52 protein-coding genes and 1 other RNA gene (1 of these 53 running past the window's edge) are annotated in these 56,174 nt (G+C 66.0%); 20 read left to right on the top strand and 33 right to left on the bottom strand.

Annotated features, from left to right (window positions below):
- Positions 1–237: 237 nt before the first annotated feature.
- The 9 genes from Q0C42_RS07760 to Q0C42_RS07720 all read right to left on the bottom strand — a co-directional run bounded on the left by Q0C42_RS07760 (position 238) and on the right by Q0C42_RS07720 (position 11,136).
- Positions 238–894 (bottom strand): GntR family transcriptional regulator, encoded by a 657-nt coding sequence (locus Q0C42_RS07760; protein WP_295074232.1) that lies wholly within the window; start codon positions 892–894, stop codon positions 238–240.
- 66 nt (positions 895–960) lie between these two features.
- Entirely contained in the window at positions 961–2,535 is a 1,575-nt protein-coding gene (locus Q0C42_RS07755; protein ID WP_295074231.1) for a glycoside hydrolase family 43 protein, read from the bottom strand.
- Between the two features lie 95 nt (positions 2,536–2,630).
- The gene (locus Q0C42_RS07750; protein WP_295074230.1) at positions 2,631–3,764 is read right to left on the bottom strand and encodes a Gfo/Idh/MocA family oxidoreductase; all 1,134 of its coding nucleotides are present in this window, start codon (positions 3,762–3,764) and stop codon (positions 2,631–2,633) included.
- Positions 3,765–3,775: 11 nt separating this feature from the next.
- Positions 3,776–4,525, bottom strand: coding sequence for a sugar phosphate isomerase/epimerase (locus Q0C42_RS07745; RefSeq protein WP_295074229.1), 750 nt, complete (start codon positions 4,523–4,525; stop codon positions 3,776–3,778).
- 15 nt (positions 4,526–4,540) lie between these two features.
- Positions 4,541–6,913 carry a glycoside hydrolase family 2 protein gene (locus Q0C42_RS07740; RefSeq protein ID WP_295074228.1) on the bottom strand — a complete coding sequence of 791 codons (2,373 nt, stop codon included), beginning with the start codon at positions 6,911–6,913 and terminating at the stop codon, positions 4,541–4,543.
- Positions 6,914–6,916: 3 nt separating this feature from the next.
- On the bottom strand, positions 6,917–7,996 hold the full coding sequence (locus Q0C42_RS07735) for an ABC transporter ATP-binding protein (protein WP_295074227.1): 1,080 nt from the start codon (positions 7,994–7,996) through the stop codon (positions 6,917–6,919).
- 3 nt (positions 7,997–7,999) lie between these two features.
- Complete coding sequence (locus tag Q0C42_RS07730) at positions 8,000–8,905, bottom strand: carbohydrate ABC transporter permease (protein WP_295074226.1); 906 nt, start codon at positions 8,903–8,905, stop codon at positions 8,000–8,002.
- Positions 8,898–9,728, bottom strand: a complete 831-nt coding sequence (locus Q0C42_RS07725; protein ID WP_295074340.1) for a carbohydrate ABC transporter permease — start codon at positions 9,726–9,728, stop codon at positions 8,898–8,900. The genes Q0C42_RS07730 and Q0C42_RS07725 overlap by 8 nt, the downstream gene beginning before the upstream one ends.
- Positions 9,729–9,912: 184 nt before the next feature.
- Positions 9,913–11,136, bottom strand: a complete 1,224-nt coding sequence (locus Q0C42_RS07720) for an ABC transporter substrate-binding protein (protein ID WP_295074225.1) — start codon at positions 11,134–11,136, stop codon at positions 9,913–9,915.
- Positions 11,137–11,458: 322 nt separating this feature from the next.
- On the opposite strand from Q0C42_RS07720, the gene Q0C42_RS07715 reads away from it, so the two are divergent.
- Genes Q0C42_RS07715 through Q0C42_RS07705 form a run of 3 tightly spaced genes read left to right on the top strand, consistent with a single transcriptional unit; the run spans position 11,459 to position 14,738 of the window.
- On the top strand, positions 11,459–12,523 hold the full coding sequence (locus Q0C42_RS07715) for a LacI family DNA-binding transcriptional regulator (RefSeq protein WP_295074224.1): 1,065 nt from the start codon (positions 11,459–11,461) through the stop codon (positions 12,521–12,523).
- The gene (locus Q0C42_RS07710) at positions 12,520–13,575 is read left to right on the top strand and encodes a sugar phosphate isomerase/epimerase (RefSeq protein ID WP_295074223.1); all 1,056 of its coding nucleotides are present in this window, start codon (positions 12,520–12,522) and stop codon (positions 13,573–13,575) included. Before Q0C42_RS07715 ends, Q0C42_RS07710 begins: the two co-directional genes overlap by 4 nt.
- Positions 13,576–13,580: 5 nt before the next feature.
- Complete coding sequence (locus Q0C42_RS07705) at positions 13,581–14,738, top strand: Gfo/Idh/MocA family oxidoreductase (protein ID WP_295074222.1); 1,158 nt, start codon at positions 13,581–13,583, stop codon at positions 14,736–14,738.
- A 111-nt stretch (positions 14,739–14,849) separates the two neighbouring features.
- Here Q0C42_RS07705 and Q0C42_RS07700 read toward each other — a convergent pair whose 3' ends face one another.
- The 5 genes from Q0C42_RS07700 to Q0C42_RS07680 form a co-directional block, all read right to left on the bottom strand.
- The gene (locus tag Q0C42_RS07700; protein WP_295074221.1) at positions 14,850–15,704 is read right to left on the bottom strand and encodes an NUDIX domain-containing protein; all 855 of its coding nucleotides are present in this window, start codon (positions 15,702–15,704) and stop codon (positions 14,850–14,852) included.
- Positions 15,701–16,141 (bottom strand): TrgA family protein, encoded by a 441-nt coding sequence (locus tag Q0C42_RS07695; RefSeq protein WP_295074220.1) that lies wholly within the window; start codon positions 16,139–16,141, stop codon positions 15,701–15,703. Before Q0C42_RS07695 ends, Q0C42_RS07700 begins: the two co-directional genes overlap by 4 nt.
- 22 nt (positions 16,142–16,163) lie before the next feature.
- Entirely contained in the window at positions 16,164–17,378 is a 1,215-nt protein-coding gene (locus Q0C42_RS07690; RefSeq protein ID WP_295074219.1) for a cyclopropane-fatty-acyl-phospholipid synthase family protein, read from the bottom strand.
- 55 nt (positions 17,379–17,433) lie between these two features.
- Positions 17,434–18,846 carry a deoxyribodipyrimidine photo-lyase gene (locus Q0C42_RS07685; RefSeq protein WP_295074218.1) on the bottom strand — a complete coding sequence of 471 codons (1,413 nt, stop codon included), beginning with the start codon at positions 18,844–18,846 and terminating at the stop codon, positions 17,434–17,436.
- Positions 18,847–19,050: 204 nt separating this feature from the next.
- A complete protein-coding gene (locus Q0C42_RS07680; protein WP_295074339.1) occupies positions 19,051–20,280 on the bottom strand; it encodes an aminotransferase class V-fold PLP-dependent enzyme in 1,230 nt (409 codons plus the stop codon).
- A gap of 425 nt (positions 20,281–20,705) precedes the next feature.
- On the opposite strand from Q0C42_RS07680, the gene Q0C42_RS07675 reads away from it, so the two are divergent.
- The 12 genes from Q0C42_RS07675 to Q0C42_RS07620 all read left to right on the top strand — a co-directional run bounded on the left by Q0C42_RS07675 (position 20,706) and on the right by Q0C42_RS07620 (position 32,825).
- Positions 20,706–21,752, top strand: a complete 1,047-nt coding sequence (locus tag Q0C42_RS07675; RefSeq protein WP_295074217.1) for an extracellular solute-binding protein — start codon at positions 20,706–20,708, stop codon at positions 21,750–21,752.
- Between the two features lie 224 nt (positions 21,753–21,976).
- Positions 21,977–25,309, top strand: coding sequence for a Hint domain-containing protein (locus Q0C42_RS07670; RefSeq protein ID WP_295074216.1), 3,333 nt, complete (start codon positions 21,977–21,979; stop codon positions 25,307–25,309).
- A gap of 221 nt (positions 25,310–25,530) precedes the next feature.
- Positions 25,531–27,105 (top strand): cation:proton antiporter family protein, encoded by a 1,575-nt coding sequence (locus Q0C42_RS07665; RefSeq protein ID WP_295074215.1) that lies wholly within the window; start codon positions 25,531–25,533, stop codon positions 27,103–27,105.
- Between the two features lie 152 nt (positions 27,106–27,257).
- Positions 27,258–27,614, top strand: a transfer-messenger RNA (tmRNA) gene (gene ssrA, locus Q0C42_RS07660).
- Positions 27,615–27,733: 119 nt separating this feature from the next.
- Positions 27,734–28,384: a DUF1194 domain-containing protein gene (locus tag Q0C42_RS07655; protein WP_295074214.1), complete on the top strand. Its 651-nt coding sequence runs from the start codon at positions 27,734–27,736 to the stop codon at positions 28,382–28,384.
- A 139-nt stretch (positions 28,385–28,523) separates the two neighbouring features.
- Positions 28,524–28,982 (top strand): SspB family protein, encoded by a 459-nt coding sequence (locus Q0C42_RS07650; RefSeq protein ID WP_295074213.1) that lies wholly within the window; start codon positions 28,524–28,526, stop codon positions 28,980–28,982.
- The gene (locus Q0C42_RS07645) at positions 28,982–29,533 is read left to right on the top strand and encodes a methyltransferase domain-containing protein (protein WP_295074212.1); all 552 of its coding nucleotides are present in this window, start codon (positions 28,982–28,984) and stop codon (positions 29,531–29,533) included. Before Q0C42_RS07650 ends, Q0C42_RS07645 begins: the two co-directional genes overlap by 1 nt.
- An 81-nt stretch (positions 29,534–29,614) precedes the next feature.
- Positions 29,615–31,009: a class II fumarate hydratase gene (fumC, locus tag Q0C42_RS07640; RefSeq protein WP_295074211.1), complete on the top strand. Its 1,395-nt coding sequence runs from the start codon at positions 29,615–29,617 to the stop codon at positions 31,007–31,009.
- The gene (locus Q0C42_RS07635) at positions 31,009–31,188 is read left to right on the top strand and encodes a DUF4169 family protein (RefSeq protein WP_295074210.1); all 180 of its coding nucleotides are present in this window, start codon (positions 31,009–31,011) and stop codon (positions 31,186–31,188) included. The genes fumC and Q0C42_RS07635 overlap by 1 nt, the downstream gene beginning before the upstream one ends.
- 47 nt (positions 31,189–31,235) lie before the next feature.
- The gene (locus Q0C42_RS07630; protein WP_295074209.1) at positions 31,236–31,466 is read left to right on the top strand and encodes an N-(5'-phosphoribosyl)anthranilate isomerase; all 231 of its coding nucleotides are present in this window, start codon (positions 31,236–31,238) and stop codon (positions 31,464–31,466) included.
- 103 nt (positions 31,467–31,569) lie between these two features.
- Complete coding sequence (locus tag Q0C42_RS07625; protein ID WP_295074208.1) at positions 31,570–31,788, top strand: ribbon-helix-helix domain-containing protein; 219 nt, start codon at positions 31,570–31,572, stop codon at positions 31,786–31,788.
- Positions 31,788–32,825, top strand: coding sequence for a zinc-dependent alcohol dehydrogenase family protein (locus Q0C42_RS07620; RefSeq protein WP_295074207.1), 1,038 nt, complete (start codon positions 31,788–31,790; stop codon positions 32,823–32,825). The genes Q0C42_RS07625 and Q0C42_RS07620 overlap by 1 nt, the downstream gene beginning before the upstream one ends.
- Here the strand turns inward: Q0C42_RS07620 and Q0C42_RS07615 are convergent.
- The 3 genes from Q0C42_RS07615 to Q0C42_RS07605 form a co-directional block, all read right to left on the bottom strand.
- Positions 32,822–33,454, bottom strand: a complete 633-nt coding sequence (locus Q0C42_RS07615; protein WP_295074206.1) for a DUF1638 domain-containing protein — start codon at positions 33,452–33,454, stop codon at positions 32,822–32,824. The genes Q0C42_RS07620 and Q0C42_RS07615 overlap by 4 nt on opposite strands.
- A 9-nt stretch (positions 33,455–33,463) precedes the next feature.
- On the bottom strand, positions 33,464–33,622 hold the full coding sequence (locus Q0C42_RS07610) for a hypothetical protein (RefSeq protein ID WP_295074205.1): 159 nt from the start codon (positions 33,620–33,622) through the stop codon (positions 33,464–33,466).
- A gap of 74 nt (positions 33,623–33,696) precedes the next feature.
- Positions 33,697–34,395: a B12-binding domain-containing protein gene (locus tag Q0C42_RS07605; protein ID WP_295074204.1), complete on the bottom strand. Its 699-nt coding sequence runs from the start codon at positions 34,393–34,395 to the stop codon at positions 33,697–33,699.
- A gap of 157 nt (positions 34,396–34,552) precedes the next feature.
- Between Q0C42_RS07605 and Q0C42_RS07600 the strand changes: the two genes are divergently transcribed.
- Positions 34,553–35,638 (top strand): PA0069 family radical SAM protein, encoded by a 1,086-nt coding sequence (locus Q0C42_RS07600; protein WP_295074203.1) that lies wholly within the window; start codon positions 34,553–34,555, stop codon positions 35,636–35,638.
- An 83-nt stretch (positions 35,639–35,721) separates the two neighbouring features.
- Here Q0C42_RS07600 and bmt read toward each other — a convergent pair whose 3' ends face one another.
- On the bottom strand, positions 35,722–36,735 hold the full coding sequence (bmt, locus tag Q0C42_RS07595; protein WP_295074202.1) for a betaine--homocysteine S-methyltransferase: 1,014 nt from the start codon (positions 36,733–36,735) through the stop codon (positions 35,722–35,724).
- 292 nt (positions 36,736–37,027) lie between these two features.
- Complete coding sequence (locus Q0C42_RS07590; RefSeq protein WP_295074201.1) at positions 37,028–37,342, bottom strand: DUF1476 domain-containing protein; 315 nt, start codon at positions 37,340–37,342, stop codon at positions 37,028–37,030.
- 178 nt (positions 37,343–37,520) lie between these two features.
- On the opposite strand from Q0C42_RS07590, the gene Q0C42_RS07585 reads away from it, so the two are divergent.
- Positions 37,521–38,273: a phosphoribosylaminoimidazolesuccinocarboxamide synthase gene (locus tag Q0C42_RS07585; protein WP_295074200.1), complete on the top strand. Its 753-nt coding sequence runs from the start codon at positions 37,521–37,523 to the stop codon at positions 38,271–38,273.
- 7 nt (positions 38,274–38,280) lie between these two features.
- On the opposite strand, the gene Q0C42_RS07580 is transcribed toward Q0C42_RS07585, so the two are convergent.
- Genes Q0C42_RS07580 through Q0C42_RS07570 form a run of 3 tightly spaced genes read right to left on the bottom strand, consistent with a single transcriptional unit; the run spans position 38,281 to position 39,940 of the window.
- Positions 38,281–39,072: an SDR family oxidoreductase gene (locus Q0C42_RS07580; RefSeq protein WP_295074199.1), complete on the bottom strand. Its 792-nt coding sequence runs from the start codon at positions 39,070–39,072 to the stop codon at positions 38,281–38,283.
- A complete protein-coding gene (locus tag Q0C42_RS07575) occupies positions 39,069–39,608 on the bottom strand; it encodes an SRPBCC family protein (protein ID WP_295074198.1) in 540 nt (179 codons plus the stop codon). Before Q0C42_RS07575 ends, Q0C42_RS07580 begins: the two co-directional genes overlap by 4 nt.
- Positions 39,608–39,940, bottom strand: a complete 333-nt coding sequence (locus Q0C42_RS07570) for a helix-turn-helix transcriptional regulator (RefSeq protein ID WP_295074197.1) — start codon at positions 39,938–39,940, stop codon at positions 39,608–39,610. Before Q0C42_RS07570 ends, Q0C42_RS07575 begins: the two co-directional genes overlap by 1 nt.
- 146 nt (positions 39,941–40,086) lie before the next feature.
- Between Q0C42_RS07570 and purS the strand changes: the two genes are divergently transcribed.
- The gene (gene purS, locus Q0C42_RS07565) at positions 40,087–40,326 is read left to right on the top strand and encodes a phosphoribosylformylglycinamidine synthase subunit PurS (protein ID WP_295074196.1); all 240 of its coding nucleotides are present in this window, start codon (positions 40,087–40,089) and stop codon (positions 40,324–40,326) included.
- A 66-nt stretch (positions 40,327–40,392) separates the two neighbouring features.
- On the opposite strand, the gene Q0C42_RS07560 is transcribed toward purS, so the two are convergent.
- The 3 genes from Q0C42_RS07560 to Q0C42_RS07550 form a co-directional block, all read right to left on the bottom strand.
- The gene (locus Q0C42_RS07560; protein ID WP_295074195.1) at positions 40,393–41,718 is read right to left on the bottom strand and encodes a cytochrome P450; all 1,326 of its coding nucleotides are present in this window, start codon (positions 41,716–41,718) and stop codon (positions 40,393–40,395) included.
- Positions 41,715–42,917, bottom strand: a complete 1,203-nt coding sequence (locus Q0C42_RS07555; RefSeq protein ID WP_295074194.1) for a hypothetical protein — start codon at positions 42,915–42,917, stop codon at positions 41,715–41,717. Before Q0C42_RS07555 ends, Q0C42_RS07560 begins: the two co-directional genes overlap by 4 nt.
- 63 nt (positions 42,918–42,980) lie before the next feature.
- Positions 42,981–43,739, bottom strand: coding sequence for a cytochrome c biogenesis protein CcdA (locus Q0C42_RS07550; protein ID WP_295074193.1), 759 nt, complete (start codon positions 43,737–43,739; stop codon positions 42,981–42,983).
- Positions 43,740–43,861: 122 nt separating this feature from the next.
- Between Q0C42_RS07550 and Q0C42_RS07545 the strand changes: the two genes are divergently transcribed.
- Complete coding sequence (locus Q0C42_RS07545; protein WP_295074192.1) at positions 43,862–44,092, top strand: sulfurtransferase TusA family protein; 231 nt, start codon at positions 43,862–43,864, stop codon at positions 44,090–44,092.
- A 50-nt stretch (positions 44,093–44,142) separates the two neighbouring features.
- Here Q0C42_RS07545 and Q0C42_RS07540 read toward each other — a convergent pair whose 3' ends face one another.
- The 5 genes from Q0C42_RS07540 to purQ form a co-directional block, all read right to left on the bottom strand.
- Positions 44,143–46,863 carry an Rne/Rng family ribonuclease gene (locus Q0C42_RS07540; RefSeq protein ID WP_295074191.1) on the bottom strand — a complete coding sequence of 907 codons (2,721 nt, stop codon included), beginning with the start codon at positions 46,861–46,863 and terminating at the stop codon, positions 44,143–44,145.
- 396 nt (positions 46,864–47,259) lie between these two features.
- The gene (locus Q0C42_RS07535; protein WP_295074189.1) at positions 47,260–47,871 is read right to left on the bottom strand and encodes a hypothetical protein; all 612 of its coding nucleotides are present in this window, start codon (positions 47,869–47,871) and stop codon (positions 47,260–47,262) included.
- 379 nt (positions 47,872–48,250) lie between these two features.
- Entirely contained in the window at positions 48,251–49,579 is a 1,329-nt protein-coding gene (locus Q0C42_RS07530) for a sigma-54 dependent transcriptional regulator (protein ID WP_295074187.1), read from the bottom strand.
- 10 nt (positions 49,580–49,589) lie between these two features.
- Positions 49,590–51,350, bottom strand: a complete 1,761-nt coding sequence (locus Q0C42_RS07525; protein ID WP_295074185.1) for an ATP-binding protein — start codon at positions 51,348–51,350, stop codon at positions 49,590–49,592.
- 46 nt (positions 51,351–51,396) lie between these two features.
- Positions 51,397–52,065: a phosphoribosylformylglycinamidine synthase subunit PurQ gene (gene purQ / locus Q0C42_RS07520; RefSeq protein ID WP_295074183.1), complete on the bottom strand. Its 669-nt coding sequence runs from the start codon at positions 52,063–52,065 to the stop codon at positions 51,397–51,399.
- Between the two features lie 97 nt (positions 52,066–52,162).
- Here purQ and Q0C42_RS07515 point away from each other — a divergent pair, with 97 nt between their 5' ends.
- Complete coding sequence (locus Q0C42_RS07515; RefSeq protein WP_295074181.1) at positions 52,163–53,539, top strand: FAD-linked oxidase C-terminal domain-containing protein; 1,377 nt, start codon at positions 52,163–52,165, stop codon at positions 53,537–53,539.
- Here Q0C42_RS07515 and Q0C42_RS07510 read toward each other — a convergent pair whose 3' ends face one another.
- The 3 genes from Q0C42_RS07510 to Q0C42_RS07500 all read right to left on the bottom strand — a co-directional run.
- Positions 53,540–53,701, bottom strand: a complete 162-nt coding sequence (locus Q0C42_RS07510) for a DUF3563 domain-containing protein (RefSeq protein ID WP_295074179.1) — start codon at positions 53,699–53,701, stop codon at positions 53,540–53,542.
- A 129-nt stretch (positions 53,702–53,830) separates the two neighbouring features.
- A complete protein-coding gene (gene recN / locus Q0C42_RS07505; RefSeq protein ID WP_295074177.1) occupies positions 53,831–55,474 on the bottom strand; it encodes a DNA repair protein RecN in 1,644 nt (547 codons plus the stop codon).
- A gap of 39 nt (positions 55,475–55,513) precedes the next feature.
- Positions 55,514–56,174, bottom strand: the 3' portion of a protein-coding gene (locus Q0C42_RS07500; protein WP_295074175.1) for an outer membrane protein assembly factor BamD. The gene runs 182 nt beyond the window's last position; only the last 661 of its 843 coding nucleotides appear in the window; its start codon lies beyond the right edge, outside the window; its stop codon occupies positions 55,514–55,516.

Below are 56,174 nucleotides of genomic sequence, written 5' to 3'. Positions count from 1 at the left end.
GCCGAATGCCCCGTCTTGTCCCAAGGATATGATCAAACGCGCCGCCGTTCAAGAAATTTGATCAAATTCCTGAACCTGCCGAAAACCCTTTCACTTTTGCCCAAATATCCCCGCCGGAGGCGACAGGGTTTCCGCCACTGGTGCAGGCAAACCATGTCGCGGCCGAGCCGCTTTGCGTCCTTCACGCAAAGCGGCGAGTCAAAAGCCTCGCGCCGCAAGGCGCTCCATCTGATGACGTCAGTGACCCTCGGCCAGCGCCTGCCGGATGTGGTCCACACCCTGCTGGATGTCCTGCTCGATGGCCCGCGCAAGACCCTTCGCATCGCCTGCCCGCATCGCGGCCAGCGCCTCGCGGTGCAGATCGGGCGCCACGTCGCGGCCATAGCGGTCGATCACTGCCCGCAAGGACGGTCCCGCCCGCAGCCACAGCGACCGCGCAAGGTCCAGCAAGACAGGTGCCTCGGCCGCTTCGTAAAGCGCGAAGTGGAACGCATGGTTCGCCGCCAGATAATCCGGCAGTTTCCCCGCCGCGATGGCCCGGTTCACCGCCCCGTCGATTGCATCCAGCCGGTCGATCTGCGCGGCCGTCAGCTTTGGTGCCGCGAGTTCAGCCAGCTTCGGCTCGATCGCCAGCCGCGCGAAGGCCACCTGCTCCAGCATCTCTGCCGAGAGTTCCGGCACCGCCACCCGCCGGTTGCCCTGCGGCAGAAGCGCACCCTCGGCGGTCAGCCGCCGGATCGCCTCGCGGACCGGGGTCATCCCGGCCCCCAGATCGGTGATCAGCCCCTGGATCGTCACCGGAGCCCCCGGCGCCAGATGTCCAAACAGGATCATGTCGCGCAACCGCGTATAGGTGATCTCGTGGCTGGGGATCTTGCGGCTGTCGGCGTCCATCGGGCCTCCCTTCGGCTGCCCTCTTTATGACGCCATCTTCCCGGCAATCAAGAGTTGATCAAATCCTCAACCCGCTTTCGGCGCATAGCGGAACCGCGTCACATCCGCTGTCCAGCCCTGCCCCGTCAGGTCATGCGCGACGACGCCGACGAAGGACCCGGTAAAGCTGGCATGCTCGCCCCGCCCGCCTTCGTCCGACACCACCGAGGCATCCAGTTCCGGCCCGACCGCAACCCCGTTCACCCTGAACCGCTGCACCGCCCGGTCCACCGTCACGGCCAAGGTCACCTTCCCCTCCGCCACCGGAAACCGCCCGTGGAAAGTCAGCGCCTCGCCCGGCCAGTCGCCTTCGCACGAGACCAGCGTCACCACCCGCTCCCCGGCCTCCCGCGTCACCAGCGCCGCATGGAACTTGTGCCGGTTGTAATAGGTGATCAGCCCCGCCGCCCGCTGCCAGTTGGGCGGGTCGGCGACCACGTCGCACTCCGCTTCATAGGACGGCTCATCCTGCCGCCGCGCGACCAGCGACTGCTCGAACCACGACCCCAAACTCTCCCGTCCGATCAGCCGCAGCGCGCTCCCGGTCATCTGGAATATCCGCTCTGGTACCGGCGTCCGCAGCCACTGGAAATCACCCGGCAGCGCAGGACCAGAGAAGTCATACTCCACCGCCCCCGGCACCACCCGCTCCGCCGGCAGATCGACCGTCGTCGGGGGCAACATTCCCCCGTCCTTCAGCCACAGCCAGCCGTCCCGCCAGACAACCTCAGCCAGGCCCGTCTCACGCCCCGTGGCGCAGAACAGACCCTTGGGCCCCTGCTGCGGCCGCCCGCACAGGAAGGAATGCCAGAACCGCCCGTCATGCCCCTCGACGTACTGCCCATGTCCCATCCGCTGGATCGGGTTCTCCGGATTGAACCGAGCGGTGATCACATGCTTGGCGGGATGGGTCTCATACGGCCCGCGGATGTCCTTCGCCCGCGCCAAGGTCACCGCATGGTCATAGCCCGTGCCCCCTTCCGCCGTGGTCAGGTAGTAATACCCGCCGTGCCAGAAGAGATGCGGCGCTTCGGTCAGACCAAGGTCCGTCCCGACATAGATCGTCGTGACCTCGCCCAGCAGCCCCTCCTCCGGGTGCCACTCCTGCAACTCGATCCCGTCGAAACGGTCATGCGCCGGGTTCAGCCCCGTGCCCTTTTCCCGATGGTTCCAGCGCATGTTGACGAACCACTTCCGCCCGTCCACATCATGGAACAACGACGGATCGAACCCCGATGAGGTCACATATTTCGGGTCCGACCAGTCCCCGTCCACCGTCGCACAGGTGACAATGTAATTGTGCGCGTCCTTGAACGCCCCGTCCAACCGCTTGACGTCGGTGTAGACCAGCCAGAACCGCCCGTCCGCATGGGACAGACATGGCGCCCAGATCCCGCAGCTGTCCGGGTTCCCCCGCATGTCCAGCTGGCTTTGCCGCCGCAACGGTCGTGACACCAGCCGCCAGTTCACCAGGTCGCGGGAATGGTGGATCTGCACCCCCGGATACCACTCGAAGGTCGAGGTCGCGACATAGTAATCCTCGCCCACGCGGCAGAAGGACGGGTCGGCATTGAAGCCGCGGATCACGGGATTTTCCAGCATCATCAACCTCTTCATGAATACGGGCGGAAGGACCCCTCAATCCCTCCGCCCGTTGCGGCCGACCTGACAGGGAGGTGCCAGGTCTCGGCCAACCCTTAGACCAAGAGCGCCCGCGCCTCATCCGGCGACAGCGCGGCAGGCCGCGTGCAGGTGGTCGTCAGCGTCACGAAGCCTCCCGTCTCGCCCGAGGTCAGGCAGGCGGTCATCACGTCCACCCCGTGCAGCGTGCGTTCGAGGGAACAACGCGCATCACGCCCACCCTGCAGCGCCGCGACCATGTCGGCCAGCCCCGCCGTCCGGTAGTTCGCCAGTGCACCGTGCTTCGGGTGCTCCTGGTTCGGGATGCCGAACGGGTGGTCCCAGGGTGCCACCTCGGTCAGCGCGCCGGCCTTGTCCGCGACTTCCACGGTCCCGCCGAAGAAGTTCGGATCGGGGACGTACAGCGTGCCCTCCGTGCCATAAAGCTCGAAGTGGTTGCGCTTGTGGTGCCAGACGTCCCACGAGGTCGTCAGGTTCACCACCGTGCCGTTGTGGAACTCCAGAAGCGCATGGATGTTCGTCGGCGTCTTGACCGGGATCTCCTGCCCCGCCCGCGCGCCCGACCCGATGGTCCGGGTCGGCGTCTGCGACGAGGTGATCGCCCCCACCCGGCGAACCGGACCCAGGAAGTTGATCAGGTTGGCGATGTAGTAAGGCCCCAGGTCCAGCATCGGCCCCGCCCCCGGCAGGAAGAAGAACTCCGGGCTCGGGTGCCAGCCTTCCGGCCCGTGGTTCTGTACGCAGGCGACAGCCGAGGTGACCGTCCCCACACGCCCCTCGTCCAGGATCGCCCGCGCCTGCTGATGCGCGCCGCCGAGGAACGTGTCCGGCGCACAGCCCACGGCCAGCCCCTTCGAGGCCGCCAGATCGCGCAGGGTCTTGCCCTGCTCCAGCGTCAGGACCAGCGGCTTTTCGGAATAGGCGTGCTTGCCCGCCTCCAGGATGCGCTTCGTCACCGCGTAATGCGCGTCCGGGATGGTGAGGTTGATCACCACATCCACGTCCTTGTTGGCCAGAAGGTCATCGACCGACTGCGCCTTCACGTTGAACTCTTCGGCCCGCAGCGTCGCGGCCTCCATGTTCACGTCGGCGACGGCCCGGACCTCCAGCCCCTTGAACAGGGGCGCCAGCCGCAGATAGGCGCTGGAGATATTGCCCGCCCCGATGATCCCGATACCAAGATTTGCCATTTTCTCTTTCCTCAGAAGGCTTTGGCCGAAGCGATCGAGCGGGTAGCGAACCGCGCATCGTCCTTCGGATTGTCGTGTTCCATGACGAAGTGCTTGACCCCGATCTTGCGCAGCGCGGCCATGATCGACGCCCAGTCAACGGTGCCGTGGCCCACGTCCGACCAGCCGTCCTCGTCGCTGTACTCGCCCGCAGGCGCGATGTCCTTGACGTGTGCCGCGGTGATCCGGTCCTTGTACTTCTCGATCCAGGCCAGCGGGTCCGCGCCGCCCCGGATCACCCAGGCCACGTCCATCTCCCACTCCAGCCCCGGCCCGCCCTCGAAGATGCGGTCCTGCGGCATCGACCCGTCGGCCAGCGCCTTGAACTCGAAGTCGTGGTTGTGCCAGCCGAAGCCGTATCCCGCCGCCTTGTAGGGCGCGCCCGCCTTCTGCAGACGTTCCCCGAATGCCTTCCACCCCGCCGCATCGGTCGGCCGATCGTCCGGCATCACAAAGGGGCAATACAGCCGCTCCATCTTCAGCGCACGGGCGATGCCCAGCACCTTCTCGACGTCGGTCTCCAGCTGTGCCAGCCCGAAGTGCCCCGTGGGCATCGACAGCCCGGTGGCCGCCAAACCGGCCTTCGTCGCCTCAACCGCCGCATCGTCGGCATAAAGCGCGCCATAGCCTTCCACGGCGGTATAGCCCGCCTGCGACACCATTTCGAAGGTCTTCGACATCGGCGGGAAGTTGCGGGATGAGTAGAGTTGATAGCTGAACATCAGGGTTGCCTTTCGTCAGCCGCCGTAGGTGGCGGAATGGAGATCTCTCAGGGTGAAGGTCGGCACCACCGAGGGGTCCTCGGGGGTGAAGGTGATCGTGGCCGGATACCCCGGGAACATGGTGACTGCATTGGCCGAAAAGCGGCCCGGAACTTCAGACTCCACCGCAACAAACGGGGCGAGTACGTTGACTTGCAACGTAAATTTCCACATGTCACCTTCGCGCTTGATGTCCGCCGTGAGCCCCGAAGGCAGCAGGTCGTAAGCCTTCCACGGCTTCGGCGCGTGGACGTCCCCGCCCTGCGCGTCGCCGCTCCAGATGAAGGCCAGAACCTCGTCGGCGCGCAGCGCATCCGAGGGAATGGTCAGCACCGGCACAGCGGCATCCGGGGACACCGTTACCGTTGCTTCTGCCAGCTTTCGCGTTGATCCATCCATCGCCGCAGCATTGGCCACAACCGTGATCGTTACCACCTCGGGCCGGTCATTCACCGCCCGCAGCTCGATCCCGCCGTCCTTCGGCACCGCTGTCACCATCACCGGCGCATAGAACCGCGCGGCCATGTGATGCAAGAGCTTCCAGTTCCCGCCGTGGTCCAGACTTGCCCAGCTGCACACGGGCCAGGTGTCGTTCAGTTGCCAGTAGAGCGTCCCCTGACAGTGCGGCTTCAAGCTCCGCCAATGCGTCACCGCCGTCTTGATCGCCAGCCCCTGCTGGATCTGACTGACATAGACGAAATTCGGGAAGTCCACCGGGAAGCGGAAGTATCGGAACATCGTCTCGGCAATCCGCGCGTTCCCGCCGGGATTCTTCTGGTGGCTCTCCATCACCGGCGCGGCGATGTTCCAGTCCTGGGGGTCGGCAAAGCGCGCGATGGCGGTCAGCGAAGGATAGGACTGGAAACCGAACTCGGAACAGAAACGGGGGCTTACGTCGCGATAGTGATCGAAATCCTTGCCCTCGTGCCAGACCGACCAGAAGTGCATGTCGCCCGACGAGTCATCATGCCACGCATCCCCGAACGCCATCGGCCCCGGCGACGGCGACGAAGGCCACCAGTTCGCCCGCGGCAGGACGTCCAGCAGCGCCGCCTCGACCGTCCGGTTCAGCCGGTCATAGTTCACCAGATAGCGGTCCCGGTCGGCCCGCGATTCCGGAAACCAGGTCAGCGCCCCGATCAACTCGTTGTCGCCGCACCACAGCGCGATGCAGGCGTGGTGGCTGATCCTTGCCACGACATCCCGGACCTCGGCATCCACCTCGGCCAGAAACTCCGGCGTCGAGGGGTAAAGGTGGCAGGCGAACATGAAGTCCTGCCAGACCATCAGCCCCAACTCGTCGCACAGGTCGTAGAACCAGTCCGGCTCGTACCGCCCGCCGCCCCAGATGCGGATCATGTTCATGTTGGCGTCCACGGCGGACTGCAAAAGCCCCCGAACGCTTTCGACCGTGATCCGCCCGAACAGCGCATCCGCAGGGATCCAGTTCGCGCCCTTGGCAAAGACCGCCCGGCCGTTGACCTGCACGCCAAACGACCGCCCCGCCGCGTCCGGCTCGGACACCAGCTTCATGTCTCGCAGCCCGATCCGCTTCACGGCGCGAGCCCCGCCGCCGGTGAGCACCAGATCATGCAGCACCTGCGCGCCCTGACCCGCAGGCCACCACAACACAGGGTCGCGGATGACCATCACCACTTCGGCCACGCCACCCGCGACCGAAGCAGTTTGCGTGACACCGCAAAGACTTGCCGTCACATCCTCAGACGCCGCGTGAACCCGCAAACGTACCTCGACCTGACCGGACGAATGTACCTGCTCCACCAGCACATCGCCGATCCGCGGCCCGATGTTTTCCAGCCGCACCGCACCCGAGACCCCGAAGATGCCCAGAGCAATATTCCAGTCCCAGCCGAAATCGCACTGCTGTTTTCGCAGCATGTTGTTGAAGGCAATCGCCCCGTTCACCTGCTGATAGGGGATCGGAAACGGCATCCGCGCCGCCCGCGCCAATGCCTCGCGGACCGGCGAGCGGAAGTGGATCTCCACCGCATTCTCGCCCGCCTTCAGCGCCGCAGACACGTCCACCCGCCAGCGCCGGTGCACGTTGGCCGCCGACAGCACCAGAACCCCGTTCAGCCGCACCTCGGCCACGGTGTCCAGCCCTTCGACCACGAGCTCCGCCGCCGATCCGTCATGGCCAAAAACCCGCCGCGCCACCCAGTCCCGCTCGGAAACCCAGCGGCACTCATACTCGTTCCGGCCCCAATACGGGTCCGGGATCACCCCCGCCTTCGCCAGTGCCGAGACGCCATCCCCGGGCAGGTCGAACGGCACGACATGGGCGCCGCTTTCATCCGAAAGCGTCCAGCACCCCGCCAGATCGAGCATGATTCAGATCCTTTGTTCCGTCTTCGAGTCAAAGAGCGAGGCCTTGGGGATATCGAGCCCCAGATGCACCTTCGTCCCCGCCGGCAACCGGCCTTCGACCGGCACCCGCACGCTCATGTTGGTCCCTTCGGCCTTCAGCCACAAAAGGCTGTCGGCGCCCAGGTGTTCATCGATCTCGACCTCGGCCGGGATCGATGGCCCCGACACCGGCACCGTCGACACGGTGATATGCTCCGGCCGCACGCCCAGAATAGCGTCGTCCCGCTCCAGCACCGCCCCGCCCTCGTATCCCGCCAGGTCGATCCTGGTCGAACCGAACTGGAACGCCCGGCCGTTGTCGATCGTCCTGCCCTTCAGGAAGTTCATCGACGGGCTCCCCAGGAAGCCTGCCACGAACAGGTTCGACGGGCGGTTGTAGATCTCCAGCGGAGCGGCCAGTTGCTGGATCACCCCGCCCTTCATCACCGCGATGCGGTCGGCGAGGGTCAGCGCCTCGATCTGGTCGTGGGTCACATAGACCATCGTGTTGCCCAGCGCGTTGTGCAGACGCTTGATCTCGACCCGCAGTTCGCTCCGCAGCTTGGCGTCCAGGTTCGACAAGGGCTCGTCGAACAGGAACACGTCCACGTCCCGCACCAGCGCCCGCCCGATGGCGACGCGCTGCCGCTGCCCGCCCGACAGGGCCGCCGGCTTGCGGTCCAACAAGGGCTGGATCTGCAAAATCTCCGCCGCCCGGGCGATCCGCTTGTCGATCTCGGGTTGTGGCACCTTGGCGTTCTTCAGACCGAAGGACAGGTTCCCCCGCACCGTCATCTGCGGGTAAAGCGCGTAAGACTGGAACACCATCCCGATCCCGCGCTCCGACGGCTCCGACCAGGTGACGTTCTTGCCCTTGATCCAGATCTGCCCGTCGGTGATGTCCAGCAATCCCGCCAGACAGTTCAAAAGCGTCGACTTCCCGCAGCCCGAGGGGCCAAGAAGGACAACGAACTCCCCCTCCGCCACGTCGATGTTCATGTTCTTCAACACGGACACCGAGCCGAAGTTCAGCGTCAGGTCCTTGACTTCAATCGAGTTAACCATGGATCAGCCTTTCACGGCACCGGCGGCGATACCGCGGACGAAGAGTTTGCCAGAGACGAAGTAGACAACCAGCGGCACCAGACCGGTCAGCACCGTGGCCGCCATGTTGACGTTGTATTCCTTCACCCCCTGGACCGAGTTGACGATGTTGTTCAGCTGCACGGTCATCGGGTAGAGGTCCGGCTTGGTGAACACGACCCCGAAGAGGAAGTCGTTCCAGATGCCCGTCACCTGCAGGATGAGGGCCACCACGAAGATCGGCAAGCTCATCGGCAGCATGATGCGGAAGTAGATGCCCCAGAACCCGGCCCCATCGACACGGGCGGCCTTGAACAGCTCCTCGGGGATCGAGCTGAAGTAGTTGCGGAACAGAAGCGTCAGGATCGGCATCCCGAAGATCGTATGCACGACGATCAGCCCCCAGAGCGTGCCGTAGATCCCCGCCTCACGCAGCAGGATCACGATGGGATAAAGCATGATCTGGTACGGGATGAAGGACCCGAAGATCAGGATGGTGAAGAAGACGTCCGATCCCTTGAACTTCCAGTTGATCAGCGCATAGCCGTTCACGCTTGCGATGGCGATCGACACGATCACCGACGGCACCGTGATCAGAACCGAGTTCCAGAAGCCGCGGCTCAGCCCGTCGCAGTTCAGGCCGGTGCAGGCCTCGGACCAGGCCTTGACCCAGGGCTGGAAGGTGATCTCGACCGGGGGTGCGAAAATGTTGCCAAGGCGGACTTCGGGCATCCCCTTCAGGCTGGTCATCACCATTACGTAAAGCGGCAGCAGATAGTAGACGCAGACCAGGATGAGAATGCCGTAAAGCATGATGTTGCGGGGGTTCATCGCCTTTTTCGGCTTGGCGCCCCGGGGCCCGGTCATGGCGTTCATTGACGTATCAGCCATGCTTCTTGCCTCCGAATTCAAGATAGGCCCAGGGGATCAGCACGATCAGGACGCTGAGCAGCATCATGGTCGAGGCTGCAAACCCCTGGCCCAGGTTCTGCGCCTGGAACATGTAGTCGTAGACATACATCGCGGGCACCTGGCTGGCGTTGCCGCCGGGTCCGCCCGAGGTCATGGCGACCACCAGGTCGTAAAGCCGGATGATGCCACTGGCCACGATCACCAGCGTGGTGATGAAGACCGCGCGCATCATCGGGATGATCACCACGACATAGGTCTTCCAGGTCGGGATGCCGTCGACGCGGGTGGCCTTCCAGATGTCCTCGTCGATGCCGCGCAGGCCGGCCAGCATCAGGCACATGACGAAGCCGGTGCCCTGCCATAGTCCCGCGATCAGCAAGCCGTAAAGCACGGTGTCGGGGTTGTTCAGCGGGTCGAAATTGAAGCTCGTCCAGCCCCAGTCGCGCACGACACCCTGGATGCCGAAGTCCGGATTCAGGATCCACTGCCATACCAGGCCGGTCACAATGAACGACAGCGCGAAGGGATACAGCATGATGGTCCGGAACGTGTCTTCGTAGCGGATCTTCTGGTCCATCAACACGGCCAGGATGAAGCCCATGACCACGGTGAAGATCATCGACATCACGCCGTAGAACAGCAGGTTCTCGATCGAGATCAGCCAGCGGCTGTTCGACCAGAGCCGCTCATACTGGTCGAAGCCCACAAAGTTGGCCCTGGGCAGCAACTTCGAGTTGGTGAAAGAGTAGACGACCGTCCATATCGTTCCGCCAAGGAAGACGACCAGGGCCGTCGCCACCATCGGAAGCGCCGCGATCTTGGCACTGATATTGCGGGTCCACCGCGCGCGCGGCTTGGCGTAGGTCGCTGTGCGGACAGGTTCCGCCTCGGTTGTGGTGGATGACATCGGCCCCAGCCCCCTTGCCGCTTCAGGTGCGAAAGAGGGGCTGCCCGATGTCGGACAGCCCCCCGTCGTCAGGTCAGTCTCAGAGACCGGTCTTCAGGATTTCCACCCACTTGGTATGGGCTTCTTCGGCCGGCATTTCCGACTTCCAGAACTCCACCATCAGGTCTTCCGCCTGCTTCTGCACGTCGGGCGACCAGACCATGTCGCCAGCCGGAAGGATGTTGCCACCGGCCAGGATCTCCAGACCCTTCTTCATGCAGTCGTTGGCGGCCGAAAGATCGACGTCGCCACGGATCGGCAGCGAGCCCTTCTTCAGGTTGAACGCAACCTGCACTTCCGGGCTGACCAGCTGTGCGGCCAGACGCTTCTGTGCAGCTTCCTTCTCCGGATCGTCCAGCTTCGGGAAGTAGAAGGCGTCACCACCGGTCGAGATGTACTGGTTCAGACCCAGACCCGGCAGGCAGGTGTAGTCCTTGCCGGCCACTTCGCCAGCCACCTGGAATTCACCCTGCGCCCAGTCACCCATGATCTGTCCGGCAGCTTCGTCGGTGATCACGAGGTTGGTGGCCTGGTTCCAGTCCTGGACGGTCGACTTGCGCGCCAGTTCCCGGGCCGCTGCAGCTGCCGCGAAAACCTTGGCGTATTCCGCCCCGGCTGCGACATCCATGTTCTTCTCGACGTTCACGGCCTTCCATGCATCGATCCCGGCCACAGCGATCTGCATCGCGCCGAAGGCAAGGTTCGACTGCCAGGGCTGGTTGCCCAGAGCCAGCGGGATCTTGCCCGCCGCGTCGACCTGCGGTGCGGTCGCGACGAACTCGTCCCAGTTGGTCGGAACCGGGATGCCCAGATCCTCATAGACCTTGTTCGACAGCCACAGCCATTCCGGCGAGTGGATGTTCACCGGCGCGCAGTAGATCTTGCCGTCGACCGTGCAGGCTTCCAGCAGCGACGGCGGGAAGACGATCTCTTTCCAGTTGTTGGCTTCGGCCACGTCGGTCAGGTCCAGCATCAGCCCGGCTTCGACCAGTTCCAGCGCCTGCTGGCCATGGTTGAACTGGGTGGCGCCCATCGGGTCGCCGCCGGTGATCCGGCTAATCATGATCGGACGCGCCGTGCCGCCACCGCCAGCAATGGCGCCGTCGACCCACTTGTCGCCCGAGGCGTCGAACGCCTTGGCAAGCTCGGCCACCGCGGCGGCTTCCCCGCCCGAGGTCCACCAGTGGGTGACCTCAAGCTCCGTCGCCATGGCGGGCATCGCCACGGACATCGCAAGAAGCGCCGTCATCTTCGATAGTTTCATACCGTTCCTCCCGGTTTCTAAAACGTTATAGAAATAACCTATAACGTTATAGATTTGCCGATCAACACATCTTTTCGCTTGTTCGCGCCCTCTCTCCAAGTTTTCATGAGGGGATTCCCCGCGCCCATCTCCGCGCAAAACACCCGGAAAACCGCGCCCATGCTGCACCGCCAAAACCACGCCGATTCCCTTTCCGGACGGGACCTTCCCGCCTCCGGATCGGTGGGTCGCGCTGCAGATGCAAAGCGGACCACCGGGGCCGAATCAGTCCGGGGGATTCGCCCTCGCCTCTTCGGTCGCTTGCATGCAAACAGGGGGGATCATGGCAACGATCACTGATCCACCCACACCTGATTCGGACACTCAGCGGCCCACGCTGAAGACCATCGCCGCCGCGACGGGTTTCGCCATCGCCACGGTCAGCCGCGCCCTGAAGGACGCCCCCGACATCGGCGAGGAGACCAAGCGCATCGTCCGCGAGACGGCCGAACAGCTCGGCTACCGCCCAAACCGCGCCGGCGTCCGCCTGCGCACCGGCAAGACCAACGTCATCGCTCTGGTCCTTTCGACCGAGACAGACGTGATGAACCACACCTCGCGGCTGATCTACTCGATCGCCAACGCGCTCCGCGGCACCGCCTACCATCTGATCGTGACCCCGTTCTTCCCCGACCAGGACCCGATGGAGCCGATCCGCTACATCGTCGAAACCGAAAGCGCCGACGGGATCATCCTGAACCAGACCAAGGAAGACGACCCCCGCGTCCGCTACATGCACGATCACGGCTTTCCGTTCGCCGCACACGGCCGGACCTCGATGGGCATCGACCATTCCTTCTTCGACTTCGACAACGAGGCTTACGGCCGCCTCGGTGCCCGCGTCATGGCCGAACGCGGCCGCAAGCGTCTGCTGATCGTGCCTCCGCCCCGCGCGCACATGTACGCCCGCCATATGACCTTCGGCTTCTCGGACGAATGCGCGCTGCGGGGCCTGCCCTTCGAAGTGTCGCAGGACATCACCTCCGACAGCGGCGGCGAGGCGGTCGAGGCCGCCATCGCCGCCCGCTTCCATCAGCCGAACCCGCCCGACGGCATCCTCGTCGGCTCGACCACCTCCGCGATGGCCACCATCGCCGGCGCCGAGAGCTCGGGCCGCGTTCTGGGCCGCGACTTCGACGTCGTCGCCAAGGAAGCCATCGCCGTCCTGCGCCGCTTCCGGCAGGATATCCTCATCGTCCGCGAAGACGTGGGCCGCGCTGGCGAGTTTCTCGCCCGGGCGCTTCTGGCCGAGATCGAAAAACGCGACTGGACCGACCGGCAAGGCCTGGAAGTTCCAGTCAAGGTAGAACAAAGGCCGCCAGGCCGCGAAGTGGAGGACAAGACATGAAGACGATCAAGGGCCCGGCCCTGTTCCTGGCGCAGTTTGCGGGGGATGCTGCCCCGTTCAACTCGTGGAAGTCGATCACCGAATGGGCCGCCGATTGCGGCTATGTCGGCGTGCAGGTGCCAAGCTGGGACGCACGTTTGTTCGACCTGGAAAAAGCTGCCAGCTCAAAGGCCTACTGCGATGAGTTCAAAGGGATTGCGAAGGACGCCGGCATCGAGGTGACCGAACTTTCCACTCACCTGCAGGGCCAGCTTGTCGCCGTCCACCCCGCCTATGACACCCAGTTCGACGGCTTTGCTGCCCCGTCCGTCCGCGGCAACCCCAAAGCCCGCGCCGAATGGGCCGTGGACCAGGTGAAGACGGCCCTCACCGCCTCGAAGAACCTCGGCCTCACCGCCCACGCCACCTTCTCCGGCGCTCTCGCTTGGCCCTACCTCTACCCCTGGCCCCAGCGCCCCGCGGGCCTGGTGGAAGAAGCCTTCGACGAACTCGCCCGCCGCTGGACGCCGCTTCTCAACCATGCCGAGGATTGCGGCGTCGACGTCTGCTATGAGATCCACCCCGGTGAGGACCTGCATGACGGCGTCACCTTCGAGATGTTCCTCGACCGCGTGAAGGGCCACAAACGCGCCAACATGCTGTACGATCCCTCGCACTACGTGTTGCAGCACCTTGATTACCTTGAGCATATCGACATCTACCACGACCGGATCAAGATGTTCCACGTCAAGGACGCCGAGCTAAACCCGACGGGCCGCCAGGGCGTCTACGGCGGCTTCCAGTCTTGGGTCAACCGCGCCGGCCGCTTCCGGTCCCCCGGCGACGGGCAGGTCGATTTCGGCGGCATCTTCTCCAAGCTGACCCAGCACGATTTCGACGGCTGGGCCGTGGTTGAATGGGAATGCTGCCTGAAACACCCCGAGGATGGCGCCCGCGAAGGCGCGGCCTTTGTCGATGCCCACATCATCCGCGTGACCGAAAAGGCCTTCGACGATTTCGCCGACGCCGGCACCGACCGCGCCGCCAACCGCCGCATGCTTGGACTGGAGTAAGACCCATGATCGACGCCGCCCACACCGCCCGCCCCGAACGTCTCCGCCTTGGCATGGTCGGCGGCGGACGCGACGCCTTCATCGGTGCCGTCCACCGCATCGCCGCGCGGATTGACGATCAATATGAACTGGTTGCAGGCGCTTTCTCATCCAACCCCGAGAAGGCCCTCGCCTCCGCGCAAGACCTCGGCGTCCCTCGCGCCTACACCTCCTTCGCCGAGATGGCGGCCAAGGAAGCCCGCCGCAAGGACGGGATCGACGCCGTCGCCATCGTGACGCCGAACCACATGCACGCCCCCGTGGCGATGCAGTTCCTCAAGCGCGGCATCCACGTCATCTGCGACAAGCCCCTGACCGCGACGTTGGCCGAGGCGAAGAAGCTCGCCAAGGCTGCCGAGGCATCGGGCGTGGTCTTCGCTCTCACCCACAACTACACCGGCTACCCGATGATCCGACAGGCCAAGGCGATGATCGCCAACGGAGACCTTGGCGACCTGCGTCTCGTCAACGTCGAATACGTCCAGGACTGGCTGACCGAGGTGGTCGACAACAAGCAGGCCGACTGGCGCACCGACCCGGCGCGGTCCGGGGTGGGAGGCTCCACCGGCGACATCGGCACCCACGCCTTCAACCTGGCGAACTTCGTCACCGGCCTGACGCTGGACACGCTGGCCGCCGATCTCACCGCCTTCGTCCCCGGCCGCCGGGTGGATGACAACGGCCACGTGCTGATGCGTTATCAGGGCGGGGCACGCGGCATGCTCTGGTGCAGCCAGGTCGCCCCCGGCAACGAGAACGGCCTCCGCCTGCGCATCTACGGCACCAAGGGCGGGCTCGAATGGGCGCAGGAGGACCCGAACTACCTCTGGTTCACGCCCTTCGGGCAGGAAAAACGCAAGATCACCCGTGGCGGTGCCGGCGCCGGCCCGGAAGCCGCCCGCGTCAGCCGCATCCCCCCCGGCCACCCCGAGGGCTACCTGGAAGGCTTCGCCACCATCTACACCGAGGCCGCCCGCGCGATCCGCGCCGCGAAGGCGGGAACGCCGGTCCCGGACGGCACCACCTTCCCCGGCCTCAAGGAAGGCCTGGAGGGTGTGGCATTCGTCGACGCCTGCGTCAGGTCCTCGTCCAGAAACGGCGCCTGGGTCAGCCTGAACCTCTGAGGGCGATAAGTCCTGAAGTATCCCAGCGGGACTGGGGGTGTGAAACCCCCAGGCGACGCCCTGACCTGTCCGGTCAGCCACCGCGTAGGGTGGGCGATCCACCCACCGTCCCTACCCGCGCAGCCGCGCACGCTCGCGTTGCAGCCACAGCACACTCAGCAAAAGCGGCGCATTCCTGATCTCCCCCGCCGCCATGACCTCGACCAAGCGGTCGAACGACAGCAGGTGTCCCTTGATGTCCTCGGCCTCCTGGGCGGCACCGAAGACCCCCGCGACCCCGTCCGGCAAGTCGCAAAGCGCCACGTAGGAGTACAGATATTCCGTCATCGCCCCCGGCGTCGGATAATACTCCGCCACCTTCTCAAGCGCGCCCAGAACCAGCCCCGCCTCCTCGACCGCCTCGCGGCATGCGGCCTCTTGCGGCGTCTCGCCCGGATCGATCCGCCCCGCGATGGCCTCCAGCTGCCAGGGCAAGGGATCGCCCCGACCCAGGGGGCCGATCCGCATCTGTTCGATCAGCAGCACCCGGTCCCGCGCAGGGTCGTAGGGCAGCACCGTGACCGCATCACCGGCCACGAAAACCTCGCGGGTCAGGGGCGGGCTCATCCCGCCGTCAAACCGCCGGTGGCGCAACTGCCACAGGTCCAGCGCGAAGAACCCGGCGTGCAACGGCCGCACCTGAACTGCGTCCACCTCACCCGATCCCGCCCGAATGCCGCGCCCCGCCCCTGCAGCCGCAGCCACCGCCCGCCCCCGGCTCGCGGCCTCGACCCGAAGGGCCTGCAGCCGACCCGCCACGCGCTCTGCCGGCAGATGTCCAAAGTAGCGCAACACCTGCGCCACCAGGTCCGGGTCGGCCTCCGCCTGACCCAGAACCGCTTCCAGGAAATCTTCGCACTCGGCGCCGCCAGCCGCCACCGCCGCGCGCAGTGCATCCGGCCAGTCCGTCCTGTCCCGCCCGGTCACTTCCAGCGTCGACCGACGTTCTCGCTGAGCAGCCCGCCCAGGATCCCACCCAAGAGGATTGTCCCGAAGACCCCCAGCGACAATAGCGCATGCGCCCGCTTCGCCATGGTGTCGACCACCGAAAGGATCGCTTCCATCGCGTCCTCGTACCGCATCTTGACCGAGTTCTCGAGCATCTCGCCCAAGGCCAGCAGGAACAGCGCCACGACCGCCAGGATCACCGCCGTCTTGATGCCCGCACCCGCCGACTCGACATAGCCCCGGCCGGTCGAATTGCCCATCACCGACCAGCCGATGAAGATGCCGACCAGCGCCGCCCCTTCGCGAAGCGGACCCAGCGATGCGGCGTCGGGGATGTTCTGCGCGTAGTAGTTAGCCATCACCCAGCCCACGACCCCGAACGAGATCGCGGCCATAAGCTTTGCAGCAGTCGGCATCGGTTGCGCCATTCGAAAGCCCTCAGCTTGGACGCGTCACCGTGATCTGCGTCACATCGCAGTTTCCACCCTGAAAGGCCCCCGCGCAAGAGGCGAGGTAAAAGTCCCACATCCGCTTGAAACGGTCGTCGAATCCCAGCTTCCTGATCTCGCCCCAGCGGTCGTTGAAGGTCTCGTGCCAGCGCCGCAAGGTCAGGCTGTAGCTCTCGCCGAACTCGATCGATCCCTTGACGTGCAGGCCCGCCTTCTCCACCTCGGCCCGCAGCACCGACGGAGCCGGCAGCATCCCGCCCGGAAAGACGTACTTCTGGATGAAGTCGACGCCCCTGCGGTAGATCTCCCAGCGCGCATCCGACACGGTGATGATCTGCAGCGTGGCATGCCGCCCCGGCTTCAGCCGATCGCGCAACGTCCCGAAATAGACCGGCCAGTAGCGTTCACCCACCGCCTCGAACATCTCGATGCTGGCGATGCCGTCGTAACTGCCGCGTTCGTCGCGGTAGTCCTGCAGCTTGATCTCGACCCGGTCCGACAGCCCCGCCCGGGCGATCCGCTCCACCGCATAGTCGTGCTGCGCCTGGCTGATCGTCAGGCCGGTGACCCGCAGCCCCCGCTCCTTGGCCGCATATTCCGCGAATCCGCCCCAGCCGCAGCCGATCTCCAGCACATGCTCGCCGGGCTGCGCGCCCATCTGGTCGACCATGCTGGCGTATTTGCGGATCTGCGCCGCCTCGAGGCTCTCCTGCGAGTTCTGAAACAGCGCCGAGGAATAGGTCATCGTCTCGTCCAGCCACAGCCGGTAGAAATCATTCCCCAGATCGTAGTGGTACGAGATGTTCTTCTTGGCCTGCCGCTTCGAGTTCGACTGCAACCAGAAGCGCAGCCGCTCGTAGGCGCGGACCAGGCCGCGCCCCGGATACCCGTCATTGACCACGTTGTTTGCCGGCCTCTGGACCAGATCCAGGAAGGCCTGCAGGTCGGGGGTCGTCCACCAGCCATCCAGGTAGGCGTCGCAGAAGCCAAGGTCGCCCTCCCGCACCAGCCGCGCGAAAAGGTCCGGGTTCACCACCCGGATCTCCGCCGCGATGCCGGGGGCCTTGCCCTCGACCCGGAAACGCCGGTCATCCGGCAGCACGAAATCCAGCCTGCCTTCGCCCAGCCGCCTCGCAGTCTCGAATGCGGTGGCGAAGTAGCGCGGCAGACCTGCCTCACCCTTCACCGTCGTCAACACGTCCATCGGCCCACCCCCAGGGTCTTTGTCGGCAACACTTTCACCAATGGCGATGCGTTGCTCAAGCATTTCGTGCCCCATATGCCGCAAGGGCGGCCGCCCGGCCAGCGGCCAGATCGATCACCGGCTTCGGATAGGGCTGATCCGGCGCCAGCCCCCAGGACCGTGGCACCGCGTCGTAGAAGGCCAGGGCCTCGGGCCCCGGCACCTTTGACAGCTCGGCGATGAATCGGCGCCGATAGCGCGCATCGGCATCGAACTTCTCCGCCTGCCCGGCCGGGTTGAACACCCGGAAGAACGGAGACGAATCGGGACCGGACCCCGCAACCCATTGCCAGCCCATCGCATTCGCCGCCGGGTCCCAGTCGGTCAGACAGTCGGCAAACCAGTCCAGACCCACTTTCCAATGCGTCAGAAGATGCTTGGTCAGGTAGCTTCCCGCGATCATCCGCGCCCGGTTGTGCATCGTCCCCGTCACATACATCTCGCGCATCGCCGCATCGACGAAAGGCTCGCCGGTCGTGCCGCGCCGCCAGCGCTCCGCATCCGGATTGTCGCCGCGCCAGGGGAAGGCGTCCCACTCCGGTCGCCAGTTCCCCGTCGTGATCTGCGGCGTGTGATGCATCAGGTGATAGCTGAACTCGCGCCAGGCCAGTTCCCGCAGGAAGCTTTCCGCCCCTGCGCGGCCCTCGTCGCGCGCGCGTAGGCCGGCATGCCAGACCTCCCGGATGCCGATCTCGCCGTAGGTCAGGTTCTCCGACAGCCGCGAGGTTCCCTGAACCCCCGGCACATCGCGCATCTCGGAATAACGCCCGACCGGCCCGTCAAGAAACGCCGCCAGCTTCGCCCGCGCCGCCGCCTCGCCCACCACCTGATACCGCAGGACAACCGAGGCCCCCCGGTTCATCGCAGCGCCCAGCCGCCAGTCCTCCAGCCGGTCCGAGCCAGGCCAGACCTCCAACCCCCGCACCCGGCTCGGCAGCGGTTCGGGCGCGGACACCCCCATGCCCCGCGTCGCCTTCCAGTATGGCGTGAACACCCGGTAGAACCCGCCCTGCCCGGTCTGAACGTCCCAGGGTTCGTGCAGAAGATGCCCCGCGAAACTCCGCGCCTCGATGCCGTCGCCCTTCAGCGCGGCCTTGACCGCAGTATCCCGTGCGACCGACGCCGGATCATAAAGCCGAGACCACCAGACTCCGCCCGCCCCGGTCTCCGCAACCAGGGTGCGCAACACGTCCAGCGCGTTGCCCCGCCGCAGGATCAGCCGCAAGCCCAGCCCTTCCAGCGCCTTCGCGAAAGCTTCGACCGCGAGTCCCAGCCGCCATTTGGGCGCCGCGCCCAGCGCCTCGGTCTCCGGGTCCAGAATGAACACAGGCACCACCGGACGGCCCGATGCGACAGCAGCCGACAGCATCGGCTGGTCCCCCAGCCGCAAGTCGCGGCGGAACCACAGGATCAACGGTATCTCGGACATTCCCCAGCCTTCTCAATCAAGAACGATACGCCCGCCAAGAAAGGTCGGATCACTTAACCCTTTCACCTGGCGGCAAATATCCTCCGGGGGTTTGGGGGTGGAAAACCCCCAATCACCGTCCCTTGCGCACACTTCGCGCAAGGGACAAACACAAAGGCTTGCGCGTCAGCGCTCCGTCAAGCTGACGTCATGGCCAAGCTGACCTTACAGCACCCGGTCCAGCGCCGCGATCAGCTGCGCCACTTCCTCGGCACTGGTGTAGTGGACCGCCGACATCCGCAGCACGCCCTTCTCCCGGTCGATCCCCAGCGCCTCCAGCGGCCGCACCGCGTAAAAATCGCCCGCCCAGCAGGCGATTCCGTTGCGGCCAAGCTCCTCGGACACCGGCTCCGCCACCCGGTCCAGCTCGATGGCCACCGTCGGCGCCCGCCGGTCTGCCTCCCGCGGTCCCAAGAGCCGCACGTCGTTCCGCTGGCCCAGATAGTCCAAGAGCGGCTGGATCACCGCCACCTCCTGCGCCCGCATCAGGTCATGCACCCCCCGGTTCCGCGCTGCCGGATCGCCCGCGATTCCATGCCGCTCGGCCAGCGCATCGATGTAATCCGCCATCCCTGCACAGGCCGCGATCTGCGCATGGTCCGGCCCGGCCGGAGTATGCCGCTTGTAAAGCGTGCCGTGGTTGAAAAAATGCGCCTGCCCCGGCAGCTCCATTCCAAAGCCCTCGCGCAGCACCATGATCCCCTGATGCGGCCCAAAGGTCTTGTAGGCCGAGAAAAGATACACATCGCAGCCCAGCGCCGCCACGTCCGGGAACCCATGGGGGGCGTAAGACACCCCGTCCACCACCGTCCGGGCCCCCGCCGCCTTCGCCATCGCACAAATGGCCCCGACGTCGTTGATCTCGGCGATCACGTTGGAACAATGCGGGAAGCAGACCAGCCGCACCTTGCCATCCGCCAGAAGCGAATCCAGCGTCTCCAGGTCCAGCGACCCGGTAGCCCGGTCGATCTTCCACTCCCGGACCTCGATCCCCGCTTCCGCCAGCCGCCGCCACACGCCCGAGTTCGCCTCGTGGTCCTGGTTCGTCACCACCACCGCGCCACCCGTGCCCGCGAGCCAGGTCCGCACGGCCTGCGCCAGCACATAGGTATTGGCGCTGGTCGAAGGCCCGAACGACACTTCCTCGCGTGCCACCCCCATCATCGCCGCCAGCCGGGTCCGTGCCTCGTCCATCTCGGCCCCCCCCGCCTGCGCCCCCGGATAGGGTCCATAGGGCTGCACCTTCCGGTCGCGGTAGAACCGCGTCAGGCGGTCCACCACCTGCACGCACGGATAGCTCCCGCCCGCATTCTCGAAGAACGCGTGGGAAGACAGCACCGGCGACGAAAACGCCGGGAACTGCGAACGGACGAACTCAAGATCAAGTGCCACCAGCGGCTCCTCCAATGGGCCGCGGCTCCTGGCAGACCCCGCGCGAGGCGGGCATATCCCGGTCCGCGGCAGGTCTTCCAGCCAGGCCGCCGGATGTCTCCCCGGCGACCAGAGCCGGGGGTGTCCCCGGCCTCGCCGAAAGGATTAGCGGCCCGCCCCCCTCCCCGCAACCCCCTCGACGAAGCCCCGCAACCGGGCGGCGAAAGTCGCCCGGCGCCCGGCAAACGGGCAAGCTGACGCAAGGTCATCCGGTTTCGTGCCTCTTTCTGCGCCATCGGCCACAAAATCCCGCAATTTCCCCTTGTCCTTTCTGAAGACCCAAACCAATTTCTGCCGATAGGGGCGTGCCGAGGGGGTTCCGCCTTGACCACAAGAACGAAGATCCGGCAGCCGCTGGTGCTGTCCGCTTGTCACACAGAGGAGCACACATGAGCCGTAGATCCCTTGCCCTTCTCAGCGCCGCATCGGTGCTGTCGCTCTCCATCGCCGCCCAGGCCGCCGACCCCGAGTTGACCGTGCTCGACTGGGCCGGCTGGGAGATCGACGGGATGCTGCAGCCCTACGTCGAAAAGCACGGCCAGAAGCCGTCGTATGTCTTCTTCGCCGACGATGACGAGGCGTTCCAGAAGATGTCCTCGGGCTTCAAGGCCGACGTGGTCCACCCCTGCGCCGCCGCGGTTCCACGCTACATCGACGCAGGCCTGATCGAGCCCTGGGATACCTCGAAGATCCCGGAATTCGCCAATGTCCCGGCGCGGATGGTCGAACCCTTCACCAATGACCAGGGCGTCTGGTTCATCCCGACCGACTACGCCTACACCGCCATCGCCTACAACGCCGAGACGGTGCCCGCCGAGGATGTCGCTTCGGTCCAGGTCTTCGCGTCCGAGAAATACGCCGGCCGCATCTCGATGCCGGACAACACTGATGACGTCTGGTCCCTGGCCTTCATGGCCACCGGCGTCACCTCCTGGGACAACATCACGGAAGAACAGTTCACCGCCGCCGCCGACTGGCTCCGCAAGGTCCACCCCAACGTCCGCGCCTACTGGTCCGACCCTTCGGAACTGTCGCAGCTGATGGCCTCGGGCGAGGTGCAGGTCGCCTGGTCCTGGAACGACCCCGTGGCGATCCTGCAGGACGAAGGTTTCCCGGTCGGCTTCAACCGCGCCGCCGCCGAAGGGGCCGCGACCTGGTACTGCGGCTTCGTGAACGTCAAGGATGGTCCCGGCGTCGAAGACAAGGCCTACGACCACATCAACTCGCTTCTGGCGCACACCTCGGCCCAGCCGCTTCTGGATGCGATCGGCTACGCGCTGGCCAACGACGCCGCGATGGCTGCGATCCCGGCCGACGCGCTGAAGGCCGCCTACGTCGACCAGGTGACCACGCCGCTCTTCGTCCAGTCGCCGCCGACGACCGAACTCCGCGACCGCATGATCGAGGAATTCGAGCTGATCAAATCGGGCTTCTGATCCCGCTTTTTTGACGCAGGAAGCGCCCGGGGGAAACCTCGGGCGTTTTTCATGGTCTGGTCCGGCCCTCGCGCACGTACACGGCACGGTTTGGCTGCCGGACTATACCAAAGATCCTGCACACTCGACCTTCGCGAAATTGCACACCGCGGGATGATCGATACGCTTGCCTTCCGCCGTCGGCAATTCTGCCGCCTCCGGATATCCGGAAGGGCAGGAAGCAATTGGCGACCATCCCAGGCACAGCTGGCGCCGACACGCTTACGGGCACGGCTCAAGACGACACCATCACCGGCCTCGGCGGCAGCGACACGCTCTATGGGGGCGGCAGCAATGACCTTCTCGACGGCGGCACCGGCGATGACAGGCTTTACGGCGGAACCGGGATTGACGTTCTGTCCGGGGGCGCCGGAAGCGACCTGCTCGACGGCGGCACCGGAACCGACACGGCAAGTTATTCGTCCGATACTGCGGCGATCAGCGCAAACCTGGGCGCCGCGACGGCCACAGTCACCGGCGGCAGCGGCGGCACCGACACCCTGGTCAGCATCGAGAACATCATCGGTACGGCCTTCAACGACTCGATCGTTGGCAGCACCGGCGACAACCTTCTGGCCGGAGGCCTTGGCAGCGACACCATCTTTGGCGGCCTCGGCAACGACACGATCTACACCGGCAATACCGGGACGCTGGCTTCGGGAACCGGCACCGACACCATCGACGCTGGCGACGGAAACGACCTGATCTACGTCACCGAACTGGCCAACAGCGCGTCGACCATCGACGGCGGCGCAGGCACCGACACCATCGTCTTCGACTACAATCCGGCCACGCTGAGCGGCACCACCCTGCGCATCACCATGGCCGAGCCGGGACTCCTCACCCAGCCCCTGGACGGCATCCTCGGCGACCAATTCTTCCGCAACGTCGAGAACGTGACCACAGGGGCAGGCACCGACTCGGTCGTCGGAAACTCCGTCGCGAACGTGCTCACCAGCCAAGGCGGAAACGACACTGTCGATGGTGCCGGCGGAAACGACACCCTGTTTGGCGGCGACGGCGACGACAGACTTCTCGGCGGGACGGGCGACGACAGCGTCGATGCCGGTACGGGCAACGACACCCTCATCGGCGGCGCAGGCGCGGACCTGTTGACGGGCGATGTCGGGGTGGATCTCGCCGACTATTCCGGCTCAACCGCGGCGGTCAACGTCGACCTGACGCTTGCCGGTGCCCAGGCGGGTGGCGATGCGGCGGGCGATACGGTCAGCGGGGTCGAGAACCTCACCGGGTCGGACTTCAACGACACGCTGACCGGGGACACAGCCGCCAACGTACTGACCGGCGGCCTGCGCAACGACATCCTCAGCGGCGGCGCGGGCAATGACACGCTGCTGGCGGGGACGGGCGACGACACGCTGAATGGCGGCGCGGGCGCGGACGTGCTGACCGGCGATGTCGGGATCGACGTGGCGGACTATTCCGGCTCCACCACGGCGGTGAACGTCAACCTGACGCTTGCCGGAGCGCAGACCGGCGGCGATGCAGCCGGTGACACGATCAGCGGGGTTGAAAACCTCACCGGCTCGGACTTCAACGACACCCTGACCGGCGACACTGCCGCCAACTTCCTGACCGGCGGACTTGGCAACGACAGCCTTTCAGGCGGCGCGGGCATCGACACGCTTTATGGCGGATCGGCCGATGACACCCTGATCGGTGGCGGCAGCGCGGACCTCCTCTATGGCGGGGCCGGAATCGATCAGGCCGACTATTCCGGCTCCGGCACGGCGGTGAACGTCAACCTGACGCTTGCCGGGGCGCAGACCGGCGGCGATGCAGCCGGGGACACGCTCAGCGGGGTCGAAAACCTCACCGGCTCGGACTTCAACGACACCCTGACCGGCGACACTGCCGCCAACATCCTGACCGGCGGACTTGGCAACGACAGCCTTTCGGGCGGCGCGGGCATCGACACGCTTTATGGCGGATCAAGCGACGACACCCTGATCGGTGGCGGCAGCGCGGACCTCCTCTATGGCGGGGCCGGGACGGATCTGGTCGACTATTCCGGCTCCGGCGTGGCAGTGAATGTCAACTTGGCAGTCACCGGGACGCAGACCGGCGGCGATGCAGCCGATGACACGCTCAGCGGGGTCGAAAACCTCACCGGCTCGGACTTCAACGACACCCTGACCGGCGACGGCGGCACCAACATCCTGACCGGGGGCTTGGGCAACGACAGCCTTTCGGGCGGCGCGGGCATCGACACGCTTTATGGCGGATCGGCCGATGATACCCTGATCGGCGACGGTAGCGCGGACCTCCTCTATGGCGGGGCCGGGACGGACCTCGCCGACTATTCCAGCTCCGGTACGGCGGTGAACGTCAACCTGACCAACGTCGGAGGTCAGACCGGCGGGGACGCCGCAGGCGATACGATCAGCGGGGTGGAAAACCTCACCGGTTCGGACTTCAACGACACCCTGACCGGCGATGGCGGGTCCAACGTCCTGACTGGCGGACTTGGCATCGACAGCCTCGCGGGCGGCGCGGGCACTGACACGCTCTACGGCGGATCGGGCGACGACACGCTGGTCGGTGGCAGCGGCGCCGATATCCTTTACGGCGGTCTCGGAAACGACCTTCTGGATGGCGGCGCGGACGTCGATGCCCTGTTTGGCGGGGTCGGAAACGACACGATCGTCGCCTCCGGCCAAGGCGAGACCCTTTTCGGCGGCGATGACCGCGACACGCTCCGAGTCCTTGGCGTCGGGTCGGATACGATCCTTGGTGGCGAAGGCGGCAACGACGAGGACGTGCTCGATTTCAGCGCGATCACCGGACCGCGCAAGATCGTCTTTGACGGTGCCAGCACGCAGAGCGATCTCTCGGGCACCGTCACCTTCTACGATCCGAACAACCCGACCGTTGTCACCGGCACGCTGGTCTTCGACGAGATCGAGGGGATCATCTGCTTCACCCCCGGCACCCTGATCGACACGCGCCAGGGTCCGGTTCCGGTGGAACATCTGCGCGAAGGCGACTGGATGGCGACGCGGGACAACGGCTATCAGCAGATCCGCTGGGTTGGCCGCCGCGACCTTTCCCGCGCGCAGGTCGCCCAAGACCCGTCTCTCGCCCCCATCCTGATCAAGGCAGGCTCGCTTGGCGATGGCCTTCCGGACCGCGACATGATGGTCAGTCCCGTGCATCGGATGCTGGTCATGTCGCGCCGCGCTCAGCTTTATTTCGAAGAGCCCGAAGTGCTGATTTCTGCACGACTGCTCACGCAAATCAGCGGAGTCATCCAGCTGCCGGCAACCGATGTCAGTTACATCCACTTCATGTTCGACCACCACCAGATCGTGCGGGCGAACGGAAGCTGGACGGAAAGCTTCCTTCCCGGAGACGGGGCGCTGAAAGCGGTGGATCGTGAGCAGCGGGGCGAGTTGTTCAAGCTGTTTCCGGACCTTGCAGACCTGAAGGCAAGCGGTTTCGAAGCGGCCCGCCGTGTGTTGAAACGGCATGAGGCCGACGTTCTGCTGGCCCATTAGTAAAGCGGCGGGTCCTTCCCCTGGTTCTTGGCGACCCATCGGCCGGTCCACCACCCCCCGCCAAACGCAATGCTTTCCAAATCCTCAACGTCCGAAGCCAACCCCTTGATTTCCCTCACGCCTGTAAAGCCGCCACGCGTGGGCGCCGCGCAGGTCCTCAAACCCCGGTTGCGTGGCCTGCCCGCCCCGTCTAATTCAGGGGGACCCCAACCCGGTTTCACATGTTCGAAGTCATTTCCCTCAGCTTCGCCTTCTTCTTCGGTCTCGCCGTTCGCCGGTTCGCCCTGCCGCCGATGGTCGGCTTCCTCGCCGCCGGCTTCGCGATCCATGCGGTCGGTCCCCGCCTTGGCCTGCCCGCCGAGTCCGGCGCGATCCTTGATCATGTCGCCCACCTCGGCGTCCTTCTCCTGCTCTTCGCCGTCGGCCTGAAGCTCCGCCTCGGCCAGCTTGCCCAGCCCCAGGTCTTCGGCGGCGCGCTGATCCATTCGGCGATCACCACCGCCGTCTTCAGCTTCGGCTTCGTCGTCTTCCTGCGCCTCGACTGGTCCACCGCGCTGCTTCTGGGCGTGATCCTGTCTTTCTCTTCCACCGTCTTCTCGGCCAAGGTGCTCGAGGCCAAGCGCGACATCGGTGCCTTCTACGGCCGCACCGCCATCGGCATCCTGATCGTTCAGGACATCATCGCGCTGGCCGTCCTTGCCCTTTACAGCGGCCAGGCCCCCTCGCCTTGGGCGCTGGCCCTCCTCGCGGCCCTCCCCCTCCTGCGGCCCGTCCTGCACTGGCTTGTCGACGTCTCTGGCCACGACGAACTCATGGTCCTCGCCGGGATGCTCCTTGCCGTCGTCGCGGGCGGCGCGGGCTTTCAGGCCGTCGGCCTGGGTGCCGAGATCGGCGCGCTGGTGATGGGCCTCCTGCTGTCCACCCACCCGCGCGCGAACGAACTCTCGGACGCCCTTTGGGGGTTGAAGGAGATATTCCTGGTCGGCTTCTTCCTGCAGATCGGGATGTCGGGCCTGCCCGGACCCAGCGACTTGATGCTGGCCCTCGCCCTGGTCGTCCTTTTGCCCCTGAAGGGTGCGCTCTACTTCGCGCTCCTCCTTGCCTTCCGGCTGCGGGCGCGGACCGCCTTCCTGACCGCCGCCAATCTGACCGCCTACAGCGAGTTCAGCCTGATCGTCGCCGCTGCGGTCCTGCCCGAATGGCTGGTCCCCCTGGCCCTTGCCGTCAGCCTGTCCTTCGTCTGTGCCGCCCCGCTCGACCGGTTCGCCGACCGCCTGTTCGAGCGCCTGGAGCCCTGGCTCGAAGGGTTCGAGGCCCGCCGGGTCCACCGCGACGAACTGCCAACCGACCTTGGCGCCGCGACCGTCCTGATCCTTGGCATGGGCCGGACCGGAACGGCTGCCTATGACCAGATGGAGGGGCCGTTTCGCGCCCTCGGGATCGACGCCGACTCCTACCGCGTTGCCGGCCATGTCGCCGCCGGGCGCAATGTGCTTTTCGCCGATGTCGAGGACGCAGCATTCTGGCGCGGGCTGAAGATGGCGAAGGTCGAAGGCGCGATTCTGGCGATGGACAGCGTCGAAGCCAAGGAAAGCGCCGCGCGGGCCTTGCGGGCCAAGGGGTTTCACGGCCCGATTATCGCCCACGCGCTGTATGAGGACCACGTGCTCCGGCTCAAGACCGCGGGGGCGGACCATATCTACCAGACGATGAACCAGGCCGGGATCGGGCTGGCCGACCAGGCAGCGCGCGCGATCGACCTCGACCGCCAGCCGGCAAGGCTGATCGAGGTCTAGGAAACGGACGGCGTTGGAAGGCGACCGTACAGCATGCCTGCCAAGCGGCGCCGCACCGGCAGCTTGTCGACGGGACTCGTTGAACGCCCCGAACACCCACGTCCAGTCCCTAGAATTTCATGCACCCACACGCGGCGACCAGCAAGGACACGACCCTTGCGGCCCCCGGATGCGGCCCCTATATTGACCCTTGTCGGGGGCAACTCCGACTATGGCGATAAACGCACCTGTAATAATCGGCTCGGACCCGGGGGCGGTACCCGGCGACTCCACCAGACTTTCCCGTTCGTTGCGGGCGTGTGGGGTCGAAATAGGATCGACGAACGACCAAAGAGGCCAGCTTTCGCTCGGTGAGGTACCACCGTTATCGGTCCATGATCACAGTTGCCAACGACAACCGTGCTCCGGTGGCGCTGGCCGCGTAAGCGGCTCGCAATACCAAAACTAAGCCCTTGCGGTTAGCACCGTAAGGCGGGGTTCGCAGGTACCTGGCAACAGAAACCTGCACCTTCCCTTCCTTTCGTCGTTCAACTTCGTCGCCGCGTCGATAGCCGCGCCCGCGAGGAGTGACGAAGTCATCGCCGAGCTTTCCCTTGCCAGACCGCGCAAGCAGACCCCATCCTTTGCCATGCTCCGCGCGGCCGTCCTTGCCTGCCTGACCGCCCAACCCGCCCTCGCCTGCGAGACGGCGCTGCTTTTGTCCATCGATGTCTCCGGCTCTATCGACGGCGGCGATTACCGGCTGCAGACCGAAGGGCTGGCGGCCGCACTGACCGACCCCGAAGTCGCCGAGGCGCTGGTTCGCGACCAGGTAGCACTGGCCGTCATCCAGTGGTCGGGCGTCGGGGAACATGCCCTTGTCCTGTCCTGGCAACGGATGCTTGCCCCGGCGGACGTCACCCGCTTTGCCGCCCGCGCCGCAAAGGTCCCCCGGGCCTTCAGCGGTTCCGATACCGCCGTCGGCCAGGGCATCCGCTTTGCCACCGCCCAGTTCGCCGCCGTCTCTGATTGCGGGCGAAAGGTCCTCGACATTTCGGGTGACGGCCAAGAGAACGCGGGCTTCACCGACACCGATGCAAGATCCGAGGCCATCGCCGCAGCCGTCATGATCAACGCCATCGCCATCGAGGAACCGGGGCCGGCCTCGCCGATCACCAGCTACTACCGCAACTGGATCATCACCCCGGAAGGCTTCGTCGTCACCGCCCGCGGGTTGCAGGACTATGCGCGGACTTTGCGGCTCAAGCTCTTGCGCGAATTGACCAACCCCGTTGGCTAACCCGGCCTTTCGCGGCAAGGCCAGTGCGGCGACCGACAGGGCGGTTCTTCGTCCGGGGCTTGCCACACCGACAGCAGCCCCCTTCCCTTGGCCCCCAAATCCCCTATGCTGCACGCCCAACCGGGAAAGGACGGCGACAATGGCGCGCAGCATCGACTACGGCAATCTCATGCACCGCGCGATGCGGGGCCTGATCCAGTCGGTCCTGGCGGATGTCGCCGAGAACGGGCTTCCGGGCGGTCACCATTTCTTCATCACCTTCGACACCACGCACCCCGACGTGCAGATCGCCGACTGGCTGAAGGAACGCTATCCTACCGAGATGACCGTCGTCATCCAGCACTGGTACGAGAACCTTATCGTCACCGACGAAGGCTTCAGCATCACGCTGAACTTCGGCAACAACCCCGAGCCGATGGTCATCCCCTTCGACGCGCTGCGCACCTTCGTCGACCCTTCCGTCGAATTCGGACTGCGGTTCGAGACACAGGTTCAGGACGAGGACGAAGACGACGAGGATTTGGAGATCGAGGTCGAGGAAGAGCCTGTGCGCCAGGACGCCGAGATCGTTTCGCTCGACCAGTTCCGGAAGCATTGATGTCCGACCTTGCGCTGTTCCGCCGGCGGCTTCTGAAGAACCCCCGGCAGGTATCGGCGATTGCGCCATCCTCGCGGACCCTGGCCCGCGCCATGACCCTGGGCCTTGGGCCGAACAGCGGCCCGGTGGTCGAGTTCGGCCCCGGAACCGGTCGCTTCACCGAGGCGATCCTGGCCCGCGGCGTACCGCCCGAGAACGTGACCCTGTTCGAGCTGGACGAGGAATTCGTCGACTACCTGCGCAAGAAGTTTCCCGGCGTCACCATCCATCAGCTTCCCGCACAGGATGCGGCCCATCTGGTCGCACCTGGCGTCTCCACGGTCATCTCGGGCCTGCCGCTTCTGTCGATGCCCTCCGACGTGCGTGAAGGTATCGTCAGTGCCGCCTTCGCGATCCTGGCCCCGCGCGGCCACTACGTGCAGTTCACCTATGGCCCGCGCCCGCCTCTGCCGCCCGAAACCATCGAGACGCTGGGGTTGAAGGTGAACAAGGGCCACAAGGTCTGGGCCAACCTGCCCCCCGCCACGGTCTACCGCTTCCGCCGGGCCTGATTTTCGGTATACCATTGCATGCCGGATTGATTTCGCGCGCCGCCGGAGCTATGGCTCGCGCGAGAGCTTGAGGAGTTTGCCATGACCGCGACCCGTACCGAAACCGACAGCTTCGGCCCGCTTGAAGTCCCCGCCGACAAGTACTGGGGCGCGCAGACCCAGCGGTCGATCATCAACTTCCCCATCGGCTGGGAACGCCAGCCGGTCCCGATCATCCGCGCGCTTGGCGTCATCAAGCGGGCCTGCGCCGTAGTGAACATGGCGCAGGGCGACCTGGACGCTACGCTGGGCGATGCCATCGTCGCGGCTGCAGGTGAGGTGATCGACGGCAAGTTCGACGACAACTTCCCGCTGGTGGTCTGGCAGACCGGGTCAGGCACCCAGTCGAACATGAACGCCAACGAGGTGATCTCGAACCGCGCGATCGAGATGCTGGGCGGTGTGATGGGCTCGAAAAAGCCCGTCCACCCGAACGACCATGTGAACATGGGCCAGTCGTCGAACGACACCTTCCCCACCGCGATGCATGTCGCGATCGGCATGCACACCCGCGACGTGCTGATCCCGGGGTTGGAGAAGCTGGCCAAGGCTCTTTGGTCCAAGTCGCACGAGTTCAAGGACATCATCAAGATCGGCCGCACCCATACCCAGGACGCGACCCCGCTGACGCTGGGCCAGGAATTCTCGGGCTACGCGACCCAGGTCGACAAGGGCATCGCCCGGGTGAAATCCTGCCTGCCCGACATCTACGAGCTTGCCCAGGGCGGCACCGCCGTTGGCACCGGCCTGAACTCCCGCGTCGGCTTCGATGTCCGCGTGGCGGCCGAGATCGCAAAGATCACCAGTCTCCCCTTCATCACCGCCCCCAACAAGTTCGAGGCGCTGGCCGCCCATGACGCGATGGTCATGTTCTCGGGCGCCTTGAAGACCGTGGCCGGCTCGCTCTTCAAGATTGCAAACGACCTCCGCCTCCTCGGCTCCGGCCCCCGCTCGGGCCTCGGCGAGTTGATCCTGCCGGAGAACGAGCCAGGCAGTTCCATCATGCCGGGCAAGGTGAACCCAACCCAGGCCGAGGCACTGACGATGGTCTGCGCCCATGTGATGGGCAACGACGCCGCCGTTGGCTTCGCCGGGTCGCAGGGCCATTTCGAGCTGAACGTCTACAACCCGATGATGTCTTACAACGTGCTGCAATCGATCCAGCTTCTGGGCGATGCCGCCTCCAGCTTCACCGACAACATGGTCGTGGGCACGCAGGCGAATATTCCCCGGATCGAAAAGCTGATGAAGGAATCGCTCATGCTGGTGACGGCGCTGGCGCCCACCATCGGCTACGACAACGCGACCAAGGTGGCCAAGACCGCGCACAAGAACGGCACGACCCTGCGGGAAGAGGCGATTGCTCTCGGCTTTGTCGACGGCGAAACCTTCGACCGCATCGTCCGCCCCGAGGACATGGTTGGCCCGAAAGGCTGATGGCCGAGATCGTCAACCTTCGCACCGTAAAGAAACAGGCGGCCCGCAAGGCCGCCCGTTCAGACGCGGATGCCAATGCAGCGAAGCATGGCCGCAAGAAGGCTGAGCGGGAGCTGGAGAAAGCGCGGTCGGAGAAGGCAGCGCGCACATTGGACGGGCACAAGCGCGAACCGGGGTAACCCGCCGTTAACCCTGCTTTGGCAGGGTTTCGGCAGGAGGTGCGCCGATGTCAGCCATGCCGGAATTCCTGTCATCCGATGAGTGGATTTCTCACCTGTTTTCGTCGCAAGCGGCGCGCGAAGGTGGGGTAATTCGTCGGAAAGTCCGTGACGTCGAACGCTACGTCGGTCGTGAGCCTTTCCTGGACGAGATGAAGCGCCGTGGGTTTCCCGTAGTGGAGAACGCAGGACAGTTCATAATCTTTTGTAACCGTGAGGCGATCCGCCGGGTCGCCTAGCCGATTCCTTCAAAGAAATCGTGCCGGACCCTTTGAAGGGTCCGAACCGGAGTTTTCGAAAACTCCGGTGACAACGCCGACCGTTGCGCTACCCTCTCCCCCCATGACCACCCGCCCCGCCAAGCACTCCCTCACCCTCCACGGCCACCGCACGTCGGTCTCGCTGGAACCCGAGTTCTGGGACGCCTTCCGCGCGATCGCCGCCGAGAAGGACACTCCCCTCAACGCCCTTGCGGCCGAAATCGACGCCGCGCGTCGCGGAGAGGAGGGTCTCGCCTCCGCCATCCGTGTCTTCTGCCTGAACCACTACCGGAGATCGTGATGCGCGCCGCCGTCCTTCGTGCCTACCGCGAACCCCTCAGCCTGGAATCCGTCCCCGATCCGGCCTGCGAGGCCGATGGCGTGGTCCTGAAGACCTTGGCCTGCGGCATCTGCCGAAGCGACTGGCACGGTTGGGTCGGCGAGCATCCAAAGGTGAAGCCCGGCGACATCCCGGGCCATGAATACTGCGGCGAGGTCATGGAAGCCGGGCCGCTGGCCAAATGGCGCAAGGGCGACCGCGTCATCGCCCCCTTCATCCTGGCCTGCGGCGACTGCCCCGAGTGTCGCTCGGGCCAGACCACCACCTGTCGCAGTCAGCGCGTCCCCGGCTTCGGCGACCGCGGTGCCTATGCCGAATACGTCTCGGTCCCGCATGCCCACAACCTGACCCGCCTGCCGGAAAGCCTGTCGCCCGCCCTCGCCGCCGGCCTTGGGTGCCGCGTCACCACCGCGTTCCATGCCCTTACTGGCCGGGCCGCCCTGCAGGCCGGCGAATGGCTCGCCGTCCACGGCACCGGCGGGATCGGGCTGTCCTGTCTACTGATCGGCAAGGCGCTTGGCGCAAGGGTGATCGTCGTCGACGTCGTTCCCGAGAAGCTCGCCCATGCCCTGACCCTGGGTGCCGAGGCTGCCCTCGACGCCCGCGACGGCGACGTGGCGGCCCGGATCGTCGACCTGACCGGCGGCGGCGCCCATGTCAGCGTCGAGGCGCTGGGAATCGAGGCCACTGCGAACAACTCGCTGAAGTGCCTCCGTCCGCTTGGTCGTCATGTCCAGGTCGGCCTGCCCACCGGCCACACCGCGCAGATGACAATCGACATGAACACGCTTTACATGCGGCAGCTGTCCGTCTTCGGCACCAGGGGCATGCCCGCCTGGCGCTATCCGACGCTGCTGAGCCTGATTGAAACCGGCAGGATCGACGTCCGTCCCATCGTGGCCCGCACGGTCGCCCTAAGCCAGACGACGGAGGAGCTTCGCGCCTTCGACGGACCGACAGCTCCCGGTGTCGCCGTCATCACCGATTTCGCGGGTTAACCGGCCACGCGGGACAGGGCCACCGCCAGGTCGCCATAGCCGGTGAAGCGCCGCTCATAATCCAGGCCCAGCCGCCGCGCGCAGTCCTCGGCCTTTGCGTCCAGCGCTGGATCGTCTTTCTGCGCCTGGTAGACCAGCTTGGTGTAATTCCCGAAATACATGTCCCGCAGCTCCGGATGGCGGTCCAGGCCCATCGGCTTCCAGACGAAGGCGTCGAACTGCCGGACCAGGAAATCGGTCAGATAGAAGGCTGTGAATTCTTCTTCCGCCTTGGCGGCAAACTCCGCATTCCCCTCGAAGAAGGCATAGCAGTGCGGGCCTTCTACCATCTCGACCCCCAGCCGGTCGCAGGCGGCCTTCAGCAGTCCGCCCGTTCCGCAATCGGCGTAGACGACGAACACCGTCTCATAGGCCCCACGCGCGGCGGCAACGGCCTCTTCCACGGCTGGAATGATCTTGTCGGGCCAGAGATGCAGCTTCGCCGGCAAACACTGCAAATCCATATGGGCCCAGCCGTTTGCCGCCTTCAGCGCCAGGATTTCATGCGCCAGCGCCCCGCAGGCGATCAGCAGAATGCGCCCGGAGTGGGCTGGCTGTAGCCCGGTTTCGGAAAGGGTGATGTCATCCATCGGGCGGCCTTATCGGCTGACGCGGGTCCAGGTCAGGATCACGGTGGCCGACAGCGCGGCAAAGGCCAGCGCCGCAAAGGGGACCCCGGTCCACAGCGCAAGCCAGATAGTCAAACCGGCTGCGACGATCACCAGGGCAATCAGTCCAAGAAAGTGAGTCAAGGGCATTATGCGCCTCCCTGACATTCAATCTGCGCTTCGGAGGGGCCCAAGACAAGCCCCTCGCGAATCACAGGCGTGTGTCAGCCGTTCAGCTGGTTGTGCTTGCGCGCGACCCAGGCCTTGGCGGTCTCCACGGCAACGGCCGCGTCCCGGCAATAGGCGTCGGCGCCGATGGCCTTGCCGAACTCTTCGTTCAGCGGCGCACCGCCAACGAGGATGATGTAATCCTCGCGCAGGCCCTTTTCCTTCATCGTGTCGATCACGACCTTCATGTAGGGCATCGTCGTGGTCAGCAGAGCCGACATGCCCAGGATATCGGGCTTCTCGGACTCCAGCGCCTCGAGGTATTTCTCGACCGAGTTGTTGATGCCCAGGTCCTTCACCTCGAACCCGGCGCCCTCCATCATCATGGCGACAAGGTTCTTGCCGATGTCGTGGATGTCGCCCTTCACGGTGCCGATCACCATCTTGCCCATCCGCGGCGCGCCGGTTTCGACCAGCAACGGCTTCAGGATGAACATGCCGGCCTTCATCGCGTTGGCCGCAAGCAGCACTTCGGGAACGAACAGGATCCCGTCGCGGAAGTCGGCGCCGACGATGGTCATGCCGGCGACAAGCGCCTTGGTCAGCACATCATAGGGTGTCCAGCCGCGTGCGATCAGGAGGTTGACCGCCTCTTCGATCTCTTCCTTGAGACCATCATAGAGATCGTCATGCATCTGCAGCACAAGCTCGTCATCCGACAGTTCGGAAAGGATGATCTCTTCGTCGTCAGCCATCGGGCGTGCTCCAAGCGGAAGGGTTTGGCATGGTGATGGTCGCAAACCGACCGGGTCACTATGCGGCAAGCGACATACACCGGATGAAAGCCGACAGAAAGCCATCGCGAGGCGGAATGTTGTGGCGGGTGTTCCGTTTTTGTTCTAGATTTGCAGCATGACTCGCACTGCAACTCTCTTGCCGGGCCAGCGTTTGCGGGCGCGGGGGGCCGAAAGCAATCGGACCGGCCGATTTGAAGCCACCGACCGCGAGGCGTTCGACGACGGCTGGGACCTGCCCGAAGAGGACCGCCTGGTCGCCACCGAAGTGCGGTTGGAGCGCCCGCGGTCCGCGCTGACCTTCAACCGCTCGCCGGATGTGCCCTTCGACCGGTCGATCAACCCCTACCGCGGCTGCGAACATGGCTGCATCTACTGTTTCGCACGGCCGACGCACGCCTTTCTCAACCTCTCTCCCGGCCTCGACTTCGAGACCCGGCTCATCGCCCGCCCCGGCATCGCCGAGGTGCTGGAGACCGAATTGCGCCGCCCGTCCTACAAGGTCGGTCCCGTGGCCATCGGCACCAACACCGACCCCTATCAGCCTATCGAACGCGAGCATGGGCTGATGCGGCAGGTCCTGCAGGTGCTTTCGGATTTCCGGCATCCGGTTTGGATCACCACGCGCGGCACGACGATCGAACGCGACATTGATCTCATCGCCGCGATGGCCGCCGAGGGGCTGGCCTCGGTGTCGATCTCGGTGACCACGCTGGATGAAGGTCTGGCGCGGAAGATGGAGCCCCGCGCTCCGGCGCCCAAACGCCGGTTGCAGATGATCCGGCGGCTGGCCGAAGCCGGGGTGCCGGTCCGGGTGCAGGTCTCGCCGCTGATCCCCGCGCTGACCGACCATGAGCTGGAAGCCGTGATGGAGGCGGGTCGCGATGCCGGGGCGCGGGCGTCGAACACGATCCCGCTGCGCCTGCCGCTGGAGGTGTCGGGGCTCTTCCGCGACTGGCTGGCCGCCACGGTTCCCGACCGGGCCGAGCGTGTGATGGGCCGGGTGCGCGAGTTGCACGGCGGGCGCGACTATGACCCGGAATGGGGCAAGCGGATGCGGGGCGAGGGTCCCTGGGCCGACCTGATCCACCTGCGCGCGTCCGTGGCCCGCAAAAGGCTGGTGCTCGATGAGACCCTGCCTGCCCTGCGGACCGACCTCTTCGCACCACCGCCAAGGGCAGGCGACCAGTTGACGCTGTTCTAGGCGGGCCCGTCCTGGACCAAATTCCTTAAGCAAGGAATTTGACAAAATCCTTCCTCAAGGATTTTGGGCCCTGGCGCTGCGGTTCAGCCCCGACGACCGCGACGTTCCCGCCGGCCGGCACCCGCATCATCGCCGGTCCCGTCAGATGCCGAGGAAAATCCGCCCAGTTTCGCCTGGATCACCTCCAGCGACGGCCGATTGCCCTTGGGCCGGCTTTCCAGCGCCACCCGCATCGCACGCAGGTGTTCCGGCATCGTGCCGCAGCAGCCGCCGATGATCCGCACGCCGGCATCCCGCGCCATCACGGCATATTCCGCCATCAGTTCCGGAGTGCCATCGTAGTGGATGTGACCATCGTGATACTTCGGGATCCCGGCATTGCCCTTGGCGATGATCGGGCGCTCGGTCCCCGTGGCCGAAAAGCCCAGGACCGTCCGCATCAGGTCCGACGCGCCCACACCACAGTTCGCGCCGAACGCGATCGGCGGGTTCACCAGCCGCTCCACCATGTCTGCCATCGTGGCCGAGGTGGTGCCCATCATCGTGCGACCTGCAGTGTCAAAGCTCATCGTGCCGCACCAGGGCATGTCGGCCCGCAGCGCTGCATCCGCCGCCGCGCGGTATTCCTCGGGGGCCGAGATCGTCTCGACCCACAGGACGTCCGCCCCGCCTTCCTTCAGCGCCTCGGCCTGTTCATGGAACATCTCGACTGCAAGTTCATGCGTCAGTGTCCCCATCGGCTCGAAGATCTCGCCCGTCGGGCCGATCGAGCCCGCCACCACGACCGGACGGCCCGCCTTGTCGGCGATCTCGCGGCCCAGCTCGGCGCCAACCCGGTTCAGCTCGCGCACCCGACCTTGCGCCTGGTGCAGCTTCAGCCGCGACGCATTGCCGCCAAAGGTATTGGTCAGGAACAGGTCCGACCCCGCAGCCACCGCGTCGCCATAAAGCTTCAGAATATTCTGCGGCTTCTCGACGTTCCAGAATTCCGGCGGCTCGCCCGACGACAACCCCATGTTGAACAGGTTCGTCCCCGTCGCGCCATCGGCCATCAGCCAGTCACGCGTCGCAAGCATCCGGGTCAGGGCATCGGTCATCGTCGGGTTCCTTCGGGCAGGCCTAGCTTTCACCTCTGCCACGGGTTGCGGCCGGAGGCAATTTCATTATCCGCATGACGTGTTGCGGTCGTCCTCAAGCCGGCCGAATGCGACGGCGTGGCACACCCGGCGCCAGATCTCCCGACCAACCGGCGTCAGCGCCAGCCGACGATGACGCCCGGCGCCCCTGCGCGATTCCTGCCGCCCGCCCGGCGAGCCACCTGACCTGTCCGATGCGCAATGAAAAAGCGCGGCCCCGGGCGGGACCGCGCCTGCATTCCGTCCGGCAGGATCAGATTTCGGACATCAGCTGCGCCTTGGCGATGGGCAGCATTTCCTTCATCTTGGCCCGCACGACCTCGGCGCTGGCCTTGCCAGCCAGATCGGCCACGACCTTGCGGACCACGTCTTCGTCGCCCGCTTCCTCGAAGTCGGCGCTGACCACTTCCAGCGCATAGGCCGCAGCGGCATCATCCGTCTTGCCCATCAGCCCTGCGGCCCAGAGCCCGACCAGCTTGTTGCGCCGTGCCTCGGCCCGGAACTGCATTTCGCTGTCATGGGCGAACTTGGATTCGAAGGCATTCTCGCGGTCGTCGAAACTGGTCATGGGCTCCCCCGGAAGGACGGTTGTTTCCCCTCATATGCCCATCCAGACCCAACACCGCAAGCCCCTTGGCCACGCGCGGGCTGCTCGCGCCTTGCGAGTGTGGCCCCCTTGGACTATAGCCCAAGGAAAGCGGTCTGAAGGTGAAGCCCTGTCGCCGCCCCCCCTGATCGAGTGAAGCATGGCACGGCGCAAGAAGGTCTACGAAGGCAAGGCCAAGATCCTGTACGAAGGACCCGAACCGGGGACGCTGATCCAGTACTTCAAGGACGATAACGCCCCGACGGTCGCGGCGCCCGCCTCGCGTGAGGGCAAGGGTGTCCTGAACAACCGGCTGTCGGAATTCTTCATGGCGGGCCTGAACCAGATCGGCGTGCCAACGCATTTCATCCGCCGCATCAACATGCGTGAGCAGCTGGTGCGGATGGCCGAGATCATCCCGCTGGAAGTGGTGGTGCGCAACTTCTCCGCCGGGCCCCTTGCAACGCGGCTGGGAATCCCGGAAGGCACGCAGCTGCCCCGCCCGATCGTCGAGTACTATTACAAGGACGACAAGCTCCAGTCGCCGCTCGTGGCCGAAGAGCACATCGTCGCCTTCAACTGGGCCAACCAGCAGGACCTCGATGACATCGTGGCGCTGTCGCTGCGGGTGAACGATTTCCTGTCGGGCGTGATGATGGGCGTGGGCATCCGGCTTGCGGATTTCCGGATCGAGGTCGGCCGCGTCTGGGAGGGTGATTTCATGCGCCTGATCATCGCGGACGAGATCAGCCCGGACAGCTGCCGGCTCTGGGACATGCGCCAGCCCGAACGTCCCGACGGAACGATCCCCGACCCGCAGCCGATGAACGACGTCTACACCGAGCTTGCGCGTCGGCTGGGCGTGCTGCCGACGAACATCACCCACACGACGAAGCCGACCCTGATCAACTGACCAGCCCTCAGTCGGTCGTGAACCCCGCCGTCAGGTTGACGACCGACCCGGTCATGGCACCTGCTTGGTCCGAGGCAAGAAAAGCAATGGTGCCAGCGACCTGAGCCAGCGTCGGCAAGCGCTGCAGCATCGTCGTGGCCGAGGCGCCGCCCAGCCAATCCTGCACTCCAAGACCCATCGCCCTTGCCTTCGGCGCAAAAAGCTCGGCCGTGAAGGACCCTGCCGCGACCGCATCGGAGATGGCATGCGACCGCAGGCAGACCACGCGGATGTTGCGGGGCCCAAGCTCGCTGGCAAGCGCCCGGGCAAAGGCTTCGCTGCCCGCACAGCCCACGATATGGCCCAGGTGGCCAGGCACCGCCAGCTTGGCGGCCGGGGCGGTGATCGTGACGATCACCCCACCCCCGTCGCCGCCCATGTGCGGCGTGACGGCCTGAGAGATGTTGAACAACGCCGTCAGATAGGGCGTGACGCCAGCCTGGAACTCGTCCAGCGACAGGTCGGCCAGTTCCTTCCCCTGATCGTGCAGAAAGCTGGTGGCGTTGACGACCGTATCGATGCCCCCGGCCTCCCCGGCCAGCCGGGCCGTGGCCTTGGCGGTCGCCGGGCCATCCAGGACATCGGCCTGAAACGCCTCGGCCAGACCGCCCTCCGACCGGATCGCCCCGGCCAGCCGTTCCGCCCGTGCCAGCCTGCGCGCGCCCAGCCAGACGCGGTGGCCCTCGCGGGCGAAAGCCCACGCCGTGGCGGCTCCGATCGCGCCGATGCCGCCATAGATGACCACGGTCTTCGCGGTCATGGCTGCGCTTCGGGTGCCAGACCGGCATAAAGGTCGCGCAGCCGGGCCCAGCCCGACCAGAACGACCGCGGCGTGCGGTCGGAAAGCCGGTCGGCCAGGATGTCCAGATGCATGTGCCAGCCCCCCGCGACCTCGGACCGGACCGGACCTGCGGACAGGCCGCTGTGCCGGACGGTCAGCAGGACCCGGTCGCCACGGTCGTCGAGGTTGAAGCTGACCTCTCCCACCCCCCAGGCGATCACCAGCCGCCTTGGCGGGTCGACCGCGACCACCCGGCTTTGCAGCCGCTGCACCTCGGGGAAGCCTTCGGGTCGCGGGTCGGCCGCCACACTCAATTCGTCATTGCGCCAGACAAGTTCGAAGGCGGCGTCCGCCACCAGCTCCATCTCCCCCGCCGCAAGCCACTGCCGGCGCTTCTCGCTGTCCACCAGATAGCGCCACAGTCTCTCAGCCGGCCCCGGCAACCAGCGCTGGATGACCAGCGTCCCATCGTCGACCATCCGCGCCCGGTCTGCGTCAATGTCCTTCATCTGCATCAGTCCTCTCCTTTCAGGGACGCTGCGGCGTCTTCCTCGCGCAGCAGGCGGTCCAGAGTGTCGATCCGGCTGATCCAGAACCGTTCGTAGTAAGCCAGCTCGGACAGCGCCGCCTGCAGCGGAGCCGCGTTCAGCCGGCAGATATGGGTCCGCCAGCGGATCTCGCGCTGCAACAGCCCCGCGCTCTCCAGCACCCGGATGTGTTTCGAGGCCGCGGCCAGCGTCATCGGGAATGGGGCCGACAACTCTCCGACCGTGCGCTCGCCTGCGGCCAGCATCCGCAGCATCGCGCGGCGGGTCTCGTCGCCCAGGGCGTGAAAGATCTGGTCCATCTGCTGATTCTCATTTTACCTATAGGTATAATTATCGCATCTCGCGGCTTCATACAACCATTCGGTAATGCGACCCACGCGCTACCCCCTTGTCGCGCCGCCGTCCCTTCGCTAAGGACGCGGCACATCAAAACCCGGAGGCCCCGATGAAAGCCCGCGTCACCGTCATGCTGAAGACCGGCGTCCTTGATCCGCAGGGCGAGGCGGTGCGCCATGCGCTGGGGTCGCTGGGGTTCCAGGGCGTACAGGGCGTTCGGCAGGGCAAGGTGATCGAACTGGACCTCGCCGAGACCGATCGCACCCGTGCCGAGGCTGACGTCAAGGCGATGTGCGACAAGCTTTTGGCCAACACGGTGATCGAAAGCTACCGGGTCGAGCTTATCTGACGCCGGGAAGGTGGGCGGATCGCCCACCCTACGCCCGCGCCCCTGTAGGGTGGGCGATCTGCCCACCTACCGTCGAAAGACCCGCAGCCAGATCCCGTCCTTCGCCCTGACCGTCAGGTGCGCCACCGGGACCGGCACGCGCCCCTCCACCGCTTCGAACCGGAACGCCCGCACCAGATGCGCCAGCATCAGCGTGCCCTCCAGCATCGCGAACCCCGCCCCCGGGCAGACCCTCGCCCCGCGCGAGAATGGCAGGTAGCCCCCCTGCGGCACCTCGCCGGCCCAGCGGTCGGGGTCAAACGCGTCGGGCCGGTCCCACAGCCGCTCGTGCCGGTGCAGATGCCAGGGACTGATCACCACCTGCGCGCCCCGGGCGACCTTTCGCCCCCGGAACTCCTCGGGCCTTGCCGCCTCGCGTACCAGCATCGGCACCGGCGGATACAGCCGCAGCGCCTCGCGGAAGACATCCCGGGTGAACCGCAAGCCGCCCACCACCCCGAACTCCGGTCGCAGCGCCGCAGCCTCGGCCGCCACCCGCTCTTGCGCCTCGGGGTGCGTGGCCAGCAGATAAAGCGCCCAGCCCAGAGCCGAGGCGCTGGTCTCGTGCCCGGCCAGGAAGAAGATCGCCACCTGGTCGACCATCTCGACCGTCCCGAACGTGGCACCGCTGACCGGGTCCGGCGTCGTCATGATCTTGGTCGCCAGATCGTCAGGAGCCTGCCCTTCCGCAATCGCCACAGCCCGGGCCGCCGTCAGCGCCGCGATCAACCCCCGGATCGTCCGGGCCGAGCGTTTCGTCGCGCCCCGGTGCAGACGGGGAAACCAGCGCGGGAGCGGCAAGAAGGCGCCCAGATTCAGGATCGGCGCGGACCGCTGGTAGGCCCGGAATTCGTGGAACACCGCCTGCGCCACCCGGTCCTCGATCGGAATGGAAAACAGCGTCCGGAAGATCACATCCGCTGCCGCATGGCTGGCCGCCAACTCAACCTCGACCACACCCGGGACCATCCGCGCCACGGCCGCCTCGCAGGCCGCCCAGATCGCGGGGAATGCCTCCTTCAGCCGCCCGCCCTCGAAGGCCGGATCGATGATCCGCCGTTGCCGCAGCCACTCCTCGCCGTTGGTCACGAAGACCGACCGGCCCAAGAGCGGCCGCAGCCCTTCCGTCACCCGGTCCGACTTCGGGAAATCCCCGGGCCGTTCCTCCAGCACCCGCCGCACCAGCGCCGGATCGTTGCACAGGTAGCTGCGGAAAAACGGCGTCCGGAATTCGGCCATCCAGGCCCGGTAAAGCCGCACCGGTTGCGCCGACAGGATATCGCGCCGAAACGCGCGCAGATGGGCAAAGAGCGAGACCTTGTCCGCCCGCGGCTCCGGTTTCGGCGGGGTCATGCCGCGTCCCGATAGGGACTGTAGGACCGGGTGATCCGGCTGGCTGAAGGGTTGCGGCGCCGGTAGCGTTTGCGCAAGGACATCGGGCCCGCCGTGATCTGGAAATAGTCATAGTCGCCCGGGCGATCGAAGGCGCACATGTACTGGAAATGCAGCCGAAAGAACCGCCGCTTCAGCGCCCGCCAGCGTTCTGGGCTCAGGGTCTGGGTGAACGAGGCCGAGATCACCAGCGGCCAGCGCTGCGCCGCGGTCGCGACACCGCTGACCGCCACCGGGTCGCACAGCGCAAAGCTGCACCCGTCGCTGGGCGCCGTCACGTCGACCCAGGCCACCTCGGCGCATTCGGACAGGCAGCGCAGGTCGGCCCGCAACCGCTGCGCCCCCGGCAGGAAGGATGCCATCGGCACCGCCTGCCCCAGGCTCAGGAATGAAAGCGAGGGGCCTGCGGGCAGTCCCTCGCGGATCAGGTCGGCGAGCATCGACACGCCGATATGCACGCCAGAGGAATGGCCGACGACCAGCACCTCCTGCACCCCGCTGGCCAGCGCCGCCCGCACCCGCGCGCGAAAGGCGGCCAGCCGTTCCTCCAGCGCGTCGGGATAGGCCCCGCCTCGCAGGGCCGTGAAGGCAAAGTCGTGCATCAGGTAGTAGACATACAGCCGCCGGTCCAGCCGTCGGAACCCCGCCAGCACCGCCCAGACCACCGCAGCCCCCAGCGCCCAGTCGATCCCCGCCCAGGGGGCAAGCCATATCGCCAGCGCCCCCGCCCCAAGGGCCACCAGCCCCTGCAAAAGGAGCAGCACGGCCGGATACAGCGCCGCGATCATCGGCCCCTTGCGCAACCGGACCAGCCGGAAAAGCGCGCCCGAAGAGATGTAGACCCAAGCCGTCCGTGCCAGCAGCAGATAGGTCCCGGCAATACCGCGCGTCATCGAGCCCTTGACGAGGTCGGACCAGACCAGAACCTCGACCTCGGCCTCGATGTCGCGCCCGTCGATATGGGCCTGGACATGCCAGCCGTAAGTCTCGCCCGGACGGGATTTCAGCGTCAGGTCATAGCCCGAAATCGCCGCCTGCGCCGCACCTTCGCTGCGGTAAAGCTCACGGTAGCGGCGGGGCGGGAACGGGTCATAGCCGGGGATGTAAAGGACGTGACGCCGGTACGCGCCCTTCTCTCCCCCCTTTGCCGTTCGTTTCACGCGCCCCACCATGCCGCCACTCTGCCCGGCATACCTTACCTGACGGTTAGCAAGAGGGAAGCATCAACCCGGCAGGGGCAGACCCAGAACCTCGTAGGTCTCCAGCATCCAGTAGCTGAAATCGGTGAAGGCGCCGGTCACAAGGGCCAGCCCCACGATGATCAGAAGACCGCCCATCAGCCGCTCGATCAGCTTCATGTGGCGCTTCAGCTTCGCCATCAGGTACATTGATCTTTCAATGAAAATCGCAGCCAGCAGAAATGGCAGTCCAAGTCCCAGCGCGTAGACGCCCAGAAGAAGCGTGCCGCGTTCCATGCTGCCTTCCTGGGCCGCCAGCGACAGGATCGCACCCAGTTGCGGGCCGATGCAGGGGGTCCAGCCGAAGGCGAAGGCCAGTCCCAGGAGATAAGCCCCCAGCGCGCTCCCACCGCGGTCGCCGGCATCCATCCGCATTTCGCGGTCCAGAAGCGGGATGCGGAAGACGCTCAGGAAATGCAGGCCGAAGATGATGATGATCACCCCCGAGATGCGGGCCAGCAGAAGCTGGTTCTGCAGAACGAAGCTGCCGAAGGCGGATGCCGTGAAGCCCAAGAGCAGGAAGATCGTCGACAGGCCCATCACGAAGAAGAGTGCAGGCAGGATCACCCGGCGGCGCTGCACACCCTGGGTGGTCATCTCGCCCATGCTGATCCCGCCCATGTAGGCCAGGTAGGGTGGCACGATCGGCAGGACGCAAGGCGACAGAAACGACAGGACCCCTGCCAGCAGCGCGACCAGCATCGCGGGCAGAAGGGCAGCGTCGATGATCTCGATTCCGAACATGGGACTCCCCCGCCCGATCCAGATAGCCGCTTTCGCGCGCCGCGTCACCGGGACAGCGCGTCACATCCCCGTTGGCCCGCTGTAACCTTGCCGCGGGCCGATGCGGTCGCTACACCCGCCGCATGGCAGATTGGGACATCGAGATCGACTGCGAGGGGCTCCTCTGCCCCCTGCCCGTGCTGCGCGCGCGCAAGCGGCTGTTGTCGCTGGCGCCCGGCACGGTGGTCTGCGTCCGGACGACTGACGCGATGGCCCTGATCGACCTGCCGCATTTCTGCACCGAGGCGGGGCATGCCTATCTGGGCTGTGAGACCGAAGGTGCCGTAACCCTGCACCTTATCCGCCGCGGTTGAAACGCAAACGGGCGGCCGAAGCCGCCCGTGCGATCTTGTGCGTCAGGCCTTCAGCGGGCCGACCACCAACCCTTGCGCTTGGGCTTCGCCGGTGCGTCCGGATCGGAGGCAGGAGCCTCCGCTTCGACCGGTTCCGCAACCAGCGTCTCGGCGACCACTTCGGCGGCCACAGCCACTGCGGCAGCAGGCGCCGCCACAGGTTCCGGCGCAGCCTCGACCGCCGCCTTGGCACGCGATCCGCGACCCTTCGGCTTTGGAGCCTCAGCCACCACGGCTTCAGCCTCTGGCGCTGCGGCCTTGGACCGGCTCGCCCGCTTCTTCGGCGCGGGTTTATCCTCGACGACCACCTCAGCCACCGGCTCGGACGCAGCCTCAGCCACCTGCGCAGGCACCGGCTCGGGTGCCGCTTCGGCCACCGGTTCCGCAGCAGAAGCCACGGCTTCCGCCGCCTCCGCCTTCGCGCCACGCGGCTTGCGGGTCCGCTTCGGCTTCGGGGCCGGAGCCGCCTCAGCCACCGGCTCGGCCGCGACCTCGGTCACATCGCCCTCGTCCTCGTCGCCGTCGTCGTCGCCCTCGCCATCAGCGCCCAGCTCTTCGGCCGACCCGTTCTCCGGACCGCCCTCGCGCTGACCACCCCGCCGCCGCCGCCGACGCCGACGCTTCTTCCGACCCGGCTGGCCATCTCCTTCGGCCGCAGGCGCGGACGGAGCCGTGGCAGCGACCGGAGCGGCCACGACGGCCTCCTCCTCGACTTCCTCTTCGACCAGATCGTCGACGAAATCCTCGTCTTCCTCTTCCTCGGCCACCGGCGCGCCCATCAGGCCCGCATGGCCAGACACGACCGGAGTTTCCGGGACAACCCGCAGCGCCGTCTTGAACTTCTCGATGGAGTAGTCCGGCGAAATCATCAGCGGGTCCGCCTCAAGCCGCACGGACATGCCGTAACGCGCCTCGATCATCGCCACGTGTTCGCGCTTCTGGTTGAAGAGGTAGTTCACGATCCCGACCGGCGCCTTCAGCAGCACCTCGCGCGACCGCTTCCGCGTGCCCTCTTCCTCCAGCGCGCGCAGGACCTGCAGCGCCATCGAATCGTCCGACCGGATCAACCCGGTGCCGTGGCAATGCGGGCAGGGCTGGGTCGTCGATTCCAGCATCCCCGGCCGCAACCGCTGACGGCTCATCTCCAGCAGACCGAATCCCGAAATGCGCCCGATCTGGATGCGCGCCCGGTCGGTCTTCAGCTTTTCCTTCAGCCGCTTCTCGACCGTGGCGTTGTTGCGCCGCTCTTCCATGTCGATGAAGTCGATGACGATCAGGCCCGCAAGGTCACGCAGACGCAGCTGCCGCGCGATTTCCTCGGCCGCCTCGACGTTTGTCTTCAGCGCGGTTTCTTCGATCGACCCCTCTTTGGTCGCCCGACCCGAGTTCACGTCGATGGCGACCAGCGCTTCGGTCACGCCGATCACGATGTAGCCGCCGGATTTCAGCTGCACCGTCGGGTTGAACATCCCGGCCAGGTAGCCTTCCACCTGGAACTTGGCGAACAGCGGCGTCGGCTCGGTATAGCGGATCACCTGCTTGGCGTGGCTCGGCATGATCATCCGCATGAAGTCCTTGGCGGTGCGGTAACCGCCCTCGCCCTCGACCAGAACCTCGTCGATCTCGCGGCTGTACAGATCGCGGATCGACCGTTTGATCAGGTCGCCTTCCTCGTAGATCTTGGCCGGAGCGATCGACTTCATCGTCAGCTCGCGGATCTGCTCCCAGAGCCGCATAAGATATTCGTAGTCGCGCTTGATCTCGGGCTTCGTGCGCTTTGCACCCGCCGTCCGGACAATCAGGCCGGCACCTTCCGGCACCTCCAGCTCGCCCGCGATTTCCTTCAGCTTCTTCCTATCCACCGCATTGGTGATCTTGCGGGAAATCCCGCCGCCCCGTGCGGTGTTCGGCATCAGGACGCAGTAGCGACCCGCCAGCGACAGATAGGTGGTCAGCGCCGCGCCCTTGTTGCCGCGCTCTTCCTTGACGACCTGGACCAGCATGATCTGCCGGACCTTGACGACTTCCTGGATCTTGTAGCGCCGTGCCCGAGGCCGACGCGGCTGGGCGATTTCCTCGGCCACGTCCTCTTCGGCGATGGATTCGATCTCTTCGTCGGTGTCGCTGGCATGGTCCACGGCGCGGTAACGCCCGCCATTGCCGCTGTCGACGGATTCGTTGTGGTGGTCGTGATCATGCGCGTGACCGTTGTCGTGATCCTGCCCGTGATCCTGCCCGTGGTCATGATCCTGATGATCATCCTCTGCCTCGCGCGCGGCAACCAGCGGACCTTCGTTCGCCTCATCCTCGCCCAGGTCGACCACATCCATCCCGGCGGGACCGTCGGTCACCGCATCGTCGGACTTCACCGCTTCGGCCTTGCCTTGCGGCCGAGGGCTGCGGCGGCGCGAGCGGCGGTTGTCTTCCTCTTCCTCGGCGCGGGCCATCGCCCGCTCTTCCTCGATCAGCGCCTTACGGTCGGCGACCGGGATCTGGTAATAATCCGGATGGATTTCCGCGAAGGCCAGGAAACCGTGGCGGTTTCCGCCATATTCCACGAAGGCCGCCTGCAGCGAGGGTTCGACCCGCGTCACCTTGGCCAGGTAGATGTTTCCGGCCAGCTGGCGCTTGTTTACGGTCTCGAAGTCGAATTCTTCGACCTTGTTTCCGTCGACCACCACAACCCGGGTTTCCTCGGGGTGGGTGGCATCGATAAGCATTTTCTTTGACATGTTTGTCCACTGCGCCCCGGGCGCAACGGTGTGCCTGGCGGACCAGACAGGGAGACAGAACGGACGGGGCGGCTTGTCTGGGCGCGGGCAGCGGGCACATGCATCGGTCCTCGACCCTGTGGGTCGAACGGTCCGCTGCTTAAAATACCTGCACGCCTCATCGCGGTTACAATTGAAGGGCCTTTCGGGCCCTCCACCTAATCAAGCCAACAAATCCAAAGACTTGCCAGCGATGTGCACGACCTTGCGGCCGATCCGGCTCCCCTACGGCGACACGTTTCTACGCGCCCAGGCCACAAGGGAGAGAATTCTTCGGGCAGAAAGACTGCCTTCCCGCGACCCTATGGGGAAGCCGCGTCAAGGGCAATGACGAAATTCGCGGGCTCGTCCGGCGGCTTATCGCTCCAGCAGGGACAGGCAATTGCCGCTGGGATCATCCGCCCGGCAGATCGCGGCCGCAGCAGCGGCCATGTCGACGGACAGGTTTCCCGCCCCCTGAAGGTTGCGTGGCGCCAGCGGAATCGCGAGGGCACGGTCCAGAAGGCTGAGGTCCAAGAGGTCAGGCGTCAGCCCGGCAAAGACAATGGCACCCTCCGCCGGGTCTAGCGGGGCCATCAGGAACCGCACCACCTCACGCGCGCCCATGCCCGCCACAGCAGGATTTGCCCGCAGCCCCGCTTCGATGGGCCCCGGCTCGGCCGGATAGTAGGGCCAGGCGGTCACCACCAGATAGTCGATCCGGGTCGCTGCCGCATGCCGTTCCGAAGCCGTCAGCTTCCGGCGCTGGATCTCGCCGCCGACCGTCGCTTGCGCCCACATCTCTATGGCCAGGTCCGCGATGGCGACCGGCTGGGTCAGGTCCACCCCCTCCAGCACCGAGGTCAGCACGACATGAACCCCTGCCGCGCCGCGCCCCCGCACCACCGCCTCGCAGGCACTGTCGCTGCAATACTGGTCCGGCGTCAGCAGAAGCGGTGTCCGCCGGGCCAGGGCCGGGGGCGTCGCCACGATCTCGCGCCCCTCGACCGCCCGCAACGTCCAGGCCGTCCATGCCTGACCCCGATCACCAGATAGACCACCAGCGACAGAAGCGCCGCCTCCAGGTCCTTCGCGCAGGCCCCCAGACACTCCGCCCGCGCCGGGGCCGCCGTCAGAAGAAGACTTGCCCACCCGTTTCGCACGCTGCCACCCTCCGCGCTTTGGCAGCAGAAAGGCACGGGAAGGGGGCAGCAGGCAAGTCCGGTATCCAGCCTGTCAGGACGGGAAAGGGGCGGCGCAAGGCCACCCCTCAGACGTGGACAGGTCCTAACAGAACCCTAACGCCCGCCGCCAAGCCCTTGATTTCCAAGCGGCCGAAACCCTGCCCACTCGTGGACAGCCCCATGGGTCAGACATAGTCCCCGCGGCTGAGCCCATACTTGGCCATCTTCTCGTTCAGGGTCCGGCGCGGCAGGCACAGCTCCTCCATCACCGCCACGATCGACCCCTTGTGCCGCCGCATCGTGTTGTCGATCAGCATCCTTTCGAAGGCCTCGACATAGTCCTTCAACGGCTTGCCTTCCGTGGTCAGCGCCGGCCCCGAAGCCTCGTTCTCGGCCATCAGCAGGGACGCAATCGACCCCGACCCCCGCCGGTTCTGCAAGACCGCCCGCTCGGCGATGTTGACCAGCTGCCGCACGTTCCCCGGCCAGGGCGCCTGCAGAAGCTGCGCCGCTTCCTGAGCCGTCACCTGCGGCGCGTCGCAGCCATATTCCTCGGCAAACTGTTCCGAAAGCCGGGTGAAGAGCTGCAGAATATCCTCCCCCCGCGTCCGTAGGGGCGGCAGCAGGATCGTCATCGCCCCCAGCCGGTAATAGAGATCGGGCCGCAAGGTCTGCTCCAGCGTCGTATCCGGCGCATGGCTGTTGCAGATCGCGATGATCCGGGTTTCCGGAGGCAGACCCTGGTCGTTGATGAACGTCAGCAGCCGCGCCTGCATCGCGCTTGGCATGGCCTCGATGTCCTCCAGGCACAGCGTTCCGCCCCGCGCCTCCTCGACCAGGGGCAGCGCCCCATCCTCGGCGGGGCCAAACAGCCGGGCGGCCAGCTTGTCCTCGGACCAGGCAGCACACGAGATCGCCACGAACTTCTTCGACGCGCGCGGCCCCACCGCGTGCAGGGCATGGGCGACCAGCGTCTTGCCCGTCCCCGTCTCGCCGTCGATCAGGACGTGGCTGTCCGCCTGCCCCAGATCCAGGATATCCTCGCGCAGCCGCTCCATCGCCGGAGAGGTGCCGATCAGCTTCTTGATGATGGTGGACCCGTCCGACAGCTCTTTCCGCAAGGCCCGGTTGTCCAACGTCATCCGCCGCGCCTGGGTCGCGCGCTTGGCAAGTTCGGTCATCCGGTCGGGGTTGAAGGGCTTTTCCAGAAAGTCGAAGGCCCCGACCCGCATCGCCTCGACCGCCATCGGCACGTCGCCGTGGCCGGTGATCATGATCACGGGCAGGCCGGAGTCCTGCCCCATCAGCCGCTTCAGGAACGCCATCCCGTCCATCCCCGGCATCTTGATGTCGCTGACCACGACGCCCTGGAAATCCGGCCCGATCACCTTCAGCGCCTCTTCGGCGCTGGCATAGGTTTCCGTGTCGAAGCCCGACAGGGCCAGCCACTGGCTGATCGACTGCCGCATGTCGGCCTCGTCATCGACGATAGCGACTTTCATTGCCCGGGCCATGTGGACCTCTTCATTCTGCTGCTTCCTGTTTGTTGCCCAGGATCGGCAACTGCATCTCGAAAACTGCGCCACCCCCGTCCCCGTTCCGCGCGGTCAGACGGCCGCCCAGATCGGTGACGATCCCGGATGAGATCGCAAGGCCAAGCCCCACGCCCTCGCCGGGTTTCTTCGTCGTGTAGAAGGGTTCGAACAGGTTCTCGAGATCGGTGATCCCGTGGCCATTGTCGCGCACCGTAAGGGTCGCGGTTTCGCCCGCCGACAGAAGGATGTCGATCTGCGGGTCCTTGGTGTCTTTCGTGGCGTCCAGCGCGTTGCGCAGAAGATTGATGATCACCTGCTCCAGCCGCAGACGGTCGGCCATGACCATCACCGCCTGGCGCGGCATGCCGCGGCTGATCTTGACAACGCGGGCCCTCAACTGCGGCTCCATCATCGCCAGCGCCGAGGAGACGCAGGCCCGAAGGTCAACTTCCTCAAAGGCTTCTCCGCCCTTCCTGGCATAGGACTTCAACTGCCGCGTGATGGCTCCCATGCGTTCGATCAGGTCATCCACGCGCTGAAAGCTGGACAAAGCCTCATCCAGCCGCTTGCGCTGCAACAAGAGCCGCGCCCCCGCCAGATAGGTTTTCATCGCGGCCAGCGGCTGGTTCAGCTCGTGGCTGACGGCCGCCGACATCTCGCCCAAGGCCGCCAGTTTAGAGGACTGCGCCAGCGTCAGCTCGGCAACTTCGAGGTCCTTCTTCACCTTCTCGCGTTCGGCAATCGCCCGCTGCAGCCGCGCGTTCAAGAGCCGCAGTTCCGCCGATTCCCGCTGGTACGAGACCGACCGCGACCAGGCCCGGCGCGACAGAAGGTAGAAGGTGAAGGCCATCAGGATGGCGAACCCCATGATCTCCAGCGCGAGAATGCCGTTCACCTGCTCGCGGACCGAGCCATAGGCGGTGAAGGTCGCAATCTTCCAGCCGCGGAAGGGAATGCGCGCCTCGGTGCTCATCACCGCTTCGCCCCGGACATAGGCGTCCGGCGGCTCCTGCGCCCATTCGGTGGTGGCCTGCAACGCCCGCGAAATCGCCGAGGGGGGATCGCGCAGCGCAAGCGCCTCATCCCGGGGCAGACCGCGCCAGCGCGGCTCGGTCGACAGCATGACGGTGCCTTCGCTGTCGGTGACCATGATCGCGTCCTGAAGCCCCGCCCAGGCGCGTTCGTATTTCATCAGATCGACCGAGACGATGATCACCCCGAGGACCTTGGAATCCGACATCACCGACCGGGAATAGACAAAGTCGAAGCCGCCCGAGTCGCGCAGGACCGGCGAGAACACGGTTTCCTTGGTCCGTTGCGCATCGACGAAATAGGTCTCGTTGCGGTGGCTGGTGCCCAGCACGTTCCGGTTCGTCGCCCCGACCACCCGTCCGTCGGAATCCACCAGCCGGATCGAGGCCACGCCCAACTGGCTTTGCAGCGATATGAGCTTGGCCGAGGTGCTGGAAAAGTTGCCGTCCTGCAGCGCGGTGATCAGGTCCGGGTCCCCGGCCAGAAGCAGCGGAACCACGGAAGTCCGCTGCAACTCGGCCATCAGGTTGCCGGTATAAAGCGCCAGCCGAACCTCGGCCCGGCTGCGGGTATCGGCGGTGTAGCGGTCGGTCAAGAGACGGTTCGACACCAGCACGACCACGACCGCCAGAAGCACCAGGAGCACCACGACCAGCTTGGCGCGCCAGGGCAAGCCTGGCGTCGTCGAGGGAGCTGCGCTGATGTCGGTGGCGGTCATGGCCGGAGAGTAGGGCCGCGCCGAAGTGGCCTCAAGGCGAAGGGGTTCAGGCCAGCGCCATCCCGCGCATGAGCGAGCCGAACAGCCCCTTGCCGTCCGACGACCCCAAAGCCGCCTCGGTCGCGCGCTCGGGATGCGGCATCATCCCGAGAACACGGCGGTTTTCCGACAGGACGCCGGCAATGTCCGCCATGCTGCCATTGGGGTTCTGCGCATAGGTAAAGGCGATGCGATCCTCGGCCTTCAGCCGGGCCAGTCCTGCGGCATCGATGGTGTAGTTCCCGTCGTGATGGGCGATCGGAATGCGGATCTCTTGTCCGGCCTTGTAGGCGCCGGTGAAGTCCGATTGTGTCGTGGCAACGGTCAGGCTGATCGTCCGGCAGACGAACTTCAGCGTGGCGTTGCGCATCAGCACGCCCGGCAGCAGGCCCATCTCGGTGATGACCTGAAAGCCGTTGCAGATGCCCAGCACATAGCCGCCCTTGTCCGCATGCGCCCGGACCGCGGCGCTGATCGGCGACTGGGCCGCGATGGCACCGCAGCGCAGGTAGTCGCCGAAGCTGAACCCGCCGGGGATGCCCACCACGTCCACGCCCGCAGGCAATGCGGTGTCTTTGTGCCAGACGCGTTCCACCTGGAAGCCTGCGCCCTCGAAGGCGACGGCAAGGTCGCGGTCGCAGTTCGAACCCGGGAAGGTGACGACGGCGGCTTTCATCGGGGCGACTCCTGTCTGGGGAATGCGCGCCTGATAGCCGAAAGCGCGGGAAAGGGCCAGAGCTTGTGCCGGATCGCAAAGCCGCTAGGCTGAAGCCATGCTCAGCGATCCCGCCCTTTCCGCGCTTGGCGCGCTCTTCGGCGACCGGCTATCGGTCAGCCCTGCCGTTCTGGTCGAACATGCCCAAAGCGAAAGCCTTGTCACCGCGGGTCAGCCCGACGCCGTGGTGTTTCCCCGGACGACCGCCGAGGTCGCCGCCCTTGCCGCCTGGTCCACCACCCACCGGGTGCCACTGATCGGCTGGGGTGCGGGCACCTCGCTGGAGGGTCACGCGCTGGCACTGACGGGCGGCGTGGCCGTCAACTTCCGCGACATGGCCGCCGTGCTGGAGGTCCGGGCCGAGGACCGCCTTGTCCGCGTCCAGCCCGGCATCACGCGTGAGGCGCTGAATCACGAACTGCGGACCACGGGGCTGATGTTCCCGGTCGATCCCGGAGCGAATGCCTCGATCGGCGGGATGGCCGCGACGCGCGCGTCAGGGACCACGGCGGTCCGCTATGGCACGATGCGCGACAATGTCCGGGGGCTGGAGGTGGTGCTGGCGGGCGGCGAGGTGATCCGGACCGGCACGGCCGCGCCCAAGTCGGCGGCGGGCTACGATCTGACGGCGCTTTTCGTCGGCTCCGAGGGGACGCTGGGTCTGATGACCGAACTGACGCTCAAGCTTCACGGCCAGCCAGAGGCGGTGATGACCGCGGTGGCGGCCTTCCCATCGGTCGGCTCGGCAGTCGATTGCGTCATCGCCACGATGCAGATGGGCCTGACCCCTGCCCGGATCGAGTTTTTGGACACCGACACCGTCGCCGCCTGCAACGCCTATTCCCGGCTCGCCCTGCCCCTCGCCCCGCAGCTTCTGGTGGAATTCCACGGCCATCCCGAGGGGCTGGCGGAAGATGTCCGCCGCTTCCGCGATCTGGCTGACGCGTTCGGCGCCAAGGATCTGGACTGGGCGGAAAAGCAGGAAGACCGCACCCGCCTCTGGGCCGCCCGCCATGCCGCCTACTGGGCGATCCTGGCGTCACGCCCGGGGGCGAAGGCAGTTGTGACGGACGTCTGCGTGCCTATCTCGGCTTTGGCACAAGCGGTCGAGGAGACGCGGGCCGACATCGCCGCCTCGGGCATCCCCGGCCCGATCCTCGGTCATGTCGGGGATGGGAATTTCCACGCCATCCTGCTGGTGGACCCGTCGCGGCCGGACGAGGCGGCAGTGGCAAAAGCCCTCGCGCAGCGGATGGCCGAGCGGTCGCTGCGACTGGGTGGAACCATCACCGGAGAGCATGGGGTCGGCTTCGGAAAACTCGGCCTGATGGCGGCCGAGCATGGGGCGGGCTGGCAGGTCATGGGCGCGCTCAAGGCCGCGCTCGATCCCCTCAACCTGATGAACCCCGGGAAACTGGTCCCGGGTCAGCCTTGATCAGAGATCAAAGCTCGACCGGCGGAACAGGCCGTTATCGACCTCACGCTCCCGGCGCTCCAGGTCGCTCCGCGAGACCGAGGCGTTCAGATAAGCGCGCTCAAGATCGGCGATCCGCGGAAACGCGCTGCCATTGACCAAGGATTTTAACAAGTTGAACATTTTGATACCCTTTCTTCTTGTTCAGAAGATAGGACGCTGCAGTGCAGCATTGTAGGGCCAACCTCGAAGTGCCGTCATGCGTGGGGCGCATGGGTCGCTACATTACTGCCGCAGCTTTACGCAGAACGCCTAGCCCTGCAGCAATGCCCGCGCCGCAGCCCGTGCCGCCTCGGTCACCGTGTCGCCCGCCAGCATCCGGGCGATCTCTTCCACCCGATCCGCGGCGTCCAGCCCCGTGACCGTGGACAGGGTCTGCCCCTTGGCCACCCGCTTTTCGACCCGCCAGTGCCGGGCGCCAAAGGCCGCCACCTGCGGTGAGTGCGTCACCACCAGAACCTGCGCGCCCTCGGCCAGTGCCTTCAGCCGCCGCCCGACCGCATCCGCCGTTGCCCCACCGACCCCCCGGTCGATCTCGTCGAAGATCAGCGTCAGGCCGGGGCTGTCCCCGGTCAGGCAGACCTTCAATGCCAGCAGAAACCGCGACAGCTCCCCACCCGAGGCGATCCGGTTCAGCGGACCCGAAGGCGCACCGGGGTTCGTGGCCACGGTGAAGGTCACCGCGTCCACCCCGTCCGGCCCCGGCTCCCCTGCCGTCACTTCGGTGGCAAAGACCGCCCGCTCCATCTTCAGGGGTGCCAGTTCCGCCGCCATCGCCGTATCCAGCTTCTTCGCGGCCGCAACCCGCGCCTTCGTCACCCGCACCGCTTCCGCGGCAAACGCCCCTTCGGCCTCAGCCACCGCCTTGCCCAGCTTCGCCAGCCCCGCAGCACCCCCGTCGATCGCCGCCAGTCGCGCCCGCAGCCCGTCCGCGAACCCGCCCAGATCGTCGGCCAGTACCCCGTGCTTGCGCGCAAGTGCCCGGATCGCGAACAGCCGCTCCTCGACCCGCTCCAACTCACCGGGATCGAAGTCCAGCGCCTCCAGCGCCCGCTCCACGCCTCCCTGCGCCTCGCCAAGCTCGATCAGCGCGCGGTTCAACGCGTCCATCGGCGCATCAAGCCGCCCCTCGGCCTTCTCTGCGGCGCCATCCATCCAGCGCAGCGCATCACGCATCCGGCCCTCGGCACCCTCGTCCGACAGCGCCGCCAGGGCCTTCGCCACATCCTCCCGGATCCGGCCCGAGCCCTGCATCAGCCGACGCCGCGCATCCAGCACTTCGTCCTCGCCCGGCAAGGGGTTGAGCTTGTCCAGTTCGGCCACTGCATGACGCAGGAACTCCTCTTCCGCGGCCGCCCGCGCCAAAGCCCCCTCTGCCTCAGCCAGCCGCGCCCGCGCCTCGCGCTGCGCCGCCCAGGCCGTCCGCAAACCGGCAAGGTCCAGCCCCGCGAAAACATCCAGTAGCGCCCGGTGCCCCCGAGGGTTCAGAAGCCCCCGGTCGTCGTGCTGGCCATGCAGCTCCACCAGATGATCCGACAGATCGCGCAACACCTCGCCCGAGACGCGGCGGTCGTTGACGAAGGCGGTTTTCCGGCCATCCGCCGCATTGACCCGACGCAGGATCAGCTCATCCTCCGCCTCGATCCCCGCCTCTTCCAGCACGGACCGCGCCGCGTGACCGGGGGAAAGATCGAAGACCGCCGTCACCTCGCCCTGTGCCGCCCCCTGGCGCACCAGTTCGGCCCGCCCGCGCCAGCCAAGAACAAAGCCAAGCGCATCCAGCAGGATCGACTTGCCCGCCCCCGTCTCGCCGGTCAGCACATTGAGGCCCGGCTCAAGCTCCAGGCTCAGCCGGTCGATGATCAACACATCGCGGATATCCAGGCTACGCAGCATCGGGCGCACGCGTAGGGTGGGTGATTCCACCCACCATCCCTACAACCACTCGCCCTTTACCATCTGGCGGTAGATCGTGCGCAGCCAGCCTTCACCCTTGGCCTCTGGCGACAGACCCTTGCCCTTCAGCAGGCGGAAGGTGTCGTCGTAGAAGGGCGAGGCCTGATAGTTGTAGCCGAGGATCGCACCCGCCGTCTGCGCTTCATCCGTCAGACCCAGCGCGAGGTAGCTTTCCACCAGCCGGTGCAGCGCCTCGGCGGTGTGGGACGTGGTCTGGAAATCGGCCACCACGACGCGGAAGCGGTTGATCGCCGCCGCATAATGCCCGCGCTTCAGGTAATAGCGCCCGACCTCCATCTCCTTCGCCGCAAGCTGGTCGAAGGCCAGGTCGAACTTCAGGATCGCCGACCGGGCATATTCGCTGTCGGGATAGGTCTCGATCACGTCGCGCATACCCGAAAGCGCCTGGAATGTGATGCCCTGGTCGCGGCCCACGTCGTCGATCTGGTCGTAGTACGACAGCGCCATCAGATACAGCGCATAGGGCGCATCCTCGTCACCCGGATAGAAATCCAGGTAACGTTGCGCCGCATCGCGGGCCTCGGGGTATTCCTTGGCCTTGTGATGCGTGAACGCCTGCATGATCAGCGCGCGCTTGGCGAACTCGGTATAGGGATACAGCCGCTCGACTTCCTGGAAG

This window comes from Tabrizicola sp. (assembly GCF_022842145.1).
In the GTDB taxonomy this organism is placed as follows: Bacteria; Pseudomonadota; Alphaproteobacteria; order Rhodobacterales; family Rhodobacteraceae; genus Tabrizicola.
This window is presented reverse-complemented; position numbering and strand designations above follow the sequence as displayed.

Excerpts from the sequence above, each read along its gene's own strand:
- Q0C42_RS07550 (WP_295074193.1), bottom strand. The coding sequence starts at position 43,739 with ATGTTCGGAATCGAGATCATCGACGCTGCCCTTCTGCCCGCGATGCTG.
- Q0C42_RS07750 (WP_295074230.1), bottom strand. The coding sequence starts at position 3,764 with ATGGCAAATCTTGGTATCGGGATCATCGGGGCGGGCAATATCTCCAGC.
- Q0C42_RS07665 (WP_295074215.1), top strand. The coding sequence starts at position 25,531 with ATGTTCGAAGTCATTTCCCTCAGCTTCGCCTTCTTCTTCGGTCTCGCC.
- Q0C42_RS07715 (WP_295074224.1), top strand. The coding sequence starts at position 11,459 with ATGGCAACGATCACTGATCCACCCACACCTGATTCGGACACTCAGCGG.
- Q0C42_RS07605 (WP_295074204.1), bottom strand. The coding sequence starts at position 34,395 with ATGGCTGACGACGAAGAGATCATCCTTTCCGAACTGTCGGATGACGAG.
- Q0C42_RS07745 (WP_295074229.1), bottom strand. The coding sequence starts at position 4,525 with ATGTTCAGCTATCAACTCTACTCATCCCGCAACTTCCCGCCGATGTCG.
- Q0C42_RS07540 (WP_295074191.1), bottom strand. The coding sequence starts at position 46,863 with ATGTCAAAGAAAATGCTTATCGATGCCACCCACCCCGAGGAAACCCGG.
- Q0C42_RS07705 (WP_295074222.1), top strand. The coding sequence starts at position 13,581 with ATGATCGACGCCGCCCACACCGCCCGCCCCGAACGTCTCCGCCTTGGC.
- Q0C42_RS07620 (WP_295074207.1), top strand. The coding sequence starts at position 31,788 with ATGCGCGCCGCCGTCCTTCGTGCCTACCGCGAACCCCTCAGCCTGGAA.
- Q0C42_RS07720 (WP_295074225.1), bottom strand. The coding sequence starts at position 11,136 with ATGAAACTATCGAAGATGACGGCGCTTCTTGCGATGTCCGTGGCGATG.
- purQ (WP_295074183.1), bottom strand. The coding sequence starts at position 52,065 with ATGAAAGCCGCCGTCGTCACCTTCCCGGGTTCGAACTGCGACCGCGAC.
- Q0C42_RS07725 (WP_295074340.1), bottom strand. The coding sequence starts at position 9,728 with ATGGTGGCGACGGCCCTGGTCGTCTTCCTTGGCGGAACGATATGGACG.
- Q0C42_RS07525 (WP_295074185.1), bottom strand. The coding sequence starts at position 51,350 with ATGACCGCCACCGACATCAGCGCAGCTCCCTCGACGACGCCAGGCTTG.
- Q0C42_RS07690 (WP_295074219.1), bottom strand. The coding sequence starts at position 17,378 with ATGGACGTGTTGACGACGGTGAAGGGTGAGGCAGGTCTGCCGCGCTAC.
- Q0C42_RS07570 (WP_295074197.1), bottom strand. The coding sequence starts at position 39,940 with ATGGACCAGATCTTTCACGCCCTGGGCGACGAGACCCGCCGCGCGATG.
- Q0C42_RS07650 (WP_295074213.1), top strand. The coding sequence starts at position 28,524 with ATGGCGCGCAGCATCGACTACGGCAATCTCATGCACCGCGCGATGCGG.
- Q0C42_RS07645 (WP_295074212.1), top strand. The coding sequence starts at position 28,982 with ATGTCCGACCTTGCGCTGTTCCGCCGGCGGCTTCTGAAGAACCCCCGG.
- Q0C42_RS07695 (WP_295074220.1), bottom strand. The coding sequence starts at position 16,141 with ATGCCGACTGCTGCAAAGCTTATGGCCGCGATCTCGTTCGGGGTCGTG.
- Q0C42_RS07560 (WP_295074195.1), bottom strand. The coding sequence starts at position 41,718 with ATGACCCCGCCGAAACCGGAGCCGCGGGCGGACAAGGTCTCGCTCTTT.
- Q0C42_RS07600 (WP_295074203.1), top strand. The coding sequence starts at position 34,553 with ATGACTCGCACTGCAACTCTCTTGCCGGGCCAGCGTTTGCGGGCGCGG.
- Q0C42_RS07615 (WP_295074206.1), bottom strand. The coding sequence starts at position 33,454 with ATGGATGACATCACCCTTTCCGAAACCGGGCTACAGCCAGCCCACTCC.
- Q0C42_RS07625 (WP_295074208.1), top strand. The coding sequence starts at position 31,570 with ATGACCACCCGCCCCGCCAAGCACTCCCTCACCCTCCACGGCCACCGC.
- Q0C42_RS07575 (WP_295074198.1), bottom strand. The coding sequence starts at position 39,608 with ATGCAGATGAAGGACATTGACGCAGACCGGGCGCGGATGGTCGACGAT.
- fumC (WP_295074211.1), top strand. The coding sequence starts at position 29,615 with ATGACCGCGACCCGTACCGAAACCGACAGCTTCGGCCCGCTTGAAGTC.
- Q0C42_RS07545 (WP_295074192.1), top strand. The coding sequence starts at position 43,862 with ATGGCAGATTGGGACATCGAGATCGACTGCGAGGGGCTCCTCTGCCCC.
- Q0C42_RS07610 (WP_295074205.1), bottom strand. The coding sequence starts at position 33,622 with ATGCCCTTGACTCACTTTCTTGGACTGATTGCCCTGGTGATCGTCGCA.
- Q0C42_RS07585 (WP_295074200.1), top strand. The coding sequence starts at position 37,521 with ATGGCACGGCGCAAGAAGGTCTACGAAGGCAAGGCCAAGATCCTGTAC.
- Q0C42_RS07710 (WP_295074223.1), top strand. The coding sequence starts at position 12,520 with ATGAAGACGATCAAGGGCCCGGCCCTGTTCCTGGCGCAGTTTGCGGGG.
- Q0C42_RS07730 (WP_295074226.1), bottom strand. The coding sequence starts at position 8,905 with ATGGCTGATACGTCAATGAACGCCATGACCGGGCCCCGGGGCGCCAAG.
- Q0C42_RS07675 (WP_295074217.1), top strand. The coding sequence starts at position 20,706 with ATGAGCCGTAGATCCCTTGCCCTTCTCAGCGCCGCATCGGTGCTGTCG.
- Q0C42_RS07655 (WP_295074214.1), top strand. The coding sequence starts at position 27,734 with ATGCTCCGCGCGGCCGTCCTTGCCTGCCTGACCGCCCAACCCGCCCTC.
- purS (WP_295074196.1), top strand. The coding sequence starts at position 40,087 with ATGAAAGCCCGCGTCACCGTCATGCTGAAGACCGGCGTCCTTGATCCG.
- recN (WP_295074177.1), bottom strand. The coding sequence starts at position 55,474 with ATGCTGCGTAGCCTGGATATCCGCGATGTGTTGATCATCGACCGGCTG.
- Q0C42_RS07530 (WP_295074187.1), bottom strand. The coding sequence starts at position 49,579 with ATGGCCCGGGCAATGAAAGTCGCTATCGTCGATGACGAGGCCGACATG.
- Q0C42_RS07630 (WP_295074209.1), top strand. The coding sequence starts at position 31,236 with ATGTCAGCCATGCCGGAATTCCTGTCATCCGATGAGTGGATTTCTCAC.
- Q0C42_RS07685 (WP_295074218.1), bottom strand. The coding sequence starts at position 18,846 with ATGTCCGAGATACCGTTGATCCTGTGGTTCCGCCGCGACTTGCGGCTG.
- Q0C42_RS07740 (WP_295074228.1), bottom strand. The coding sequence starts at position 6,913 with ATGCTCGATCTGGCGGGGTGCTGGACGCTTTCGGATGAAAGCGGCGCC.
- Q0C42_RS07515 (WP_295074181.1), top strand. The coding sequence starts at position 52,163 with ATGCTCAGCGATCCCGCCCTTTCCGCGCTTGGCGCGCTCTTCGGCGAC.
- Q0C42_RS07510 (WP_295074179.1), bottom strand. The coding sequence starts at position 53,701 with ATGTTCAACTTGTTAAAATCCTTGGTCAATGGCAGCGCGTTTCCGCGG.
- Q0C42_RS07590 (WP_295074201.1), bottom strand. The coding sequence starts at position 37,342 with ATGACCAGTTTCGACGACCGCGAGAATGCCTTCGAATCCAAGTTCGCC.
- Q0C42_RS07760 (WP_295074232.1), bottom strand. The coding sequence starts at position 894 with ATGGACGCCGACAGCCGCAAGATCCCCAGCCACGAGATCACCTATACG.
- Q0C42_RS07635 (WP_295074210.1), top strand. The coding sequence starts at position 31,009 with ATGGCCGAGATCGTCAACCTTCGCACCGTAAAGAAACAGGCGGCCCGC.
- Q0C42_RS07735 (WP_295074227.1), bottom strand. The coding sequence starts at position 7,996 with ATGGTTAACTCGATTGAAGTCAAGGACCTGACGCTGAACTTCGGCTCG.
- Q0C42_RS07755 (WP_295074231.1), bottom strand. The coding sequence starts at position 2,535 with ATGCTGGAAAATCCCGTGATCCGCGGCTTCAATGCCGACCCGTCCTTC.
- Q0C42_RS07580 (WP_295074199.1), bottom strand. The coding sequence starts at position 39,072 with ATGACCGCGAAGACCGTGGTCATCTATGGCGGCATCGGCGCGATCGGA.
- bmt (WP_295074202.1), bottom strand. The coding sequence starts at position 36,735 with ATGACCGATGCCCTGACCCGGATGCTTGCGACGCGTGACTGGCTGATG.